This window comes from Pedobacter polaris (assembly GCF_005116505.1).
Lineage (GTDB): Bacteria > Bacteroidota > Bacteroidia > Sphingobacteriales > Sphingobacteriaceae > Pedobacter > Pedobacter polaris.
Genome location: NZ_SWBR01000001.1, coordinates 115,343 through 173,013, shown reverse-complemented (window position 1 = coordinate 173,013; position 57,671 = coordinate 115,343). Strand labels below are relative to the sequence as shown.

The following is a 57,671-nucleotide window of genomic DNA, read 5'->3' as shown; positions in this document are numbered from 1 at the left end:
GTTACCGAAATATTCCTTGATAATGCAGCAGCCATTGCTATTCCTTGTGCCCTGCCCAGTTTTAGCATCACCTGAATATTCTTTCCATAGAATGGAGCCTCAATGGCTAAAACATCTGGTTTATATTCATCTATCAGGCCAATGGTTTTTTCGAAAATGCGTTGTAGTTTTAAGAAATGATCGTCTAAATGATCCATTCTAACAATGCCCATGCTAACCAACTCAATTTTGCTACCTTTCTCTAATACAATGCCATAGCCCATTATTGCTGTACCTGGGTCTATACCCATTATCACACGTTCCTTTTTTTCAATCAACATTACAACAATATTAAGCATATTTGCACAGACAAAAAGTAAAAATTTGACAACTCGATATAAAAAGATATTCTCTATTCTAATTAAAATTGCTATTGTAGTTTTTGCCTTCTGGTTTATTTATGCAAAATTGATTGGGCATAAAGACTTAAAAGAATTTTTAGTGCTTATTAACGAAATGCCAACGGTTCAAATCTGGGTCGTACTTTCTACAGTTATGGGCTTAATGTTGATTAATTGGGGTTTAGAGGCATTTAAATGGAAAAGATTAATTAAGCCTATTGAGCCTATTAACTTATGGCTAGCTATTGAATCTGTTTTTTGTGGGTTGACCTGGGCAGTTTTTACACCTAATAGGCTTGGAGAATACGGTGGAAGGGTGTTTTTTCTTTCCCCAAAAAGAAGAATTATTGGGGTTGTAGCAATGGCAGTTGGCAATATTGGGCAATTGGTTTTAACTAATGTTTTTGGTGCAATTGCAGTATGTATTTTTGTATACAGATTTACAGCAATTGATCATAGGTTATTGTTAGCGGTATTTGCTTTAGCCACTGCTTTTTGTATGTTTTTTATTGTTTTTTACTTCAATATCAAATGGTTAAACGGTATTTTATTAGCTATGCGATTTACACGTAAGTATAAAAAGTTCTATTCCATCTTGGCTCGGTATAAAAAAGTTGAATTGTTTAAAATATTGCTTTTTTGTTTGGCAAGATACGCTGTGTTTAGTACTCAATATTTCATTATGTTTTTATGGCTTGTTCCAACTATTAACTTTTTAGATATTGTAATGTTGGTTAGTATATTGTTCTTTGTTCAATCATCACTACCGTCTCTAGATTTATTAGATATTGGCATTAGAAGTATAACTGCATTGTTTTTCTTTAAGTATGTTACCCAAGAAAATGCTGCTGTAGTTGCATGTATTGCAAGTATTTGGCTTATAAATATCATTATTCCTGCTATATTAGGAACTTATTTCGTTTTTAAACTCAATTTCTTTGGAGGTAATCAGCGCACTTAGTTATTTTTCTGTTTTTCTTACCATTATCTATGTATTTGTAGTGGCTACATTTATTAGAGGCTGGGCAAAATTAGACTTGTTTAAGCATGATGAAAGTCCTGCCCAAACCAAAGTTTCTATATTAATTGCAGCCAGAAATGAAGAAAAGCTAATTGGAAAGACCATTGATGATATTTTGGCACAAAACTATGATAAGGCTTTAATGGAAATTATCGTCATAGATGATCATTCAACAGATAGAACGTCAGCAATTATATCAGCTTATGCAAACCAAGGGGTAAAATTAATCCAATTAAATGAAGCCAATGCCTTAAATTCTTACAAGAAAAAAGCAATACAAACTGCAATAGGGCAATCTACAGGGAAATTAATAATTACCACAGATGCAGATTGTAGGATGGGAGAAAATTGGTTAAAAACTATCGTTAACTGTTACGAAATCAATGCTTATAAAATGATTTCTTCCCCTGTGGCCTATTTTGAAGAAAAAAGCTTTTTTGAAAGATTACAGACCTTAGAGTTTTCTTATTTAATTGGTTTGGGTGCCTCAACTATTGGCAATAAAAACCCAAGTACATGCAATGGAGCAAATCTAGCTTATGAAAGAGAAGCTTTTTTCGAAGTTGGAGGCTTTAAAGGTATTGATGATTTAGCCTCTGGAGACGATGAATTATTACTTCACAAAATGGCAGCTATTTATGAAGGAAAGATTGGGTTTTTAAAAAACACCGATGCTATTGTTTATACCCATGCTAAGCCCACACTTGTTGAACTGATACAACAACGTAAAAGATGGGCATCAAAAAGTACAAGGTATAAAGAGAAATCTGTGATTATACTAGGAATTAGTATTTGGTTATTTAATCTTAGTATTATTTTAAATGCAATACTGGCAATTGTTTTTCCTAACGGAGATAGTATTCGTTTTTTAGTATTTCAGCTTATTTTTAAAATGGGAATGGAATCCGCTTTTTTAAGTAGCATTACAAGTTTCTTTAAAAGAAAACAATTATTAGTTTTACTGCCAATATTAAGTCTATTACATATTTTGTACATTGTTTACATTGGCATTGCTGGTAATTCTGGCAGGTACAGTTGGAAAGGCAGAATGGTTAAATAAGTCATGAATAATAGTCCTTCGAAAAAAGTATGGAAAAGATTTAAACGCAATAAACTTGCGTTTGGTGGATTAATTTTCATCTCATTGTTAATGCTGATGGGAATTTTGGGTTATCTTATTATTCCAGACCAAACTCCTTATGCCAATACCCAACGCTTGCAATTAAATAAGATTAAACCTGGTAGAACATTTCAATTCTTAATAACTAGTAAGGATAAGAATTTGAAACAAGTAAATGTTTTAGAAAAAATGTTTTTTGGTCAAGAAGCAAATTTTAAAAGCATCCCAATAACTTCTGTGAGGGTAACAGATCAGGAAGTTATTGCTTATGAATATGTTGGTGACGATGAAAAGCCCATAGAAAAGAGATTTCCTATTACTAATTTTTTCTCTTCTAATACTACTCTCCCTGCCGGACAAACAGCAGCCCAGTACCTGAATGATAATTATGTTTATAAACAAACCTTTTGGTTAGGGACAGATGTATATGGCAGAGATATGTTAAGCAGAATGATACTTGGTATTCGTGTTTCACTTTCCGTAGGTTTAATGGCTGTACTTATCTCTTTGTTTATAGGGGTAAGTTTAGGAGCAATTGCAGGCTACTTTGGTGGCAAAACAGACGCTGCTATTAGTTGGTTTATGAATGTAGTTTGGTCATTACCATCGCTACTTTTAGTTATTGCAATTTCATTTGCTCTAGGTAAGGGTTTCTGGCAAATATTTATCGCCGTAGGTTTGTCTACTTGGGTTGATGTGGCTCGTTTAGTTCGTGGACAGGTAATGTCTTTAAAAGAGGTTGAGTTTGTTGAAGCCTCAAAGGCCTTGGGTTTTTCTACAGCCAGAACAATTATTAAACACATATTGCCAAATGTTGCAGGCCCAATTCTAGTAGTAGCTTCTGCAAATTTTGCATCGGCTATATTATTAGAAACGGGATTAAGCTTTTTAGGTTTTGGAGCACAACCACCCATGCCAAGTTGGGGAACAATGATTAAAGAACATTATGGTTATATCATTATGGATGCAGCTTACTTAGCCATTTTACCAGGATTAGCCATTATGTTAACTGTTTATGCATTTAACTTAATAGCAATTGGCTTACGCGATGCTTTTGATGTAAAAGGCCAAAATGTTACGGTTTAAATAACTGAATTGTCAGCTTGTTTTATTTTTAGATGACTTTGCTAATGGATTAAACGTTAAGGCTAAATCGATCCAAAATTTTAAGTCTTCATTTTTCACAAGAACATCTTCAGATACAAAAACATAACCTTTCATTGGTTTTTTGCCATGAATCATTTGTCGCCAACCATCTAAATCTGCAATTTCATCAACCGAATCAGGGTTCATTCTCACCATTAACTCACTAGCCGAAACGCCAATACACATTTTGCCATCTACCATAAAAACTAAGCCGCTAAACATCTGCTTTTCTTCTACTCGACGTAAATGTGCCAGTTGAGTTCGAACTCTGTTAGCCAATTCTTCATTATAAAGCATATCACTTGTTTAAAACTAATTTAAACTTTAATATCCTTTTCGCAAAAATTGATCGTTATTATTTAAATTTGCATTGTGTTATTAAACTGTTATCATATAGAATTAATTGAAGCTGGTTGCGATGAAGCTGGTAGAGGCTGCTTAGCTGGTCCTGTTTCGGCTGCTGCCGTAATTTTACCTAAAGATTTTTATTTGGAAGGTTTGGATGATTCTAAAAAACTAACACATTTACAACGTGAAGAATTAAGACCAATTATAGAAAGAGAGGCTTTGTCTTGGGCTGTAGCGTTTGTAGATCACGAAGAAATTGATGAAATTAATATTTTAAATGCATCTTTTTTAGCAATGCACAGGGCCATAGAAAAATTAATGATTATTCCACAACATCTTGTTATTGATGGTAATCGTTTCAAAGCCTATCCAGAAATTCCACATTGCTGTATTGTTAAAGGCGATGGCAAGTATTTAAATATTGCTGCAGCTTCCATTTTGGCCAAAACACATAGAGATGAATATATGGCAAATCTTCATCTAGATTTTCCGCATTACAATTGGAAACAGAACAAGGGATATCCTACAATAGCACATAGAAATGCTGTAATAGAACTTGGTTTATCACCATTCCATCGTAAAACTTTTAATGTTAGCGATCCTCAATTAACTCTTTCTTTCGAAGCAGAAGTTTAATTCGTACTTTCACCTTGTGAAAGTCTTAATGCTAACCAATAGAGTCCCCTTTCCACCAAATAGTGGTTATCCCATTGTGGTTTATAATACCATAAAAGGTTTGCTTAAATTAGGGGTCGACGTTACTTTATTTAGCATAAATGCCTCTAAACACAATGTAGATGTAGATGATATTTACGATCCAGTGTTTGAGAAAATCAATTTTCATTCTTTTAATATTGATACTGAAGTAAATATTTGGGGTGCATTTTTCAACATATTTTCTAACCAATCTTACAATGTTTCTCGTTTTTATGATGAAGATGCAGAGAAGCTTTTAGAAAATGTTTTAAGAGAACAAGAGTTTGATATTGTTCAGTTTGAAGGCTTGTTTGTTGTTCCTTATTTAGATACAATTAAAGAACACAGTAAAGCAAAGCTGATTTATAGGGCACATAATATAGAGTTTGATGTTTGGGAAAAGTTAGCAGCAAGAGAACAATTTAGGCCACGAAGAAAATACCTAGAATTTTTATCTCGCAGATTAAAAGTTTACGAGACCGAACAAATCAATCGATTTCATCAAGTATTTGCTATTAGTGAACCAGATCGACAGAATATTTTAAGATTGGGATGTCAGACCCGATTAGATGTTTTTCCTGTTGCGATAGATTTTGAGAAATACAATGTAGATGTTACGAAAACTAGTTTCCCTACGCTGTTTCATTTAGGGGCAATGGATTGGCGACCAAATAAAGAAGGTTTAGAATGGTTTTTGGATGAGATTTGGCCAGATATAGAAAAATTAAGCGGTGAACTTCGATTTTACATTGCGGGAAAGAACATGCAAAAGCAGTTTTTCGATTACGATTCTGAAAATTTAATTGTTGAAGGTGAAGTTTTTGATGCGGTTGAATTTATGAACTCTAAAGCAATTATGATTGTGCCTTTGCTTTCTGGTAGCGGAATGAGGGTGAAGATTATTGAAGGTATGGCCATGCAAAAATGTATCATTGCTACAACAATGGCTGCTGAAGGAATCAACTGTGAAAACGGTAAAAATATTATGATTGCGGATACCCCAGATGAATTTTATCGCTCAATTCTCCAATGCATTACACAGCCGAATAAGTGGCAAGATATTGGTAAAAATGCTCGCAAAACGGTAGAGAGAGACCATGAAATTAATAGTAACGCAAAGCGGATGCTAGCTATTTATGAGATTTTGATTTTGAGTTAGCGCAGGTACGATTAAATCTAAAACTGTTAAAGATTTTAATCTATCAGCTGAACATGTCGAGGGCCACCACTTCTCAAACAGCTATGTTTTTTAATTTGTCAAGTCTGGGCCTGTTGAAGACCACTAATCTAGAACAGCCATGTTTTTAATCTGTCAGTCTGAGCCTGTCGAAGACTAATTTCAAAATCTTCTAGTACGACACAGAAAGTAATCAAACGTTTGTGTACAGTTTAAATGCGATAGATTTAAAAATTATCAATTAATGAATAATAATAAATTAAGGAAGCCTAATAAATCACATTTTGGCTGTTAATAAACATTTATAATGCAAACGTTTGTGTGGTGTTAAAACAAATAGGTTCCAATTACATAGCTAACTTAAGTTATTATAAACTTAATCACTAATTAATTTAAACCTACCATGAAATTAAAACAACTAAATTACATTTTCGTTTTTCTTCTTGCCTTTCTCTGTATGGGCTGCAAAAAAAGCGAAGGATTGGAGACTTCATTAACGGACTCTGCCTCAAACAAATTAAAAAACTTTGGTAAAACTAGTGTAGCAAGTGCTGGATCTGAAAATGCGGCGCCCTCTCAGTACCTTACGTTTACTTTTGCTAACGATGCAATACTTAAAATGCATAAAGTTAAGGTTACTCAATCTGCTAATTCTTCTTATTTTTCTGTCCTTATTTATGATGGTGCATATGCTGGCATTCAACAAACTTCAGATATAGCATACGGTACACCAAATGTTCTTATTTCATCTATGTGGGACCCAAGTACTGCCGGTAATGTATTAGCTACCGCATCTTATATTGCCCCCAATACCATTAGTAGCAGATTTGGCGGTGAAGGTGATGGTGTAAAAACAATTAATCCGTATCGTTGGACTGTTAATGTTTGGTACAATATGGTATTAAGGTCATGGAAGGAAAACAACAAGTTATATATAGCAACTTTTATTCAAAACCTATCAGATAACAAATGGTTTCATACCGCTACACTAACAATCCCCGAACGAAGCAATTTTTTGGGTAAGAATATTGATGCTTTTTTAGAAAATTGGGAAGGATTTCAATATGATGGTAGATATGTAAGGAAGGCGTTCTTTAAAGATGCTTGGAATTTAACAGAGGGTAACCAATGGGAAAAACATAGCTCTAGAGCGTTTAGTGCAAACGCTAATGATTTATATAGAAACGGAATTTATGATAGAGCCTTTAATGCTGGTTATGATGCAAATGAAGATGCTTACTTTATGGAACACGGTGGAAACGTTACGCCAAGTGCAGCATTTGGAAGTGGCCGTACTCTTGATCTACCTGTGCAAACAAATCAAGGGAGTGCACCAATTATTACAACTGGTACTATTTCTTCGGTCTCGGCTAGCTACAATAGTGGCTCTGTCACTGTAAATTGGGTTGTAGATCAGACAAAAAGTCCACAATTTTCATCTAAAGTAGAAATCCTAAATGCTGCAGGAGCTGTAGTTAATACAGTTAATTATAATTTGCCTGAGAAAAGAAGTGCAATCATTCCTCTTGCATTAGCAAATGGTAATTACACCGCAAGAGTTACTATAACCGATATTTTCAATCAAGTTTCTACTGCTGTTGTTGGTGCATTTACCACAAATCCAACTCCCATTGCCAATGGAACTTATAAGCTTGTAAATCTTGCTACCGGAAAATCATTAGACAATAATGGTGTAACAACAAACGGATCCGGAGTGAGGTTATATACAACTAAAGTTAGCAACAATCAAAAATGGGTAATTACATTTGTTAATGGTTATTACAGAATAAGCTGTTTAAGTGCAGCTGGCAAGTCTTTAGATAGTAGTAATAATACAGCTGATGGCTCTGCTGTAGTTCAATATAGTGATAACTCAGGTACAAATCAGCAGTGGTCATTAGTGTCAACTGGTGATGGTTATTACCATATTATCAACCGTACAAACGGTAAATATTTAGATTCTGTAAATGGTACTACTAATGGCTCTTTAGTTAAATTTTGGTCTCTAACTTCTGGTAGTAGTAAACAAAAATGGTCAATTGTTACCCCATAATAGAGTTAAATAGATAATAATTATTACTATAGTGCATAACTAAATAAAGTATGGCTGTTCGAATTGTTTAAAAGCAATCGAACAGTCTACTTAAACTGGTGGTTGTCTTAATTAGACCCTACAGTTTTTCTTTTCAAATTTTAAATACAGAAGACACTTCTTTAGATACTTCAACAAGCTCAGCAAGACAAATCACATAATAGTCTAAAAACATTGAGCTATTCTTAGTATTTTTGCCCACCCTGTTCTGTTAATAATATATCACCTAAACATAGTGGAAGGACATTAACAGAATTTAAACAAAATCAATTTTAAATGAAGAATACCGCATTAACAAATAAACACATTTCATTGGGCGCTAAAATGGTGCCTTTTGCTGGTTATAATATGCCCGTACAATATGAAGGCATTAATGTAGAACATGCTACGGTTAGAAACGCAGTGGGTGTTTTTGATGTGAGCCATATGGGCGAGTTTATTTTGAAAGGCGAGAATGCCTTAGATTTGATACAAAGAGTAACCAGTAATGATGCCTCTAAATTGCATGATGGGAAGGTTCAGTATTCTTGTTTGCCTAATAAAGATGGTGGTATTGTTGATGATTTACTGGTTTATCGCATAGACGAAAAAAGCTACATGTTAGTAGTTAATGCAAGTAATATAGAAAAGGATTGGAACTGGATACAACAGTTTAATACTGCCAATGTAGAAATGCATAACATTTCAGATAAAACTTCATTATTGGCAATTCAAGGTCCTAAGGCTGCAGATGCTTTACAAAGTTTAACAGCTATCGATTTAGCATCGATGGAATATTATACTTTCAAAAAAGGCACTTTTGCGGGTGTAGATAACGTAGTTGTTTCGGCAACTGGTTATACTGGTGCTGGTGGATTTGAGATTTATTTCGAGAATGAACATGCTGACCAAATGTGGGATGCAATTTTTAAAGCTGGAGCAGAATATGGCATTAAACCAATTGGTTTGGCTGCTCGTGATACTTTACGTTTAGAAATGGGTTTCTGTTTATATGGCAATGATATTGACGATACAACTTCGCCAATTGAAGCGGGTTTAGGATGGATTACTAAATTTACCAAACCTTTTACCAATGCAGAAGCTTTACAAGCGCAAAAAGAAGCAGGCGTTAGCCGTAAGTTAATTGGTTTCGAAATGATTGATAGAGGTATTCCTCGTCATGATTACCCAATTGTAGATGCAGAAGGAAATGTGATTGGTAAAGTTACTTCGGGCACACAGTCTCCATCTTTACAAAAAGCGATTGGTATGGGATATGTAACCAAAGAACTGGCGAAAGAAGGCACGGAAATCTTTATTGATATTAGAAATAACAAGGTTAAGGCAAAAATAGTTAAGTTTCCATTTTATAAGTAATGTTAAGGGTTGTGGGTTACAGGTTATGGGTCTAAGTGCCTAGCCTTGCAACTCGCAACTCATAACTCACAACCCAATTATGTCTAGAACAATTGAAGTTTGCCTTACACCTGCCTTGTTGCACCTTTACAATATTGAAAATAGTATTGTAGTGGTAATTGACATTTTAAGGGCAACATCATCTATTACTTACGGTATTGATAATGGGGCAGAAGCAATTATTCCCGTTGCACACGTAGAAGATTGCTTGGCTTATGCTGATAAAGGTTTTTTACTGGCTGCAGAGCGAAATGGGGAAGTGGTTGCTGGTTACGATTTTGGGAATTCTCCATTTTCTTACACGAAGGAAAAAGTTGGAGGCAAAACAGTAGTTTTAACTACTACAAATGGCACTAAGGCTTTGCATATGGCACAAGAAAGAGCGCATAAAGTGTTGATTGGTTCTTTTTTAAACTTAACGTCTTTATGCAACTGGTTAAAGGCTCAAGATAAAAACGTGTTATTGCTTTGTTCTGGCTGGAAGGATAATTTTAACTTAGAGGATACCTTATTTGCAGGTGCTGTTGTTAATGTTTTACGAAATGATTTTACACATAGTGATGACGCTTGTGTAGTTGCCGAAGACATGTATTTAATGGCTAAGGATGATCTTAGAAGTTATCTACATAAATCGTCTCATAGCCACAGGTTGGCAGCATTGAATATTGAGGAAGATGTACAGTTTTGCTTGAGGTTGGATTTGTGTACAGCTATACCTGTTTTGGAAGGGACTAGGTTAGTGGCCAGCCCCCTAACCCCCTAAAGGGGGAATTAGTAAGGCGGGAATGTATGATGTAAAAGCCATATAATTAAAATCAACTCCTCAAGATATATTATATTACTATAGTTTTAAGTTTATCAACTCAGCTTGCTATAATGTATGAACGCCGGAAAGGAAAAGCCCCTTTAGGAGTTTGGGGTTTAACCTTTTAACAATTCTTGAAAAGTCTCACTATTTTTAATTGCTCTTAAAGCTTCTTCATGAGCTAACCAATAAATAGTCTCTGCCTTTTTCATGTCAAAAGTGCTAATTTCTCCCATTCCTTGGGGTTCAATCATTAAATCACAAAATTTAGCTTTGCGTTCCATATCATGGTTGATAGACATGATACCTGCTCTTTGCATTAAGCTTGATATTTTGGTAATCTTATCAACAGGTTTTAAATGGTTACAAGATGAGCCAATAATGTAATCGCAATTGTTAAGTAAAGGTTCTACAGGAAAGTTGTTTAAAATCCCACCATCTACGTACATGTGATTTTCTATCATGATAGGTTTAAAAATTCCTGGAATGCAACTTGATGCCAATATAGCTCTGATTAATGGTCCTTTAGTGAAATAAACCAAATTGCCCTCACTAAAATTTGTTGCACAAATAGTTAATGGAACTTTAAGGTCTTCGATTTTATCATGAGGGAAGTAATCTTTTAAAATCTCTCTTACATTTTCAATGTTAATCAATCCTAAAGAGCCTAATGCAGGTCGGATAAAGCGCAATAATTTGGTTTTGATAAATATGTTTAAACCTTCTTCTGGATCTATACCAGCTGCATAAAAAGAGCCTGCAATAGAACCTGCACTTGTACCACTAACATGGCTAAATTCGATACCTAAATTTGTAAAAGCTTTTAATATCCCTAAATGGGCAATGCCTCTAATACCACCCCCTGAGAGTACGATACCGATTTTCTTTTTTTCTTTTAATGGTTTCATTGGTAGATTTAAATTGCAACATTGTTATTTGCGAATTGTCAACTGCAAACTGTTTATTGGCTCTCTTTAGGTTTGTATTTTGATTTAGTCAATATTTTTTGTGCATCGGTTTCTGCCATTAATTGCTGTAAAGTTATTTCAGGATTTTCTGACATGTATTTCTTTACAATTTGCCAACCCACATAAAAACCAAGTTTTGGTGCAGATTCCTTTTTGTTCCCGATGCCAAGTGTAAAAGGTCCATCAGTTATAAAAACCTGAATTTTCTGCAAATCACTCTGGTACAATAAGTCATTTTGCAAGAATAAACCCCAAATGTTTCCTTCATAATTTTTACACCATTCTAGCTGCTTGCTGGTATAACCAATTTTAACAGAATCAGCGGTGTTCTCTGGCAAAACCTGATCTAGGAAATATAGAATTTTGCCATTATAAATCATTTTAGACAATAGGTTTTGATCTTCATCTCGTTCTAAAAAAAGCTCTTCTCTGGCAAATACTTCATTTATTCGGGGAACGATATAGTCTGGAGTAAAACGTCTGGAAGCATACATGGGTACATTTTGAACAATGGCTGGATAGAACTTACTGTTCGCTCCTAGAAACATATCCAAGCCAATACCCATATAATCATCGGCTAAAATTACTTGATAAGCAAATCCTGATAAGTAAGAAATAAATTTTGGAACTTTTGTATTGGGATAATAATGTTTAATGTATTTAAAACTCTCACTTAAGTCTTTTTCTACTTTTGTAAGATTTGGATAAACACTATCAACCTCTTTATTTAAATCTGTATAAGCTTGGTCTTTGTATAGGATGGATAATACTTCTGTTCCTTTTAATTCGGGTGTGCCAACCATTTTATGGATAAAATCGTTGTAAAAATTACCATATTTATTATTCAATAAAAAATCAGTTTGAAGCAGATTTTTATTTTTGCCATTATATAAATCTTGGTCAAAACGTTGAACTTTTATAGCTAGTTTGATGTTACTAATGTCTGGCCTTTTATCTTGCTTGCAAGAAAAAATTGTTATTATACAAATAAAAAATAGATAGATTTGAAGATGTTTAACGTTATAGTTCATTGATATCAAATATAAATACATTAACATGAAAAAAACAGTAACCGCAATACTATTCATACTTTTTACACTTAACTTATATGCTCAACAAAATGCTGGCCCTAATTATGGCTTTAGACTTGGCTTAACTGCCCATCCAACATTTGGATTTATCAAAGCTGAAGGAGGTAAAGGTAATGGCGTTAATTTGGGGTTTTCTTATGGTTTAATAGGAGATTTTAACTTTGCAGAGAACTATAGCTTTTCAACAGGATTAACCATTACAACTATTAACGGTAAAAGCACAGAAATTAATCCTTCACAATATTTACTACTAGGTAGCGCTCCAACTTCAGCCTATGATATAAAATATATGATGCAATATGTTGAAATACCACTGACGATTAAGCTTAAAACTTCTGAAATAAATGGCGTGCGTTGGTTTGGTCAGTTTGGGTTATCTAATGATATTAGAATAAGCTCAAGAGAAGATGCAAAAACTGGAAATACTGTGGTTTCAGAAGATGTAAATTCATCAGACTGGACAAGATTTTATAGAGCAGGCTTAATTATTGGTGGTGGTGGTGAATTTAATGTAGGTGGTAAAACTAGTATCATGGCAGGAGTTACATTAAACAATGGCTTTACAAATATTACAACAAATAGTTATACTGTTAAAAATCATTATGTAGCCTTAAATTTGGGTGTTTTCTTTTAAGGAAGCAAAGAGACTAAAGCAGAAGATAAAGACGAGATAAAAATGAAAATAGCACTTGCCCAATTGAATTACCATATTGGTAATTTTGAAAAAAACACTAAACACATTATTGAAAATATTGCTTTAGCAAAAGCTAAAGGAGCGGATATTGTGGTATTTGCAGAATTGGCAATTTGCGGTTATCCACCTCGTGATTTTTTAGAGTTTGCAGATTTTATATCCCTTTGTGATGAAGCTGCACATGAAATTGCAAAACATTGTATAGACATTGCTTGTATTGTTGGCTTACCTATTAAAAATGAAATTTTAGCCGGTAAAGATTTATACAATGCTGCTTATTTTATTGCTGATGGCAAGATAAAAGAAATTACTAAAAAGGCATTGTTGCCAACTTACGATGTATTTGACGAATACAGGTATTTTGAACCACACAATGAGTTTACTTGCATAGATTTTAAGGGTAAAAGAATAGCTTTAACCATTTGTGAAGACCTTTGGAATATCAATGATAATCCTTTGTATGTTTCCTGCCCGATGGATGAATTAATTAAACAATCACCTGATTTGATGATTAATATTGCTGCTTCACCCTTCAATTATCGCCATGATGAAGATCGAATTCAAATTCTTTCTGATAATGCCAAAAAGTACAAATTGCCTTTGTTTTATGTAAATCAGGTTGGTGCACAAACTGAAATTATATTTGATGGTGGGTCTTTAGTTTTCGATGAAACGGGAGCAGTAAAGGCCGAAATGAAATATTTTGAAGAAGATCTGCAGGTATTTGATTTAGATGAAGTACAAAATGTAAAGAATAAATATCCAGCAGCAGAAAGGGCTGATGATATTTCTCAAATTCATGATGCTTTAATTCTCGGTATCCGAGATTACTTTAAAAAATCTGGTTTTACAAAAGCTGTATTAGGTCTCTCTGGAGGAATTGATTCTGCAATTGTTTGTGCCTTAGCTTGTAAAGCTTTAGGTGCAGAGAATGTAATGGCTGTTTTAATGCCTTCGAAGTACTCGTCAGATCATTCTATTAAAGATGCCTTAGACCTTGTAAATAACATTGGATGTAAACATGAAATTGTTGAAATAAAAGAGGCGGCAAGTGCATTTGATAACATGTTAGCTAAACCTTTTACTGGCTTAGCCCCAAATTTAACCGAAGAAAATATTCAGGCTCGTTGCCGTGGAATTATCTTAATGGCAATGTCTAATAAGTTTGGCTATATTTTATTGAACACTTCTAATAAAAGCGAGTGTGCAGTAGGGTATGGAACACTTTATGGAGATATGTGCGGAGCAATTGGTGTAATAGGAGATGTTTATAAAACTCAAGCCTTTCAATTGGCAAGATATATCAATAAGGATGGAGAAATTATTCCGGAAAATACAATTGTTAAACCTCCATCTGCAGAATTGAGACCAGATCAAAAAGATTCTGATTCGTTGCCAGAATACGATATTTTAGATCAAATTTTATTTCAGCATATAGAATTACAAAAAGGTTCTAAAGCTATTATTGCCCAAGGTTTTGATGAAGCCCTTGTATCAAGAGTTTTGAAAATGGTTAATCAGGCAGAATTTAAACGTTATCAAACCCCACCAATTTTGAGGGTTTCGCCGAAGGCTTTTGGTATGGGCAGAAGAATGCCCATTGTTGGAAAATATATGGATTAATCTTAGCGTTACTTTAACATATTTGTAGAGAATATTTTTTAGAAATTACCATTAAACAATAAAGCCAGACTAAGTCTGGCTTTATTGTTAATTAGCTTTCTTTTGCAGGATCATTACCATTTAACTCATCCCACTTGTCTTCTGCTTTGTCTTTTAGTGCTGAAAGCTTAATCTTAGCTTCTAAGGCTAATTGTTTTGCCTCTTCGCTTAGTTCGTCCCACTTGTCTTCAGCCTGATCTTTTAATACTTCAAATTGATCTTCCGCTTTGTCTTTTATTTCTTCAAATTTTTCTGATAAGTTATCGAAGAAACCTTTTTCTTCTGCTGGTTTTTGATTTTCAGTTGACATTATATTAATTTTTATAGGTGAAATGTAAATATAAAAAATAAATTATAATTTAACTAATTGATTTATAGATGTTTAAACATGTTTTTTTGCTTTACCGAATGGATGATAAGTATGCTAATTCCTATCATAATTGAAACATCTGCTAAATTAAAAATGCCAGTTCTAAATAGACCAAAATCCATATGTAAGAAGTCTGTAACAGAACCATATAAAAGTCGGTCTATTACATTTCCTATGCCTCCGCCTATTAGAAAGCATAAACCAATCTGCATAATTTTTGGCAAATCATTTTTAAAAAGTAAATAGAATAGCCCATAACCTAATACAAAAACAGGTAAAATGCTTAAAAGGATAAATCTAACTGCTTCTGGTAAGTCGTTGCCCGCACTTAAGAACGCGCCTGTATTTTCTACTTTTGTTAAAATAAAATGATTTTTAATGATGTTAATTTGCTCATCATATCCAATTTTGTCTCTCACTATTATTTTAGAAACCTGATCGCAACCAATATTTAGGGCGACCATAATTAGCAATAATATGAAGCGCAAGTTTTTTCTATTTTTCATTTTAACGAATGATGTCTGCATCTACAGGGATATAATTTAAATGTCTACTTAACGACATGATTTGGCCCTTATGATGAAACTCATGCGTGATAACATGAGTAAATAATGTTAATGGGCTAATTAGAGATACTTCTCCATTTTTTATAATTTCGATTGGTCTGTTATAATCATTCTCAAACTTAACGATAAAGTCTGCTATATAAATATCTATACTTCTAAAGTAGGCTAAACATTCTTCAATGTTTTTAAAGTTATTAAATTCAAAAATTAGAATTTCTTTTCCTAGAGCTCTTTGACCAATCCAACTTGCATAAGTATCACAAATATGAACAAGTAAATTACGAATAGATCCTCTTCCAAAGCTGCTGTTTTCAGTTAATAAATCAGACTTGCGTATTGTTTTAAGGTACTCAATAAGTGTATTTCTTGAAGAGAGAACTAATTCATATTGTTGTTTAAGCAATTCTTTCATATTATTTTCTAATCCATTTTCTATAAGGTATAATGAGCGCTAAAATAAAACCTAATATGGAGGCTATTTTAGCTAAATAATCACCATTGTTTACGTAAGTTGTAATCGTATCATTTAAATTAATATCTTGTTTCAAAGCAGCTCGTGTCCACCATGTAGATTTTTGAGTAATGTCTCCTCTCTGGTTGATAAACCCAGAAATTCCGGTATTAGCAGAACGGACCACCCATCTACGAGTTTCAATTGCTCTTAGCTTAGCATATAATAAATGTTGATCTTTACCAGATGTATTGCCCCACCAACCATCATTGGTGATAATGGCTATAAATTGGGCGCCATTTTTAACAGATTCTGCTACCCAACTTCCCCAAATAGATTCATAACAAATTACTGGAGCAACTCCAACTCCACTTTGTGAATAGAAAACATCAGGATTTTCTTGCCAACCCCATCCAGAAACACTACCCCCAAGCTTATCAAATACTGGAGCAATGAAAGAGAAAACTTTAGGAAATGGTAGCTTTTCTGCACCGGGAACGAGCTTAGATTTGTGGTAAAATTTTACTTCAGCAGAATTTTCAATCTGTAGTGCAGAGTTATAATTGTCATAAAATCCTCCTTTAGAATTTACTTTTGCGGAGATTGTTTTTTTATCATCATAAAACCTAACACTTTCAATACCTGTAATTAATGTGCCGTTTTTGTATTTGCTTAAAAATTGTTGGGCTTGTAAAAAATCTGGATTACTTCTTATTGTGTTTTCATCAGCATATCTGGGGATAGCAGTTTCTGGCCAAATAAAGTATTCAGTATTGACTTGGGCTACAGAATCTGATAGATGAGTTAAAATTCTAAGCTGTTCTGAAGAAGAAATATTCCCATATTTCTCATAAGGATCAATATTAGGCTGAACAGTAACTACATTTATAGGCACTGATTTTTCTTCATAACTGTAATAAGTATATAACGAAAATACTATAGGTACTGATACAGCTAAAAGCCAATAAGTAATCGATTTAATAGGTTTTGACTCTTTTTTAATCCAAGTTTTGTAAACTTCGAAAGCTAAAATATTGCTTAATAAAATCCATACAGAACCACCATAAACACCAGTGTATTCATACCATTGTGCCAATTGGTGCATGCCGGCGAAACCATTGCCTAAAGTCATCCATGGAAAAGCTAGATCCCAACTTTCATGAAGGTATTCCATTGACACATAAAAACAAATGAGGCCAACATAAGCAACTATTGGCGATACTTTAGATTTTAATCTATAGTACAACCAGAAAGCAAAAGTCATTAGTAAGGCACCTAGACCGTATGGAATAAGTGAAACAAAAAAAGCTACAATTGTTCCGGTTACTCCATCATTAAATGCACTAACAGCATTAAATACCCAATAGATTGAAGCCGTATTCCATACCAAAAAAGTTAAGCCGGCTGTTAGAAAAATACGTTTACCAGTTTTCTTTTGGTTTTGGGTGATGATATTATCTAATGCAATAAATAAAGGGACTAGGCCAACTAATAACAATGGGGCCAGCCAAATATGAGGTGGCCAAGCCAACCACATTAAAAATGCACTTAGTAACGCTAGAAGATAAGTTTGTTTTTTATTCATTGTTATGTTGTCGTCATGCTGAATTGAATTGTCATCCTGAGCCTGTCGAAAGGAATTAATTGCGTTTCGACAGGCTCAACGTGACAAAACTTAATAAGATTACAAACTATCTAAAATTGCAGATTTTTTATTTTCGTATTCTTCTTGAGTAATTAATTGTTTATCATAAAGCGTTTTTAGCTTTCTCAATTTTAAAGTTGCTTCATCTTCTGACTCTTCAATTTGTGATTGAGGAACAATAACAGCTTCTTCAATTTCAATTGGAGATTGAAATACACTTTGAGTAGGCAGTGGAATATTGACAGCAGATGCTCTATTTTCTTCTAGCAATTGCTGACGAAGCATCTCTTTGTAACCTTCTAATTGTTCGTTAGCAGCTTGATGTAATTTTCTAGCTTGTATTTTTGGAATAAATTCTGTTACAATATTTTCACCATGTTGTGGTACACAAATGAATTTAGAGCCAAAAAATTCTTCCTTAAAAGACACTTCTTTAATGTTTTTCCAAGAAATGTCTTTAAAATTCATAGTTAAGCCTAAATTTCCCGGCTCACAATAAAAAATACGTTTATTGCTTATAGCAATGCTATCTGGCAACAAGTTTACCGCAGGTTTTTTTTGTACAGCTAAGTATAAAAGTTCTTCACCTGTGGTTAATAAATCATTTAATTTCCCAATTACTTTTTCTACTGCTTTTGGGTCTTGCTCGTCACTTAAAAATCTATCTATTGAAATCATTTTTTTCTTGTTTGTATTTGTCCTTATTCTTTTGTCCTTTATCCTTGCTCGCCATTTTTCCAGCAACACAAATTACGAATTCTCCTTTTAATATATTGTTTTCAAAATGTGATTTTATTTCTATAATTGTGCCACGAACAGTCTCTTCGTAAATTTTTGTTAATTCTCTACTCACAGACGCTTGTCTATCTTCTCCTAAAAATTCAGCAAATTCTTCCAAGGTTTTTAATAATCGATGCGGGCTTTCGTAAAAAATCATCGTTCGCTCTTCATCTGCCAATAATTTTAAACGTGTTTGCCTCCCTTTTTTAACAGGAAGAAATCCTTCAAAAACAAACTGATCACTTGGTAAACCAGAATTAACCAAAGCTGGAACGAAAGCAGTTGCTCCTGGTAAACAATTTACCTCGATTTCATTTTTTAAAGCTTCCCGAACTAAAAAAAAGCCGGGGTCTGAGATAGCTGGAGTGCCTGCGTCGGAAACTAACGCTACATTTTTGCCCTCTTTTAAGAATTTGATGATTTCTGAAGTTGCCTTATGTTCGTTATGTTGGTGATGAGAATATGCTTTTTTATCAATGCCAAAGTGCTTAAGCATTGGTGCGCTTGTTCGGGTATCTTCAGCCAAAATTACATCCGCTTCTTTTAAAATACGGATAGCCCTAAAGGTCATGTCCTCTAAATTTCCAATGGGAGTAGGTACGAGATATAGTTTTCCTGTCATAGTATCAAGTATCAAGTATCAAGTATCAAGTATCAAGATTGAGAATTACGATTGAAAACTCCAAACTGAAAACTGAAAACTCTTGCTATCTTTGTAAAAAAATATAATAATGCTGCAAGTTAACTATATCCGCGAAAATAGAGAGAAAGTTTTAGAGCGCTTAAGTGTGCGTAATTTTAAACAACCTGAATTGGTAGCCCAAATCATTTCCATAGATGAAGAACGTCGCCAAACTCAAACTTCGTTAGATAATATTTCTGCAGAAGCTAACGCTGCGGCTAAACAGATTGGTGAACTGATGCGTAGTGGGAAAAAGGATGAAGCTGAAGCAATTAAGGCGCAAACATCTACTCACAAAGAAAATATTAAAACACTTACCGAAAAGCTAAATGATTTAGAAACAAATCAGCATAACTTAGTGGTTCAATTGCCAAATCTGCCTCATCATTTGGTAAAAACTGGTGCAACACCCGAAGAAAATGAAGTAGTTTTAACACATGGAGAGCCAGCTCAATTACCAATTGAGGCTAAACCTCACTGGGAATTAGCAGCTAAGTATGATATTATTGATTTCGAACTTGGTGTAAAAATAACTGGTGCCGGTTTTCCTGTTTATAAGGGGAAAGGTGCCCGTTTACAGCGTGCTTTAATCAATTTCTTTTTAGATCATGCAACGGCTGCTGGTTATAAAGAAATGCAAGTGCCTCACATGGTAAATGCAGCCTCAGGATTTGGAACGGGCCAATTGCCAGATAAAGAAGGGCAGATGTATCATTCTACAGTTGATGATTTGTATTTAATTCCAACTGCTGAAGTTCCGGTTACTAACTTATACCGTGATGTAATTTTAAAAGAAGAAGAGCTACCTATTAAAAACACAGCTTATACACCATGCTTTCGTCGTGAAGCCGGGTCTTATGGAGCGCATGTTCGTGGTTTAAATCGTCTTCATCAATTTGACAAAGTAGAAGTAGTGCAGATTGCTCATCCAGATCAATCTTATGAGATTTTAGAAGGTATGAGTGCTTACGTTCAATCGTTGTTACAAGAACTAGGCTTGCATTATCGCGTTTTGCGTTTATGTGGTGGTGATATGGGCTTTACTGCTGCCATGACTTACGATATGGAGGTTTGGAGTGCTGCTCAACAACGTTGGTTAGAAGTATCTTCAGTTTCAAATTTCGAAACTTACCAGAGTAACAGATTAAAACTACGTTTTAAAGGTAAAGAAGGTAAAACTCAATTGGCACACACTTTAAATGGAAGTGCTTTGGCATTACCACGTATCGTAGCCTCAATTTTAGAAAATTATCAAACTGAAAATGGAATTGTTATCCCAGAGGTATTGAGGAAATATACAGGGTTTGATATAATTGATTAATCTGAATCGTCATTCCCGCAAAAGCGGGAATCTTAAAGCGATACAAAATAACATTAAGCATTAAGATACACAATCCAGTTGGGTATGACGGGACACATATTAAACGAAAAAGGCCCTCGAAATTTATTCGAGGGCCTTTTCTTATGATAGGATTGTGTTTTCTTATAAAATTAAGATCAATAATAAGATGATGACAATGATAGCGCCAACAGATAAATAAACGCCTCCAGACAAAGCACGGGCTTTATCTTTCATTTCTCTTAACTCTTTACGTAAAGCTTTTTTCTCTACTCTAGTTAAGTTAGATTTATCCATGTTACGGATTTCTTCAACTCTGTTTACGATTTTGTCAAATTGAGCTCTTTGCTCAGCTGTAAGCTCTGTTTTTGGCTCAACTTTGTCAGCTGCCATAACGGTATTAGTACCAATTGCTAACGTAAAGATTAGGACTAAAGAGTAGATAAATTTTTTCATGTTATTTTTAGTTAAGGTTAATTATTGATGTATAAACAAAAAACCTACCAAGAAGTTTGGTAGGTCTTAAAAATGTAATTTAATTTTTATTAATTGGTTATTTAATCTCAAAAACTGTGTTTACAGTAAAACTGAGCTTTATTTTTTTGAAATCAATTTCTGGAGCAGCAGCAACAGCATCAGCCATTTCTGCTTTCAACATGTAGTTTCTGTATACAGGTTGTACTACATTGTCGCCACCATCTTGTATTTCAATTACTCCACCAAGCTTTTCACCAAGTGCAGTAACCATATAGGTTGCTTTATCTCTTGCTGCTAATAAAGCTTTAATTTTAAGCTCTTTTTTTAGTGTTTCCATTTTGCTATAATCATAGCTTTCAATGTTTGTGCTTGCAATTCCTTTAACGTCAATGGCGCCCATAATTTCATTAAACTTGTTAAGATCGCTCACTTTTAATCGGTATTGTTTGCTTGCTAAAAAATCAGGGTTTTTCTTTTTTTCCGTAGCATAGTTGTAGCTTGATACATTGTTGATCATCAAATCTTCTTTTGCAATTCCAGCTTTTAAAACAGCATTATAAAGTTGATTTTCTAATTCTGTAATCTCTACTCTTTTTTTACTGTTATTGTCTTTCAAATATTCTTTTAAAGAAATACCGATGTAGATAATGTCTGGTGTAACTTCAGTTTCTGCTGAACCACTTACATTAATCTTCTTTCTTAAATCTACTTGTTGAGCCATGGCACTTACACTAAATAAGGCAACGAAGGCTAGTGTTATTAAATTTTTCATATATTTTCTTTTTGTGTGTTTAGTTTAGATGTAAAAATCATACCAATTCCACAGCACCAATTTTATGTTTGCTTTTTAAATGCCCTAAAGCTCACATAATCAAAAGCTTAATTTTAAGAAAAAGTTTGTAATTTTTTAAAAAAAAGCAGTGGGGGTGCTACTATTATAGGATGGCCCTTCTTTCCGCTAAATCTTTTCGCAAGAGCTCAAAGGATACCGCTCCAATAAGGTTTAGGGACGAGGGCTATTGCTGCTATCAAAGAGAGTACGTCATTCCCGTGCATACGGGAATCCTAAAGCACTAAGTGTTTCATTTACCTATTCAATCGCATTAAGATACCCAATCGAGTTGGGTATGACGCACAATAGAATTAAAGTCTGTTTTTAATCCAATCTTCTTTATCCACCTGATAAACAAAATTAGTTTTTACAGGTTCGCCATAATAGGCAACTTCAATCTGATCAATTTTTTTAGCCCCTAATTTTTCTATTGCTTTCTGAGATCTAAAATTGGTCTCGCCAATATGTAAAATTATTCTCTCTACAAATTGAAATGCATAATCAAACATTAATTTTTTTAAGGCTTTATTATGTCCTTTGCCCCAATAATCTCTTCCAATAAAAGTATAACCAACTGCTACAGAACTATTTTCTTCATCTAATTCATAATATCTTGAGCTGCCAACAACATTCCCATTTTCTTTTTCAGTAACCAGAAACGCACCCTTAGATTCCATTGCACCTTTAAAGAAGTTGTGAAAAACCTCTCGCTGATACCTGTTCTTATTTGGATGTTGTTCCCAAATTAATGGATCTGAAGCAATATTAAATAAGTGTTCAAAATCATCTTCATGTAAAGGAACAATCTTGATCAACTCATTTTCAAGCGTTGGTTGTAAATCGAAATTCATCTAATAAAATTAATAATCAATATCCTTGTGGGTGTGGTTTAAGGATTTAAATAATTGTCTTCGACTACGCTCAGACTGACATAACTAAATTGTAGAGAAAGCTTACATTATTATTTACTAAGCTTTTTAATGGGCTTTAAAAGCAACTTTTTAAATTCAACTTCAGAGCCTTCTGCTTGTAGCGCAATCTGACCTTTATCAACTGTACAATTTGTGCCTGAATTTACTAAAACTCCATTTACCCAAACCTTTACCGAATTTTTATAACATTCAATTACCATGGTATTCCATTCACCTAAAGGTTTTTCGCTGTCATCAGTAAGGTTTTTAATTCGCCTGGCTTTATTCGCGTTAACTCCCCAAGTTTCTTTTGGCCCTCTTCTAGCCTCCATATCCGGAACGGTAATGTCTTCTTCAATACACCAAAAATCACCGGCATCTTTATGTTGCATTTGCACTTCTAAAGATTTTGGGAACATTCCATATAAAGCTCTTGGTGTAGAGGCATGAACTAACACTCCACAGTTTCCTGGTTTGCCAGCAAAACGATACTCAACTTCTAAACGATAATCTTGATAAACAGCATCTGTAATTAAATGCCCTCTAGGCTCACCTAAGCTAACTAACATCCCATTTCTAATAATGAAAGCATCAGGTGTTTTTGGATCTTTATCTTTTGCGGGAACATCAGCATGCCAGCCAACTAAACTTTTTCCATCAAACAGGCTTTTCTGTTGAGCAAAGGTTGTAGATACATTAATTAAAAGCGTTAAGGCAAGAATTGAGATTAAATGTTTCATCAGTTTTTATATTGGTTACGTAACCAAATATAATCATCTAAAATAAAAAACCTCACAACAATTGTTGCAAGGTTTTATAAAATCGTAATTCGTATATCTACAATTGTAAATCTAATTAATCTTCAACAGTTTCGTTATTGATTCCAATTTCGTCTCTTACCTCTTCCTTAAAATATCTTTTTTGGAAAATTAAAATGGAAATTACACCTACTGAAATCGCAGCATCCGCCAAGTTAAAAACTGGACGGAAAAACTCAAATGATTCATTTGCCCAAATTGGAAACCACGATGGGAATGTGCCTTTAATGATTGGAAAGTAAAGCATATCAACTACACGACCATGAAATAAGCTTTCGTACTTATAAATTACACCATAAAATACAGAGTCGATAATATTACCCAGAGCTCCTGCAAAAATTAGAGCCACATTTAAAATCAAACCTCTATGATATTTACGTTTAATTAAATAATGTAAGCCATAACCAATACCAGCAACTGCTATAACTCTAAATAAAGATAATGCAAGCTTTCCGAATTCGCCTCCGAACTCCAAACCAAATGCCATACCATTATTTTCAGTAAAATGAATAATGAACCAGTCGCCTATAATCTTAAATTCTTGCTGCAGGCTCATATTGGTTTTAACCCAGGTTTTCGAAACCTGATCTGCAATTAGCACTAAAAGTATAAGTATCAAGGGTTTAGTATAGCCTTTCATTAACCTTGTTTCAATTTAGCTTCCATGCTTAACGTTGCATGAGGTACAGCACGTAAACGTTCCTTTTGGATCAATTTTCCAGTTTCTCTGCAAATACCGTATGTTTTATTTTCAATACGAACCAAAGCAGCTTCTAAATTGTCAATAAATTTTTTCTGACGAGCAGCTAATTGGTTAATTTGTTCTTTTTCTAAAGTTGCAGAACCATCTTCTAATGTTTTGTAAGCACCAGAAGTATCTTCAGTACCATGAGAATTTGGATTGCTTAGAGATGAAGTAAGAGAAAGAAATTCTTCTCTTGAACTTTTTAATTTTCCTTGGATCAGCTCTTTAAACTCTTTCAATTCGCTATCTGAGTAGCGGGTTTTTTCAGTTTTTTCCATATTATTTTTATTGTTTGGCAATCAAAATTTGTAGTTCAACATCTTCGATTACTATTTTGTTTCCTTTAATTGATTTATCTGTTAGCATAATATCGTCTGCTAAAATTTCGGCACAAATGTATGCTTTGTTTTGCATTACTGCAGGGGTTATTAAATTATCTTCTTGTAAACTTACTGTAATACGATCCGTCACTTCAAAATTCAACTCTTTTCTTAGATTTTGGATACGGTTAATTAGTTCACGAGATAAGCCTTCTAACTTTAATTCTGTAGTAATTGTAACATCAAGTGCAACAGTTAGATTGCCCATATTTGTTACTTGCCATCCAGGAATATCTTCTGCAATGATTTCAACATCCGAAAGTAGAATTGCGTATTGGGTATTAGGTATTGCAATTGTGCCTTCTTTCTCAAAGGCTACAAGTTCTTCTTGAGTGATATTGTTAATCGCTTCAGCAACTAATTTCATATCCTTACCAACTTTTGCTCCTAAAGCTTTAAAATTTGGTTTGATTTTCTTTTTAATGAACCCAGCTGTATCTTTTATAAAATCTACTTCCTTTATGTTAGTTTCCGATAAAATTAAATCTTTAACCAACTCAACTTTAATTTGGAAATTATCATCTAATACTGGAATAAGCACTTTTGCCAACGGTTGTCTAACATTGATACCCATTTTCTTGCGAAGTGATAATACCATTGAAGAAATATTCTGGGCCAATTCCATTCTTTCATTTAAGTCGTAGTCGATTAAAGTTTCATCAACTTCATCCCAAATTGTTAAATGCACAGATTTTGCACTGTGTACTTTTGGATTTGCCTCTGTTAAATTTTTATATAACCAATCTGCAAAAAACGGCGCTACAGGGCTCATTAATTGTGAAACGCTCATTAAACAAGTAAACAAAGTTTCATAAGCAGCCTTTTTATCTGCTGTCATTTCACCTTTCCAGAAACGACGACGAGATAAACGGATATACCAATTACTTAAATGTTCATCTACAAAAGTTTGGATTGCTCTTGATGCTTTTGTAGGCTCATAAGCTTCATAACTTTCATCAACCTCTTTTATCAAAGTTTGTAGCAATGATAAAATCCAGCGGTCCAATTCGCTTCTGTTGCCAATAGGAGTTTGATTTTCTAAATCAATTTCAAACTTGTCGATATTTGCATAAAGCGCAAAGAAAGAATAAGTATTGTAAAGTGTTCCGAAGAATTTACGACGAACTTCATCTAATCCTTCTAGACTGAATTTCAAGTTGTCCCAAGGTGATGCATTACTAATCATGTACCAACGAGTAGCATCAGCACTATAAGTGTTTATGGTAGTAAATGGATCAACTGCATTGCCTAAGCGTTTAGACATTTTGTTGCCGTTTTTGTCTAATACCAAACCGTTAGAAACAACATTTTTATAAGCAACTCCTAAGTTATTTACATGTTTGTTAATTGCTTTAATTTCATCACTGCTTTCACTTAACATTACCGCAATTGCGTGTAAAGTGAAAAACCAACCACGAGTTTGATCTACACCTTCGGCTATAAAATCTGCTGGATATGCATTTTCGAATTCTTCTTTATTTTCAAAAGGGAAGTGCCATTGTGCATATGGCATAGCGCCGCTATCAAACCAAACATCAATAAGGTCTAATTCACGAGTCATCTTTTCGCCCTTAGCAGATACCAAAATTACATCGTCTACGTATGGGCGGTGCATATCTTTTAATTCAAAACCAGCAGGCATAAAACCGGCATCAATTGATTTTTTGATTTCTGCATTCAGTTCTGCAATAGAGCCGATGCATTTTTCTTCTAAGCCATCTGTTGTACGCCAAATTGGTAAAGGTGTACCCCAGTAACGAGAACGAGATAAGTTCCAATCTACCAAATTCTCTAACCAATTACCAAAACGGCCTGTGCCGGTAGCTTCAGGTTTCCAGTTAATGGTTTTATTTAATTCTACCATTTTCTCCTTAACAGCTGTAGTTTTGATAAACCAACTATCCAATGGATAATATAAAACTGGTTTATCTGTACGCCAACAGTGAGGATAGGTGTGAACGTATTTTTCTACTTTAAAGGCTTTGTTTTCTTCTTTTAATTGGATAGCAAGTTCAACATCAACAGATTTTTCTGGAGCTTCACCTTCGGTATAATATTCGTTTTTAACGTATTTGCCTCCATAATTGCCACCTAATGATGCGATGAATTTTCCTTGTAAATCTACCAAAGGAACAGCATTGCCTTTCTCATCTAACACCAACATTGGTGGTATCTCTGGCGTTGCTAATTTTGCAACTCTAGCATCATCAGCACCAAAAGTAGGAGCGGTGTGAACAATACCGGTACCATCTTCTGTGGTTACGAAATCTCCAGCAATTACCCTAAAAGCATTCTCTGGGTTTTGGTAAGGAAGCGCATAAGGCAATAATTGTTCATATTTGATGCCTACTAAAGCATCGCCTTTATATTCTGCTAAAATGCTATATGGTATTTTTTTATCTTCTGCTTTGAAGTTGTTAAAATCTTCATCAGCGGCTGCTAAAAAATATTTACCAGCAAATTGTTTGCCCACTAATGCCTTAGCCAAAATAACTTGGACTGGTTCAAAAGTATATTGATTGAAGGTTTTAACTAAAACATAATCAATTTTTGGTCCAACGGTTAAAGCTGTATTACTCGGCAATGTCCAAGGTGTGGTTGTCCAAGCTAAAAAGTGAACTGTTCCAAATGCTTTTAAAGCTGCGGGCAGTGTACTTTCAATAGCTTTAAACTGAGCAACAATCGTAGTATCACTCACATCTCTGTAGGTGCCCGGTTGGTTTAATTCGTGAGAACTTAATCCAGTTCCTGCAGCAGGAGAATAGGGTTGTACGGTATAACCTTTGTATAATAATCCTTTTTCGTAGAACGATTTTAAAATCCACCAAAGGGTTTCTATATATTCATTGTGGTAAGTAACGTATGGATTTTGTAAATCAACCCAATAACCCATTTTTTCGGTTAGGTCATTCCATACATCAGTATAACGCATTACTTCTTCCTTACAAGCAGAATTATATTCTTCAACAGAAATTTTCTTACCTATATCATCTTTAGTAATGCCTAATTTTTTTTCAACTGCTAGTTCAATTGGAAGGCCATGGGTATCCCAACCGCCTTTACGTTTAACTTGATAACCTTTAAGGGTTTTGTAACGGCAAAAAATATCTTTAATAGCACGAGCCATAACATGGTGAATACCAGGCATTCCGTTTGCAGAAGGTGGGCCTTCGTAAAAAGTAAAAGGTTTGGCTTTTGAGCGAGTACTGATACTTTTTTCAAAGATCATTTCCTCTTTCCAAAACTTAAGTATTTCTTCTCCTATTTTAGCTAGTTCTAAAGTTTTAAATTCCCTATACATCAATCAAGTATCTTCAAAATTAAAGGATGCAAAGTTAAGGTTTTGGAATGAATTTTAGTAGTTTTATGGGGTAAATTGTTTTATGGATAAAAGACTTAAAATAGGCCTTGCATTTATGATTGCGGCAGTAGTACTAATGCCTGTTGCAATTTTGCTTAAAAATACCAATCAGGTGGCAACAGTTGGCATGCTCATTTTTACCATGTTGTTAGAACTTATTGGTTTAATCTTTGTTATTATAAGTATAATAAAACGCAGAAAAGTCTAAAGCTCAACGTTATGATTAAAGTATTGAAATTGCAAAAAGCAGTATTAGCCATTATTCTTGGCATAGTAGCATTAGTTATTGCACAAATTATGAGCAGTAATCGTGTTACAGGAAGTAGCTATGTTTTAGGACTTTCTGGTTTCTTATTAATTATTGGAGCATTAATGTTTCTTTACCCAATTTTATTTGCTAAAAAGGTAGATAATGAAGGTGAAGATGTTGAATTAAAGCCAATTGCTAAAACACCTACTGAAGAGCCAGACCTAGAAGGTTCTAAAACGTTATAGGTTAATTAAATGTGATCAATCTTATCTTCATTTTTAGCAATTTCTTCTGCAGGAATTAACTTACGCGGTTTCTTTTTATCTAGCCAAAGCATTAAAGCTGGTAATAAAGTTAAGTTAAAAACTAATGCCACAATTAGCGTTATTGATAGCAATAACCCCAAAACTACAGTTCCTCCAAAGGTTGAAGCGGTGAAAATCCCAAATCCAAAAAATAAGATCAAGGCAATATGTGTCATGCTTACACCTGTTTCTCTAATCGTGTCTGAAACTACTTTTATAACACTGTAATTTGTTAGGGTTAGTTCTTGTTGATATCTCGTTAAAAAGTAAATGGTTTGGTCAGAAGCTAATCCAAAAGCTATGGTAAAAATCAAAATTGTAGAGGGTTTAAGTGGAATATTAAAGAAACCCATCAACCCTGCTGTGATAACCAATGGAACTATATTTGGCAATAAAGAGATAAACATAATGCCTAAACTTTTAAACTGAGCTAAGCGTAAAAGCGAGATTAAAATAATGGCCAAGCCAATGCTTTCAAATAAATGTTTTAACAAGTAATCAGTTCCTTTAGAGAAGATAATGCTAGATCCTGTTAACTCCACATTAAATCTTTTTGGTTTAAGGATTGAATCAATTCTAGGTTTTAGCTCCAGTAGCAATTGATCCAAACGTTTAGAGCCAACATCAGCCATTTGAAAACTAACACGAGCGGTCTGTTTATCCTTATCTACAAAATTGGTGAGCATATTGCCATTCCCTTTTCCTGAGTTTGCAGCGTAAGCTAAAATAAAATTTTTCTCAATGTCTGTTGGTAAACGATAAAATGCAGAGTCGCCATTGTAAAATGATTGAGAAGCATATTTTAGCCCAGTATTTAAAGAAATAGAACGAGAGAACTCAGGATAAGAAGCTATCATACGTTCCATCTTATCAATTTTATTAAGTGTAGAAATGCTTAAAATTCCATTTTTCTTTTTGGTATCTATACTAATTTCTAAAGGCAGAATTCCTTCAAAATTCTTTTCGAAAAACTTAAGGTCGGATAAAATTTGTGAACTTTTAGGTAAATCATCAACTACATAGCCATTGATGTTTATTTTGTAGATTCCAATAAATGAAATCACAGTTAAAATAAATGTAGTTACATATATCAACATGCTTTTGTGTTGAACCAACACATCTGTTTTAACCAATAACTTATCTAAAAAGTTAGGAACGTGTGGTGTATTTGCTTTTCCTTTTGGCATTGGCAAATAGCTGAAAATTATGGGAATTAAGCATAAACACATTAACCATGTGAACATTACATTTAATGCTGCAACACTTCCAAATTGCATAAGTAATTCACTCCCTGTAAAGTATAAAACGCCAAAACCAATTGCTGCGGTTACATTTGCAATTAATGTGGTAACGGCAATTCTTTCGATAGTTATGCTTAATGCTTTTTGTTTATCGCCATGTTTTTTAAGTTCTCCATGATACTTATTGAGCAACAAAATACTATTAGGAATACCAATAATTACAATCAATGGTGGAATTAGCCCTGTTAAAATGGTAATCTCATATCCGAATAAAACTAAGGTTCCAATACTCCAAATCACGCCCATAACCACAACTAGGATAGGGAAGAAAACTGCATAAAAACTCCTAAAGAAAATTAATAAGATTAAAGCAGAAACTAAGATGGATAGACCAAGAAAAAGCACAAATTCATTAGAAACTAATTTGCTAGTGGCAGTTCTAATAAATGGTAAGCCAGATTTATGAACTTGAATATTTGTGCTTCTTGCAAATGCATCAGCCTTTGCTTCTATTTCTTTTAATATTGGATTTCTTTCAACTGAGTTTAGGATTTTTGAATCAAAAGTTATGGCCATTAATGTGGCATTACTTTTTTTATTTAATAATAACCCATCGTAAAACGGCATTGCAAAAATTTGATTTTTTAAAGAATCCATTTCAGCATCGCTTTTTAACAAGCCAGCTGGAATTGGACTAACTACAAATTTTTGATTTACGGTATCCTTTTGAAGTTCAAAGAGTTTCCCAATTGATAAAACACCTTTTATTCCTTTGAGTTTTTGTATTTCGTTAGACAGTTGAACCCATTTATTGTAATTTTCTTTTTTGTAAATGGCTGGACTTTGAATACCTAAAACCATCACACTTCCATCTTCTCCAAAAGTTTTCTTGAATGTTGTATACTTAATGAAAGCAGAGTCTGTAAGTGGTAAAATCTTACTTCCAGCATATGAAAGCTTTAAATTTATGGCATGATATGCCATAAAAATTGTAACAACTAAAAAGAAAATGATAATTAATATTCGGTTTTGAAGAATAGCTCTGGAGAGTTTAGCCCACATAATCAACTGCTTTTTTTAAAAAGTAAAGAAACTACAAAAATGGGTTATTGCAAAATCTAAGCCTATAATTGTGTTAGTTAAACAGTAAATGAACTTTAATTGTTTGTTAAATAAGAAGATGCAATTACGATTTCATAAATTTGATGTAGTTTTAGCCAAACATGAACCTATCAGAACTTTACCAATCAAAAAGCAAATAAGCAAAATTATGATAACCTTATTGCCCTTGAAAACAGATTTATACCTATGAAAAAGTTTTTGAAAAGTTTTGTCTACTCTTTTAAAGGATTAACTTATGCCTTTAAGACCCAGCTAAGCTTTAGGGTGCATTGCCTCGCTACAATTTTAGTTATTCTCTTGGGCTTGTATACTAAACTCAATTCTTCTGAGTGGTTATGGATAACTGTTGCAATTGCTCTAGTTGTTGTTTTGGAGTTGATAAATACTGCAATAGAAATTTTGGTAGATCTGGTATCTCCCCAACAAAATTCTAAAGCAGGAGCAATTAAAGATGTTGCGTCTGCTGCTGTTTTGGTAGCTGGAATAATGGCTTTAGTTATTGGTTTAATTATTTTTGTTCCGAAGTTTATTTAACAAATGCTGTATAAAGTACGTGGAATTGTATTAAAAACAACATTGTATAGTGAAGGCAGTGTTATTGTTCAGGTTTTTACCGACAAGTTTGGCATACAATCTTACCTAATTAATGGAGTGAAAAAGCCTAGGGCTAAGATACCGATGAATATTTTACAGCCTTTGCATTTGTTGGATATGGTAGTTTATCACAAAATAAATACCCAAGTTCAACGTGTTGCAGAAGCAAGGCCGTCTCCGGTTTTTAGATCTATTCCTTATAATGTTATAAAAAACACAATTGTTCAGTTTTTAAATGAGGTGCTGTATAAAAGTATCCGCCAGCAGCATACTGATGAAAATTTGTTCGATTTCATTTACAATGCGATTAGTTGGTTTGATGAAAGTGATGAGCCAGCAGTTAATTTTCATTTGGCCTTTTTGTTAAAACTATCTCGATTTTTAGGTTTCGCCCCGCATGAACAAACTCGAAGTGACCAAAAATATTTCGATTTACAAGAAGGAGATTTTAAATCTACAATGCCAATTCATCCTTATTTTATTGATAAAACTGATGCGAATTATTTTTTATTGCTCTTTTCTACTTCATTTGAAAAAATAAATGAAATAAAATTAGACAATAAGGTAAGGCGATTTTTGTTAGATAAAATATTGGTTTACTATACTTTACATACAGCTTCGTTCGGGCAAATTAAGTCACATCAAGTGTTAGAAGAAGTTCTTTCTTAAAAAAGTGAAAGTTTTTTTTGCAAAACTGTAATAACACACTATATTTGCAATCCCAAAACGAAGGAACATTATTAGTTTTAACGTTGAGGAAACCAAAAGGGAAATTAGCTCAGCTGGTTCAGAGCACCTCGTTTACACCGAGGGGGTCGGGGGTTCGAACCCCTCATTTCCCACCAAAAGCCTTAGAGAAATCTAAGGCTTTTTTTTATAGCTCAAATTTCTATATTTAAGCATGTTCTATCTTTACATTCTTTATTCCAAAACCCGTAATAAATATTATGTTGGCTCCACTGGAGATTTATTGGAGAGGATAAAGACGCATAATACAAACCATCCGGGTTTTACTGGCCATACTGGCGATTGGGTTCTGGTTTATAAAGAAATTTTTGATAGAAAAGAAGAAGCATACGCGAGAGAACGTGCAGTTAAAAAGTGGAAAAGCAGGAAATTGATAGAAAAACTAATTAGCTCAGCTGGTTCATAGCATCCCGACATTCGTCGGGAGGGTCGGGGGTTCGAACCCCTCATTTCCCACCAAAAGCCTTAGAGAGATCTAGGGCTTTTTTTATAGTCTGACAAAACTCTCCAGGTTATCCAATTTCTGATAAACAAATTAACTAGTGTTAAAAATACATTACTCATCAAAGTTGTAAAGGGATGAATAAATACTACTATATTTGTATTGGAATTTTCCCACTTCCCTTGTATATCATGAGAATGTTTTTATTAATTGTATTAATTTCGATTAGTACATATTCATTAGCTCAAAATCCATCAGGATGTATTATTGTGTTTCCATATGGAGCTGTAGCTTCATATCCTGGAGTTTACCCAACTGCTTTGGGAATAAATGTGCCTTCTGGGCAGAGTGCTGATATTGTCGGCAAACCTGCGTATAGTAATACAGGGGGAATAGCTGTTTCATATTCTTGCTATAAAAATCCAAATCCAACTAGTACAAGACAGTGTGCGGTCAGAGTTCCGAATGGTGGCAGTTCTTATATTTGGTATGGTGGTGTCTTGGCTCAAAACTTTTACCAATGTCCTATCGACGATTACATCCCTATTTTGATAGTATTTACTGCTATTGTTGGCTGGGTGGTAATTCGAAAAAAATTAACTCTGGCTTAGCAAATGTCGGCACTCGGGAGTTCGAATCCCTCATTCCCCCCCCAAAGCCTTAGAGAAATCTAGGTTTTTTTAGCATGATTTTCAATTAAATATCCAAACTTATTTAAAGATTAATCGTTTAAATATTTATGGATAGTGCACGTAGAAGACGGGTTGTAATTTTAGTCATTTTTATACTCATCGCTATTGTTGTTTTTAAATATTGCAACGTAAGTTAGATGATTATAGTCAACCTCACGGTTGAAGGTGATGGTGGTCAAAGGGCCTTTAGTTTATCTATAATATGCTGAGGTAGCTTTTAGCCAGCGTAAAATGGTTGATAGTTTCTAATTTTCTTAATTAATTTCCAATTTTCTTTTTATTTTAGTCCCATGTTCAAGACTTATGGGATTAGCCTCTGCTTTTTACTTTTTAGCTTCAAATTATTAGCACAACAAAAAAATGTTGCTTATCAACAACAAATTGAAGGCACTAAACTTTCATTTGATATGCAGCCAATTCCTGCTGGAGATTTTTTGATGGGCAGTAAAAATGGAAATCCAAACGAACTTCCAGTACATAAAGTTAAATTAGATGCTTTTTGGATGAGCAAAGTAGAGGTGACTTGGGATTTATTTGAACCATTTCTATACAAAGATTATGAAGTAAATAATAGTACTTCAAAAGTCGCCCAGCAAGTTGATGCTGTAACTCGCCCTACAAAGCCCTATTTAGATATGACTTTTGGAATGGGAAAACAAAACTATCCAGCAATTGCAATGACACAGTACAATGCTATACAGTTTTGTAAATGGCTATATGCTCGTACTGGCATTTTTTATCGTTTGCCAACAGAAGCAGAATGGGAATATGCATGTAGAGCGGGGAGTAATGCGGATTATACTTTTGGTAATGATGCAAATAAATTAAGCGAATATGCTTGGTTTAAAACTAATAGTAGTAAAAAAACACAAGAAGTTGGTCTAAAAAAACCAAATGCTTGGGGATTATATGACATGCACGGGAATGTTGCAGAATGGACTTATGATCAATATACAACAGATTTTTATGCAAAGTCTATAGATGCTAAAAACCCTGTAGCAATTGCAGATAAATTATACCCATTGGTAATTAGAGGAGGTTCTTATGAAGACGATGCAAGAGGAGTTCGCTCTGCAGCAAGAATGGCATCAGAACCAGCTTGGAAGCAAATAGATCCGCAAATTCCTAAAAGTAATTGGTGGTTTCCAGAAGCTCCATTTATAGGAATACGATTAGTGAGACCTGCTATACAACCAACAAAAACAGAAATAGAGGCATATTATAACAAAGCGCCAATTAAAGATTTTTAAGATAAACTAACCAAAAACCAAAAACCTAAGACTATGACAAATGAAAACAAAACGCAAAAAGAGCGTAGAGAATTTCTAAAAGCTTCTGCCCTTGTTGCGGGAGGTGTGATGATGAGTGGATATTCATGGGCAGGAATGCATTCTTCAGTTGATGATACCATAAAAATTGCACTAATTGGTTGTGGAGATAGGGGAACAGGAGCTGCTTTTCAGGCATTGAATACTAAATTTAACATTAAATTAGTGGCAATGGCCGATGCTTTTCAAGATCGTTTAGATGCTAGCTACAAGTTAATAGCTGAAAGATTTAAAGATAAGGTTGATGTACCAAAGGAACGTCAATTTGTTGGTTTTGATGCTTATCAAAAGGCAATTGCCTTGGCTGATGTAGTTTTGTTGGTAACTCCTCCAGGGTTTAGGCCAATGCATTTCGAAGAAGCAGTAAAACAGGGTAAACATATCTTTATGGAAAAACCAGTTGCTGTAGATTCTCCTGGAATACGTAAAGTTTTAGCAGCAGCAGAATTAGCCAAACAGAAAAAATTAAATGTTGTTGTCGGCTTACAACGTAGATATCAAACAAACTATAGAGAAACATTAAAAAGAATACAAGACGGAGCAATTGGTGATGTGGTTTCTGGCCAAGTTTATTGGAATAGTGGTGGTGTTTGGGTTAAACCACGTACTGCTAACCAAACAGAAATGGAATACCAGATGCGTAACTGGTACTATTTCAATTGGCTATGTGGCGATCATATTGTAGAGCAACACGTTCATAATATTGATATTGCCAATTGGGTAAAAAATGCATACCCAGTATCGGTTCAGGGTACCGGAAGTAGGGCTTGGAGAACTGGTAAAAATTATGGAGAAATTTACGATAACCATGCTGTAGAACTTAAATATGCTGATGGCTCTGTAATTTATAGCCAATGTCGCCATTTTGAAGGAACAAGCAACAGGGTTGATGAAAGCTTTCAAGGTACAAAAGGTAAGGTTTATCTTTCTGCAAACAATTCGGGTATTTTATGGGATCACCAAGGAAAAGAAATTTTTAGTCATAATACCAAAGGGAATGCTAATCCATACCAAACTGAACATGATGAATTGTTTGACGCAATTTCAAAAAGAGAATATAAGTTTTGGGATGCTGAACGTGCAGCTAAAAGTTGTTTTACAGCTATTATTGGTAGGTATGCAACGTACTCTGGCGGAATTATCAAATGGGATGAAGCACTTAAAGCAGAAAATAACTTGTTCCCAGAAAAACTTGCTTGGGATGCAATGCCGAAATCACTGCCGGATGAAAATGGACTTTATACTGTAGCAATGCCAGGTAAAACTAAAGTGCTTTAATGGCATTAGGGTTAAAGTATCCAGCACTTTTATTGTCTCTATTTTTAATTTGCTTTGGTGAAAAACCAACCTTACAAGAATTTAAAATAAGTGGTCAGGCGCAAGGAACTACTTATGCTGTAAATTATTTTGCAGAAAAAGAGGTTGTAACAAAAGCTCAGGTTGATAGTATTTTTGAGGTTATTGATTTGTCAATGTCTTTATACAAAAAAAACTCAACCATAATAAAATTTAATACAATGAGTGCAGGGAGGATAAAAGTTAATCCTCACATGAAAACTGTATTGGAGAAATCTTTTCAAATTAATGTAGCTACTGATGGTCTTTTTGATGTAACTATTCAACCATTAATGCGGCTATGGGGCCTTTTTGCAGATGAAATTGATAGTCAGCCGGATACATCTAAAATTAAAGCATTGTTAAATAGTACAATCGGCGTGGATAAAATTAAGCTTAAAGGGAACTTTTTAAGTAAGAAAAACAACCATGTAGAAATTGATTTGAATGGAATTGCACAAGGATACACAGTTGATGTTATTGCCGATTTTTTAGAATCAAAAGCTATTAAAAGCTATGTTGTAGAGGTTGGTGGAGAAATTAGAGCAAAGGGACCAAAACCAGATGGAAGCTTAATTAGAGTTGGTGTAGAGCGTCCGCCAGTTAATGATTTTGAAGATGCAGGTTTAAGCCATGTGGTATCTTTTGTTGAAGGATCAATTACTACCTCTGGTAATTATAGAAAATATATTGTTTTTGGAGGGAAAAAATACGGACATATCATCAATCCTAAAACAGGGTATCCGATAAATAATGAAATTATAAGTGTAACTGTATTTGCAAAAAAAGCGATTGATGCTGATGGTTATGATAATGCATTAATGTTAATGCCAGTTGAAAAGGCACTGAAATTTGTTGAAACAAAGAAAGGTATTGATGCTTATATTATCTATAAAAAACCAGATGGGAAAGTTGCTGATACTTTAACGGCTGGTTTTAAGAAATTGATTTTGAATTAATTATATAATTTCAATGCTTTTATACATATTTACTATTAATTAAATAGTAAGGACTGGATTACAAAAAATGTTATTAATTGTTAATTTTCTATGCTATCGGTTTTCTATTCTCTATTTTTAAACCATCATGATTTCGATAACAAATGAACATATTGTAGCATCATTCTCAGCTAAAGGCGCTGAATTGCAAAGTATAAAAGGAACCCATAGTGAAACTGAGTTTCTTTGGAGCGGCGATGCACAATTTTGGGGAAAGTTTAGCCCTGTTTTGTTTCCAATTATTGGTGCCTTAAAAGACGAAACTTATATTTTTGAAGGTAAATCATATAAACTTCCAAGACATGGTTTTGCTAGGGATATGGAGTTTAATTTTGAAGAAATTAACGAGCATGAAATCCTTTTTACCTTAACTCATAATGAAGAAACATTAAAAGTTTATCCTTTTGAGTTTAGGCTAAATTTAAGATATAAGATTCATGGATCAAGCTTGTGCTGTACTTATGAAGTTTATAACCCAGCAGAAAAAGATTTATTGTTTTCAGTTGGGGGGCATCCTGCGTTTGCAGCACCTTTAAATAAGCAAGGAGATTATACAGACTATTACTTGCAATTTAATAAGGATGAAGAAATAACTTATCACCATATTTTAGACAATCTTATTTCTGAAAAAACCTCTTCTATTAAATTAGATAAAGGCAAACTTTACCTTAAACATGAAATGTTTTATGAAGATGCTTTGGTTTTCAAAAACTTAAAGAGCGATAGTATTTCTTTACTAAATGATAAGAACTACAATGGGCTAGATTTTAATTTTAAAGATTTCCCTTACTACGGAATTTGGGCAGCGAAAGATGCAGATTTCGTTTGCTTAGAGCCTTGGTGTGGTATTGCAGATGGCACTCATCATAACCAAAATCTCTTAGAAAAAGAAGGTATTAATGTTTTGGCTTCTAATGGAACTTGGGAAAGAACTTGGCAAGTAACATGCTTTTAAAAACGAGTTTATAACATTAAATAATAACTTATATCATACCTCAAGTTAATTTTTCTAAGCTATATTAGCCTTCTAAATTTAAACATACTCGATGGATTCTAGAAGAGATTTCCTGAAGAAAGCAGCGCTATTATCTAGTGTGCTAGGTGCCGCTAATGTAATTCCGATGTCTATACAAAAGGCAATGGCTATTAATGCAGCACCTGGAAGCACTTTTTATGATGCAGAGCACGTTGTTTTTCTAATGCAAGAAAATCGCTCTTTCGACCACATGTTTGGTAAAATGAAAGGCGTTAGAGGGTTTAATGATCCTAGGGCTAAAATATTACCAAATCAAAATAAGGTTTGGTTACAGAGCGATGAAAAAGGTAAAACTTATGCACCTTTTCATGTTGATATTAATAAAACAAAAATTACTTGGCAAGGAGGATTACCACATTCATGGAGTGACCAAGTTGCAGCAAGAAATAAAGGAAAATATGATAAATGGGTCCCTGTAAAATCTCTAATGGCTTTAGGATATTATCAACGAGAAGATATTCCATTTTATTATGCAATGGCAGATGCTTTTACAATTTGCGACCATAATTTTTGTTCATCCTTAACAGGAACAACTCCAAATAGGTTATACTTCTGGACAGGTACTATTCGACCTCAGCAAAATGCAAATTGTGTTGCTGCGGTAAATAATTCTCAAGCAGAATCTCGTGATAATGTGTATGTAGATTGGCAAACTTTTCCAGAATTGTTGGAAGACAATGGGGTTTCTTGGAGAGTTTACCAAAATGAAATATGGACAGCTAATTTACCGGAAGGAGAAGTAGATGATTGGTTGGGAAATTATGGGGACAATCCGCTAGAGTATGTAACAAGACACCATGTTAAACTCTCTGCATACTTCCGTAAAAATGGAGATCAAACAAGCCATCCTGCGCTAACCGCAGAGGAAGTGTTGGAGAAATACAATCAACTCTCACAAAGAGAAAAGAACTTAATTGATAAAGCATTTGCTACAAATATCCAGAATGCAGCTTATTTAGAATTAGCACCATTTACTTTTACAAATGAAGAAGGTAAACAAGAAACACTTAATATTCCCAAAGAAGATATTTTTGAACAGTTTAGAAAAGATGTAGATACAGGTAATTTACCAACTGTTTCTTGGTTGGTTGCGCCTCAGCGTTTTTCAGACCATACAAGTTCACCTCTTTATGGTACTTGGTATGTTTCTGAAGCGATTGATATCTTAACTAAAAATCCAGAAGTTTGGAAAAAGACCATTTTTATATTAACCTACGATGAAAATGATGGATATTTCGATCATTTACCGCCATTTGTAGCCCCTAAGCCAGATGATATTTCTACCGGAAAAACCAGTGATGGTTTAGCCGCTTATGCTGATTATGAGTACAAAAAAGATAGCCCAATTGGTTTAGGTTATCGCGTACCTATGATGGTTGCTTCACCTTGGAGTAAAGGAGGATTTGTAAATTCTGAAATTTTTGACCACACTTCTTCATTGATGTTTTTGGAGAAATTTTTAAGTCATAAAACTGGGAAAATGATTAAGAGTGAAAATATTAGCCCTTGGAGAAGAGCAATCTGTGGTGATTTAACATCCATATTTAGACCATACAATGGAGAGCAATTAACCATTCCAGCAAGGCTGAAAAAAAATAGTGTAATTACAGAAATCCAAAATGCTAAAAGTAAACCCGCACAAGTAACACCTAGTCCATTAACTCAAGTAGAAATTGATAAGATTAACACTAAGCATTCATTTGAAAAAGAAGCTTCAGAATTTGCAGCATTGCAAGAAAAGGGAACAAGACCTGCTTGCGCTATTCCTTATCAATTGTTGGTAGATTCGCTTATAAATGTTGATAATATAGAATTAGATTTTACAGCGCTTAAAACACCTTTCGGTCAGAAAATAGAAAATAGTGGGGCACCATTTAATGTTTATACGCCAAGTGTATATCAAAAAGAAGCTGGCAAAACTTGGGCGTATGCTGTTGCTAAAGGCGAATGGCTACGTGATAGTTGGAAAATTGCAGATTTTGAAAATGGAATTTATAATCTTATTGTTAATGGCCCAAATGGCTTTTTTCGACAATTTAAAGGCGACAAAAAAGATCCTCTTTTAAGTTTGGATTGTACTTATGAACAGAGTGGAGTAATTAAAAAGACAACCGGAAACATTCAGCTTTTGTTAGAAAGTTTAGAAATGGAAACTTTGCAAATCCAGATTATAGATGATGTGTATAAAGTGAATACTAAAACAATAACAATACCTGCAAACAGTAAAAAAACAGTAACCTTAAACTTGCAAAAAAGTAAAGGATGGTATGATTTTAAGATACAAGTAAAAGGGAAGTCTAACTTTTTTAAACATTATGCAGGGCATGTAGAAACTGGAGAAGAGTCGATAACCGACCCCTATATGGGAGGGGTTCTTTAAATAAGAAGTAAAGGAATTATTTTATAAATGCAATCTACAATAAGATCTATTCAAGAAAAAGATGATGCCGAAATTGGTCAACTGATTAAAACTGTTTTGGCAGAATTTAAAGCCAATAAGCCAGGTACAGCTTATTTTGATGAAAGCACAAATCATTTGTCAACTTTGTTTAAAGACCCTAAATCTGCTTATTGGGTGATAGAAGAAGAGGGTAAAATTATTGGTGGAGGTGGGATTTACCCGACTTTAGGTTTGCCTGAGGATACTTGTGAGTTGGTTAAACTCTATCTTTACCCGGCTGCTAGAGGAAAAGGTTTTGGGAAGGATTTAATAAATAAGTGTCTCGAAAAAGCTAGAGAATTAGGGTATCAAAATATCTATTTGGAATCCATGCCTGAGTTAAATCAAGCAGTAAGTTTGTATGAGAAATTAGGTTTTGAAAATCAATGCTCACCTTTAGGTAACTCTGGACATTTTGGTTGTGATATTTGGATGGTGAAGAAGTTATAATTTTTGAATTTATTACCACCAAAGACACCTAGAAAACCAAAGCTATAGTGCTGTATGATCTAGAAATCTTAGGGTATACTTCGGTTTCTTTGGTGGTTAAAAGTTTACCATGAAAGGTTGAAGAGAATAAGGCTTGAGTTTTTTGTCATGAAATCTAGTTACTGAATTAGAGCATATAGATTCCTCCAAAGTCGGAATGACAATTTTTAGTTAATCATTATTCCAACAACAAATCATCATCTTCATCATTTAAGCTCAATTGAATATTATCATTACCCGAAATACCCTCAATAGAACCTCGTATATGGGCAGCATTTAACAATACTTTTTCCAATTGTTTTTCACGGCTTTTCCATAATCTTTCCATCGCATCACGTTCGCGTTGTATAGATAATTTCATACTCATAAAACCTTCACGGATTGCTTTCCATTGCTCAGAGAATTCATTTCCATTTAAATAATCATAAAGCATATGCATTTTATCACCTTTGTTTTCTTGTGATTTAGCGGCGCCAAATAATTTAACAATTCCATCACGCAAGATATAAGAAACAGCCTTAACTTCATCAAAAGAGCAAATCCAAACGCCATCTTTTTCTCCAAAACAATCCATTCCTTTTGGATAACATTGCGTTACAATAACAGCAACATCAACACCCATGCTACGCATATCTTTTTTCAGTTTCTCAATCCATTCCATCGAAAAATCTTTGGTGCGTTTGCTTTCATAAATAATTTTTCCGCATTCTTGTCCAAATTGATTGCGAACATTATGGACACAGTCTGCACCACGAACCCCCTTGCCAACTTCTTCAATAATATCAAAGGGAAAAGTGTTACGCAACAATTCTTCCAAAATTAATTCTTGTACTTCACCTTGCAATTGCATAGAACCTTGCTCAGCTTTACGCTTCATTTCTTCCGCTAATTTCTTTTGGTCGTCTAATTGTTTTTCTAATTCCTTTACCCTGAGCTGGTGTTCAGTTTCTTTTAAATTATTTTTATCTAATTCTTGCTTGCGAACCTGAGCAACCAACTCTTCCCGCTGCTCTTGTAGCTTACGCGAAATGCTTAATTCTAATTCAGCTTCACGGGTTTTTATTTCTTGCTCTTTCTTTAAAAATTCAATTTCTTTAACACGAGCCAACTTTAATTTCTCTTCATTTTCCTTATTGGCATCTTCAGACATTTTTAGCTTGTTTTCAAAATCTGCGCTAATGGTTTTGCGTAAATTTTCTGCCATGGTAGTTTGTAAAGCAGCTTTTTCCTGAGCTAGTTTTTGCTCAAAAGCTAATTCTTGTTGCTTCTTTTGTTGCTCAAAAGCCTCAGCCTTTTTCTGAAATTCTTCCTCTTTTTGCTTGGTAAAAGAAACCATCTTCTCACGTAAATCCTGTTTATATTCTTCTGCCATTACTTCTTCAATAGGGAAAGTATGGTTGCAATTAGGGCATTTAATTTCTGTTGACATGTGATGTGCTTTATTGTTTCCCGAATTTTGGGCGAACTCAAAAATACAGAAATTATGGATAGGATTTTACAGCCAATTGTCTATTTTTGAATGCCAAGCCAAACCAAAATGCTCCGACAAATTCTTAATGCTTACAAAATTTCATTTACAGGTTTAAGTAGAGAAACCTGGTTGTTAAGTTGCGTAATCTTACTTAATCGCTGCGGTTACATGGCGGTACCATTTATGGGCCTGTATGTTACTCAAGCTCTCCATAGGCCAGAATCGGATGCTGGCATAATAATTTCCCTATTTGGTATTGGAGCCATTCTTGGTGCAGCAGCCGGTGGAAAGCTTACCGATATGTTCGGCTTTAGACCTGTTCAAATTTTTTCTTCTGTTATTGGGGGCATACTTTTTCTTGTGTTTTCGCAAATCAGCAATTTTACTTTGCTTTGTGTAATGTCTGTGTTAATTAGCTTTTTTTATGATGCTTTTAGACCAGCAAATTTTACAGCAATTGCAGCATATTCTTCTCCCGGTAAGGAAACAAGGTCGTATTCATTAAACCGCTTAGCAACAAACATTGGTTTTTCGTTTGGCATAACTATGGGTGGACTAATCGCATCAATTAATTACCAACTTTTATTTATTGTAGATGGTGTTGTAAGTATTCTTGTTGGTATTGCAATTTTTTTGCTTTTGCCAGCAGTAAAAGGTTTCAGAAAAGCTGCCATAGAAAAGGCTAAAAATATATTTGTTCGTAAACCTTGGCAAGATACTTTGTTCATCAAATTTGTTTTGTTGACAACCGTTTTTGCCACCTGTTTTTTCTTAATGTTTAGAGTTGTACCAGTATTTTTTAAACAAGAATGGCATATTGATGAAGCTATGATTGGATTGATTTTAGGTGTAAATGGAGCTATCATCGCTCTCTTAGAAATGATCCTTATTAGCAAAATAGAAAATAAAAGATCGCCCAAGTTTTACATTGTAACAGGTGTTTTGATAGTTAGTGTTTCATTCGCATTTTTAATGATTCCAAAATCTCTGCCCATTGTTTTAGCGTTGTTGAGTGTAATTGGCTTCACCTTCGGAGAAATGTTTTCGATGCCTTTCATCAATACATTTGTTATTAAGCGAAGTAATGAATTTAATCGTGGGCAATATGCGGCTGGTTTTTCAATCGCTTGGTCTATTGCGCAAATTACACCCGCAGCTGGGTTTTATTTGGCAGAAAAGTTAGGCTATAATATGCTTTGGGTTTCTAGTGTGGTATTACTCTTGTTCTGTGCTTATGGCTACAGTGCATTAAATTATAATGAAGATAAACCAACAAAAGAAAATCTTGCCTCCGAGTAAAAAAAAGTTTTAGTCAAACAAACAAAATTATTCTTGATTTGTTTATTAGAGATATGAAAAAACGCATACACATTTTAGAAGATGATAGAGACATAGGTTACATCATCGAATTTTTATTGAAAGACGAGGGATATGATTTACAGCTTTCCTCAACATTTAAAGAAATGAAAGAAAAATTAAAGGATTCAATTCCTGATCTTTTCATTTTGGATGTGATGCTACCAGATGGCAACGGGATTGAAATCTGTCATGATTTAAAGAATGATATTTTCACTAAACATATTCCTGTTATTGTAATGTCTGCAAACATTAGAAGCAAACAAATGAGTGAAATGGCTACGCCAGATGACTACATTAGTAAGCCTTTTGATTTGGATGACATTGAAAATAGGATTAAAAAATTGCTCGATAAAAAAGTAGCATAATTTTAATAGAACTTACTATAAAGCATGAATGTGATGGCTTTATAGTAGGTTTTTTTTGCAGCAAATTCTGAATCTCATTCGCGATGGCCGGTATATTCGTTTATTTGGCCCATTATTCAACTCCTTACTCAAACTCTTACCAGTAAGCTTACTCTTGCTGTGAGCTACAGTGGGTATTCTTATTTAATCAGCATTAAAAAAGATACAAACAACTTCAACATACCTCTCTTAAATTTTCTTCTTTTTAGTAATTTGCAACCATGCCAGCAGAAGAGAGTTTATATTATGTTAATCAAGTTTTTGAAAAAACATCGGCTTTGCCTTCAGGAGCAAGAGATACACAATTTGATGATTGTACCTTTAAAAATTGTGATTTTACCGAAACTGATTTCTTTGGTTGCGACTTTGTAAAATGTACTTTTGATAATTGCAACTTAAGCATGGTAAAGTTTGGTCACATTGGCTTTGATAAAGTATTATTTATCAATTGCAAAATGATTGGGGTTGATTTTTCACATACTAAGGATTTTCTTTTCAATGTTGATTTCACGAATTGCATTTTAGATTATGCTACATTTATGAAAAAGAAAAACCGAAAATCGAAGTTCATGAATTGTTCGCTTAAAGGCACAGATTTTACTGAAGCTGATTTAACCTCAACTGTTTTTGAGAAATGCGATTTAAGTACAGCAGTTTTTATGCGTAGCACATTAAGCAGTGTTAATTTTGTCTCTTCCTATAATTTTACAATAGACCCTGAAAAAAACTTAATTCGAAAAGCTAAATTTTCTTCAAGTGGTTTAGCAGGCTTGCTTGAAAATTATGGCATAATTATAGCAGACACAGAATAAAACCATTTATAAACCGTTTTCAATAGCTAAGAATAACACTAAAATTTAACATGAATAAAAATATTTTTAAAAATCTATTTATTGTAGCCTTAGTAGCTGCAATGCCCGTTTTAGGAAATGCACAACGCAAAGCCAACTGGCAAAATCTCGACTTAAAAACTGATTCTACATTTGGCATTAGTACCGAAAAAGCATATAAAGAATTATTAAAAGGTAAAAAATCTACTCCTGTTTTAGTTGCAGTTTTAGATGGAGGCGTAGATTTAAATCACGAAGATTTAAAAAGAATTGTTTGGAGTAACCGTAAAGAAACTGCTGGTAACGGTGTTGACGATGACAAGAATGGATATATTGATGATGTACATGGTTGGAACTTCTTAGGAGGAAAAGATGGAAAATCAATAGAATTCGAAACTTTAGAAATTACACGTTTAGTTCGTAGAGATAACGCTCGGTTTGCAGGTATTACTGCAGCAAATGTTCCACAAAAGGACAAAGCAGCGTATGAGACTTTTGTAAATAATAGAACCGAATTAGAAAAAAGGTTAGGTACTGCTAAAAGCGATTTACAAGGTGTTGCAGGTTTTAAATATGTATTAGAACAAGTAGTTAAAAAAATTGGCAAGCCAAACCCTACAATAGCAGATTTCGAGAACTTTAAGCCACAAGGGCAGCAGGAAGAACGAATGAGAGCAACCATGTTAGATATTTTAAAAGACATGGATTATAAATCATTTTATGAAGACCAAATTTTAGCTGGTTTTAAACAAGCAGACGAACAAGTAAAATACAATCTTAATATAGATTACAATCCAAGAGACATTGTTGGTGATGATGCTAACAATAGTAAGGAACGTTTTTACGGAAATAATGACATTAAAGGTCCAGATGCTTTACATGGTTCACATGTTTCTGGTATTATAGGTGCAGATCGTACCAATAACATTGGGATAAAAGGGGTAGCTGATAATGTATTCATTATTGGTGTGCGTAACACGCCGAATGGAGATGAGAGAGATAAAGATGTTGCAAATGCAATTCGTTATGCTGCAGACAATGGTGCTAAAGTATTAAACATGAGCTTTGGTAAATCATATTCTTGGGACAAGGCAGTAGTTGATGAAGCAGTAAAGTATGCGGTAAGTAAAGATGTATTGTTAATACAAGCAGCAGGAAACGATAACAATAACATTGATGTAGAACCCAATTTCCCTTCTAGAAAATATTTAGATGGAAGTGTTGCCAGCTCATATATTGTAGTTGGTGCATCAGATTATAAAGATGACGAAACTTTAAAAGCTCCATTTTCTAATTATGGTAAAACTTCAGTAGATGTTTTTGCACCTGGTGTTCGTATCAATTCTACAATTCCTGATAATAATAAATATGCAGAAGAAGACGGAACAAGTATGGCTGCCCCTGTTGTAACTGGTTTAGCTGCTTTAATTCGTTCATATTATCCAAAATTAACTGCAGTACAGGTAAAAGAGATTATCTTAAAGTCGGTTGTAAAAATTAACCACAATATAAATACAATGAAAGGGGCTGATACAGTTAGTATTCCTTTTTCTGACCTATGTGTTACTGGTGGTATAGTAAATGCCTACAATGCTTTAAAATTAGCAGCTACATATAAATAAGTAATTTAAATAACCACATAGGCATATAGTATTCAAATTCTATATATCTATGTGGTTAAAATATTAAAAGGCTTCAAGTCCTTGATAAATTTCTGCAAATAGTAACCCGCTACCGCCACCATAGTGCTTAACAATTGGAATTTTCAAGGCGTTTTCAGTTAGGTAATTTCTTAATTGCTCTACTTCATCATTTTCAATGCCAGCACCAATTAATATTAACCCAAAACCCCTTTGTAAACAAATTGCTTTTGCGTCAAGTAAAGAAATGGCAATGGTAGCTAACCATTTTTCATCTCTATCTATTAACCTGGCTATTGTTTCCATTATTGGTTTGTTTGTGCCTACAATTAATATTTCTAATTTCTCCATCCTTATTATAAGTTGTTAAATCACTAATGATAATAAACCAATCAAAATTCCATCGGAACTTCCATTAATAAAAACTCAGCATCGGTAATTGCTTTTACATCAAAATTATCGGTGTCCCAAATTCCAAAACCATCTCTGGTATCTAATAATTGGCCATTCACTTCAACTTGCCCTTTTAAAACAAAAACATAAACACCGTCACCTTTTTTGTTTAAGTTGTATGTTTTAGTAACATCAGCATTAAACTTTCCTAAATTAAACCAAGCATCTTGGTAAATCCAAACACCTGCATCGTCAGCATTAGGGGATAAAATCTGAACAAATTCGTTGCGTTTATCTGCATCATTTAATAAAATCTGATCATAACGCGGAGTTACATTTCTTTTGTTTGGAAATAACCAGATCTGTAAAAACTTAGCCGGATTTTCAGCATCGGCATTATATTCTGAATGGTAAATTCCTGTTCCAGCACTCATCACTTGAATTTCTCCTGCCTTAATGGTTGCTGTATTTCCCATGCTATCTTTATGTTGTAAATTACCTTCTAATGGAATAGAAATAATTTCCATGTTATCATGTGGATGCTCTCCAAAGCCCATTCCTCCAGTTACAATGTCATCATTTAAAACTCTTAAAGCTCCAAAATTAACTCTCTCTGGATTGTAATATCCAGCAAAACTGAAACTTTGATAACTTTTTAACCAGCCATGATCTGCCACTCCTCGAGTGTTGGCTTTATGCAATACTGTTTGTGCCATAAATTTTGTTATTTATTGATACAAAGATAGGCTTGGCCAAAACCCAATTCATTGATGTAGGATAAGAAGTGTTTTTGAAGTCAGAAAAGTCAATAAGACCGAAAGTCCGAGGGTTTTAGCTTAGAAAATAAGAGGAAGTGGTTTTTGGGAAGAATAGCCCCGCTTTTTGCTTTAGTCTTTTCGCTTTCAGCTTCAAGAGCTATCGCTGTCAATCGGGTTTAAAGTTAAAGTCAGTATTTCAAAACCATTCAAATTCTAGTCCTTATTAAATTTAAGAATCATTACTCCAACAATTTTTTATTTGGCTGTACATTTTACTTTATTCCAACTTTTTTGAATAGTTAAAACACCTAACTTAGTAAAATGGTAAATAGAGCAACTTATCAGGCAGCTAAAATTGTTGCATCAAAAATAGAAGCGCATTTTGCTAAACATTTAGCAGATGCCAATGCCAAAGGCGAAATCGATTTGGCACCTCAACCTCCGGCAAGAGTAATTGAAGCTATTTTAGATTCTGCTTTTTGGTCTAGCTTAAGAAAGGAAGAAGGGCACTCGCCTAAAATTTCTATCGCTTTTTTACCCCCAGAGCAAGCTGGTAAACCCTTAATTTTTAACCATACTTTACCTTTAAACCCTAACGTTTTAACAAAATTGGCACCTGGGGTGGAGCGTGGAGGTATTCATATCGGAGTTTGGCACGATGGGTATAATTTACACATTTGGGGAACCACTTTAAATATCCCCAATTATTGTTTTGTAGTGGATGTTTCTGAACCAGGGTTATTGGTCATCAAACACCGTCGTATATATGGTTTTGGGAAATATACTAATGTTGCAGTTTTAAAAGGAGATCAGATAAAAATTGTAGAAGAGAAGAGTGCATCAAGTGCAGATTGCCCTGCTATTTTACTTTCATTGTTAGATTTAACGGCACATTCTTACTGGAATGATGAGGCAAATATTTTAATTCAGCTAGCAGTTTCTATGAGAGCGCATGGAAGAGGGGGTGCTGTGCTGGTTGTTCCAAGTGATACAGAAGAATGGAAACAATCTATTATTCATCCTATAAGTTATGCTTTACAACCAGTTTTTAAAGGTTTGGCAGATTTAGTGAGAAAGGACAAACCAGATTCTAGTGAAATATTTTGGCAAAGTGCTTTAAAAAGAGAGGTTGATCATTTAGCAGGTTTAACTGCAATAGACGGAGCTACCATTGTTACAGATCGCTACGAATTATTAGCATTTGGTGCTAAAACTGGAAGGGCAAATAGTAGTGGCCACATACAAGAAATTTCTTATGCAGAACCAATTGCTGGTGGAGATGCTGTTGTTGTTCATCCGGCTAAAATAGGGGGGACAAGACATTTATCTGCAGCCCAATTTATATTTGACCAAAGAAATGCACAAGCATTGGTAGCTTCACAAGATGGGCATTTTACCGTTTTTAGCTGGTCGCCAACTTTAAACATGGTACAAGCATATCGAATTGATACCTTGTTATTGTAGTAAAATTATAAATAGACAAGTAAGTTTAGACAAAAACTACTGCACCAATAATTGTTAGCATTAATAAAATTGCCATAAAAATGCGGTCAGCCTTTACTTTTTCTTGTAAGGTTAGTGGCTTAGTAATTTTCTCCTCTTTATGCCTAGCATAAGTAAATGGAGTATGTAATTTGATAATCATAGGAAGATATTCTTGGTAGATATAAATTCCTATACAAAACTAAAGCCAATGATTATTAGGTTGTTAAAATGTTGATAACTTTTATTTTTCTTTTTAGAATCGCAGTTTCTGATAAGGGCTTTTAAAGTTGGTTGTACTATTTTTTATTCAATAGCATTTCATTTGTCTGAAATTCAGTACTTTACTCTTTTTCGGAATATTATTTCGCTATTAAGATACTAACCCCTTACTTGACCATCACCCTGAACAACCCATTTGTAGCTGGTTAATTCTTCTAAACCCATGGGGCCACGGGCATGTAGCTTTTGAGTGCTAATGCCAATTTCTGCACCCAAACCAAATTGAGCACCGTCAGTAAAAGCGGTAGAAGCATTCGCATAAACAGCCGCAGCATCTACCTGATTTAAAAATTTTGTAATGCTTATAGCATCTTCAGAAATGATGGCTTCACTGTGTTTAGAACTATAAGCTGCAATATGATCTAATGCCTCATCTAAATCTTGAACTATTTTAACTGCTAGTTTTAAGGCTAAAAATTCTGTACCAAAATGTTCTGGTAAAGCTTTGTGTAGTAGGGCACTAGGATAAGTATTTTTTAAAATTTCATAACTTTTATCATCTGCAAAAAGTTCAACATCTTTTTCTGCTAGGGGGGATAAAAGTGAAGCAACATCATTTAACCTATGTTGATGAATTAAGACACAATCCAATGCATTGCAAACACTAACCCTTCTGGTTTTTGCATTTAAAATAATCGCTTTTCCCTTCTCTATATTTCCACTTTCATCAAAATAGGTATGAACAATGCCAGCACCAGTTTCTATAACAGGAATTTTGCTATTTGCTCTAACATAATTAATTAAGGATTGGCTTCCCCTTGGAATTAACACATCTACAAAACCTATTGCATTTAGTAAAGCTTCAGTTGCTGTGCGCTCTGCTGGTAATAAAGTCAAAACATCACCACTAATCTCATACTTTTCTAATACCTGATGAATAATTTTTGCGATTGCCAAATTAGAAAACTCAGCATCACTCCCTCCTTTTAAAACAGCTACGTTTCCAGTTTTAAAACATAAAGAAAATACATCAACAGTTACATTTGGCCTAGCTTCGTAAATTACACCCACAACACCTAAGGGCACTCTGATTTTTTTGATCTGAAGTTTATTATCAAGCGTTTTATCAGAAAGTACATACCCAAGTGGACTATCTAATTTTGATACATTAACCACATCATTTGCAATATCCTGAATACGCTCTTTAGTAAGTTTTAGCCTGTCATACTTCGGGTCATCAATCGGCATTTTTGCTAAATCTCTTGCGTTTTCCGATAAAAGTTCATTTGTATTGTTAACCAATGCAATTGCTAAATCTGTTAATACCGCATCAATTGTTTCCTTAGCTAAACTTGTTAAGATTCTGCTCGCCTGTTGTGCTTTTTTAAAATATAATGTGTAATCCATTTGTTTAGTTCCTATCCTTCCTTGTTCATTTACCTAACTCAAATTGCTGAGTAAAAATAATCGTAATGCACTAATGCCTTCTGTTTCTTCTGTCCAATTCTTTCTCTGGCTTTATCAGACCCATATTCTGCAATGCCCAACCCAATTAAGTTATTTTCCTCGTCTACAATTTTAATGATATCACCTTTTAAAAAATCAGATTTAATGTCGATTATGCCAACAGGCAATAAGCTAGTTGCCTTACCAGATGTAAGGACTTCCTTTGCACCATTGTTTAATTGAACAATTCCTTTCGCTGTTGCTTCTGAGTGAGCAATCCATTTTTTCTTGCCAGATTTATTTTTCTCTGGAATAAATCGCGTATGGATTAATTTATTATCCAATAAAGTGGTTAACACATCATTTGTTGTTCCATTAGCAATGTGTACAGTGATACCAAGTTTTGCAACTTTTTGTGCCATGGTAGATTTTGTAACCATCCCGCCTCTGCCAAACTGAGATTTGCCTGTACTGATAAAAGATGCCAAATTAGTAACAGATCCCTTAATTTCTTGTATTACTTCAGAACCAGAAACTTTCGGGTCGCCATTGTAAATACCATTAACATTTGATAAAATAATTAAAGCATCTACATTTAACATCGAAGCAATTAAACCAGCCAGCTCATCATTATCTGTAAACATCAATTCGGTAACAGAAACTACATCATTTTCATTTACAACCGGAATAACATCATGCTGAAGCAAAATTTGCAAACAGTTTTTCATGTTTAAATAATGTGCCCTGTCTCTAAAATCTTCTTTGGTAACTAAAACCTGTGCACATTTTATAGCATGCTCAGCAAAGAAATTAGCATAAGTGTTAATTAATTTTACCTGCCCAATAGCTGCTAATAATTGTCTTGTAGTTACTGCATCTTGCTTTTCGGTAACTTGAATTAAACTTCTGCCAGATGCAACAGCACCTGAAGAAACCAAAATAACCTCAATGCCTTCTGCCTTAATAGCTGCTAGCTGATGAACCAAATGTTTAATTCGTTCTTCATCAGGCAATCCATTAGCTTGTGTAATTACATTAGAACCTACTTTAACAACTATTTTTTTATACGGTAAACTCATGCTTATAATTAAAACTCTAATGTACTAATTCTATAGAGTTTATAGATTATTTTCAGCTAAAAATGTCTTCAAAAAATGGATTTTACTACCTAAATATTTTTTATTGTAAATTTTTATAAAAATTATTTAGCTTATAATCAGTATTTTACGTGAAATTATAAAATAATTATAGTACTATGTATTGCATAATACTATATGAAACATATATCTTTGTTTTATGATAGCAGAAAATACGCAAACACAAATGCGAAAAGGCATACTCGAATATTGTGTGCTTTTAATCATATCTAGAGGAGAAATTTATGCCTCAGATATTATCGCCGAATTAAAACAAGCAAAACTCCTGGTAGTAGAAGGAACTTTATATCCTTTACTAACCCGCTTAAAAAATAATGGATTGTTAAGTTACAATTGGGTTGAATCTACTTCTGGCCCGCCACGTAAATATTATGTGCTTACTGAAGATGGCAAACAAATTTTAAAGCAATTAGATCACACTTGGCAAGAATTGGCTTACGCCATTACCACTTCGCAAAATGGTGTACCAAAACAATCAGACTCCCAAAACTAATTTCAGAAAACATGAAGAAGACAATAATTATAAATATAGGCAACTCAATTATTCACATTGAAGAAGATGCTTACGAAATATTAACCGCTTACCTTAACGAGATTAAACATCATTTTACAAAAAATGCTGATGATTTTGAAATTGTAACAGATATAGAAAATCGAATTGCCGAAATGTTTGCTGAAATTTTAGCGGCAGGACAAAAGCAAGTAATCGAAATTACTGATGTACAAAGTGTAATTGCACAAATGGGTCGTGTTCAAGATTTCATGAACGAAGATGAAGAGGAAGCTCCAAAAGCAACTTATTCAACTGCTTATGAAGGCGAGAAAAAATTGTATCGTGATACAGACGAAGGTGTAATTGCAGGAGTTTGTGCAGGTTTGGGCTATTATTTAAACATCGAAACGCGTTGGGTTAGGCTAATTGCTTTTTTATCTATCCTTTTAAGTGGCGCAGGTATTTTGGCTTACATCATTTTATGGGTTGTTATGCCAAGGGCGATTACCAGGTCTGAAAAAATGGCAATGAAAGGTGAGGCTACAAATCTTTATGGTTACAAGAAAAGTTTTGAAGAGGAACTGGCAGCGTTTAATGAAAAAATGAAAGCAGCGAATGAACACTTTCAACCGCTGATGAAGAATTCTGGAAACTTTATAACTGAATTAATTAGAGTTGTTGGCACGTTTATAACGGTTTCGGCAAAGGCAATAATGAAATTTATTGCTGGCGTTTTAATTGTTTGTGGTTTTATAACATTACTTTCTTTGATTATTTGTTTAGCAGGGTTTATTGGTTTTTGGGATGCAGATATGTATCGATTCCCTTTTTCTATTATCAATGAGGGCTTTAGAACAGAAATTTTATTCGGAGCATTTATCACCATATTTATTCCGGTTTTAGCATTGGTGTTGTTTGCTATAAGAGTTGCTTTTAACAAAAAAGCAATTAACAAAACGGTTTCATTTGCATTGTTAATTATTTGGTTGTTAGGTGTTTCATCAACGGTATATTATGCCACTAAAATATCATCTGAATTTCAAGAACACGCAGAATTGGTGCAATCTAATGAGTTAAAAACATATCCAACTTATGTTATAGACGTAGATAAAGGAATGGAATTTAGCAGAGAAGATAGCTTGGCTTATAACATAAAAGAACTTGATTTTGGTAGCCGCGTAATTGTTAACGATGATGATGACCATCCTTTTAGAGTGCCAAGAAATGTAAGGATTGAAATTGAGAAAAGTGAGAATGGAAAAACCTCAATGGTACAGACTTACGAATCGCAAGGTAAAACTTTCCCAATCGCATTGCGTAATGCTCAAAATATAGATTATAAATACACTCAAAAAGATTCATTGTTAACCTTGAGTCCGAGGTTACGACTGAAAAGAGAAAGCGTTTGGAGAAATCAAGAAGTGCATATTTCATTAAAAGTGCCAGTAGGGACGCATTTATTTTTAAATGATAACATTTACAATTACCTACAATTCTACTACTATTCTTGTAATGATGACCATAACGAGAGAGGGAGTTATAGAGAATGGATCATGACAGAAGATGGCTTAAAATGTAAAGCAGAATTAAATCAACCAACAGAGACTAATCCTTAAAATTAGCTTATTGATGAGCTTTAGCCCGGCTCATCAATAAGCCTTAAGAAAGAAATCATGAAAAATAGTATACTTTTAATTACATGCCTTTTGGCATGGGGGACTTCTTTTGCCCAAAAAACCGCCAAAATTGCCGGTAAAATAGTAGATGAAAAAACTGAGGCAGTACCTTATGCACTTGTTAAGCTACTTAGTTTGCCAGATAGTAATATGGTTAAAAACATGCAGGCAAATTTAGATGGTGAGTTTTCATTTGAGCAAGTAAAAACGGGAGATTATATACTTGTTATTAATATGGTTGGGTACAAAAATTATAAAACCCCAAAGTTTACCTTACTAGATGATTTAATAGTGCCGTCTATTAAAATGGAGGGTTTAACCAAAAATTTAAAGGAAGTTTCCATCACTGGGATAAAACCATATATAGAACGAAAGGTTGATAAAACTGTTTTGAATGTAGAAAATAGCATCAACTCATCGGGCAATAGTGCTTTAGAGCTTTTAGAGAAAGCGCCAGGTGTTACAGTTGATAGACAAAACGATCAGATTAAATTGAATAATAAATCGGGTATTACCGTAATGATAGATGGTAAAACGAATTTTTTATCGGGAGCTGATGTAACCACTTTATTGAGCAACATGAGTAGCGATCAAATTTCTACGATAGAATTAATTACCAATCCATCTTCAAAATATGATGCCGCTGGCGCTGCTGGAATTATTAATATTAAATTGAAACGCAATAAAGCTTTTGGCACAAATGGAAACCTATCATTAAATACTGGGCAAGCGGTTATGCCTAATTTCCCTAAAGATATGTACCGTGTTGGTTTGAGTTTAACACTTAATAATAGAATTAATAAGTGGAATGTTTATGGTACAACAGCTTTTAACAGAAAAGTTGGTTTTAATAATATCAATGTATTGCGAAATACATTAACTACTAATTTGGCAAGTTCCTTCAATCAGAATTTTGAGAGACATACAAAAGGAGTTGCTTATATGGGTAAGCTGGGTGCAGATTATTATGTATCTGATAAAACTGTTATTGGTGTAATGGTAGATGCGAATAAGATAAATTCAGCTTTAGATAATGTTAGTCAAACTCATATTAGGGAAATGCAAAACAATGTAGAAACGAATAATGCGGTTAATCAGTTAGCTTTATCAGATTCCCCTGTTGGTAACGTTACCGCTAATTTTAACATCAAGCACGACTTTAATAAAGAAGGGACTAACCTAACTTTTGATGTTGACTATTCTGGCTTTAGTAATGAAAAGAATGATGATTTTAATGCACAATACCTTAACAATGCTGGTAATTTAACTCAAACAACAGCTTTGCGAAATGCTACCGATGCTCAAATTGATGTGTTGGCAGCTAAAACTGATTTTACTTGGGCAATAAATAAAACAGTGAAATTAGAGGCTGGCTTAAAAAGTAGTTATGTAGTTACCCATAATGAGCTCATCTCTGAACAATTTTTGGCTGGAGCTTGGCAAAATGATGCCGGTAAGTCTAACAATTTCATTTACAAAGAAAACATAAATGCAGCTTATACAAGCTATGCAAAAGAATGGAAAAAATGGCAGGTCCAGTTAGGATTAAGGGCAGAATACACACATTCAAACGGTAACTCTGTAACTAGCAATAAAGTGGTTGATAGAAATTACCTTTCATTGTTTCCTACAGTATTTGTAAGTCAAACCCTTAATGAAAATAGTCGTTTTAATTATTCATTTAGTAGAAGGGTAGATAGACCAAATTACCAGCAATTAAATCCATTTGTATTTTATATGGATCCTTATGCATTAGATGAAGGTAATCCATACCTAAAACCTCAATTTACATATAATTTCGAAGTGGGTTATAGTTATAAAGAAGCTTCATTATCATTTAATTACGCTGATACTAGAGATATGATTACTCAAATTAGCCAACAGAATGAGGTTACAAGAATTATTAATGTAATTCGCAAAAATTTAGGAAGAGCGCAAACTTTTTCGGCTAATTTATATTTCCCTGTTAAGGTGGCTAAGTTTTGGAGAATGCAAAATAATGTGAGTGCATTTTTATCCAAATTTAATGATGGTAATTTAGAAGGAGCAAAATACCAAGCCAGTAAAGTGGCCTACAATTTTAACAGTAATCATTCAATTAATTTACCGCAAAATTTTTCGGTAGAACTTGGCTTTTGGTTAAATTCCCCTAGGTTAAACGGGGTTGAAGAGACTACAATTACTCAATATGCAGTAAATGCAGGAATTCAGAAAAGCTTGATGAATAAAAAACTGAAAATAAGGTTAAGTATGGATGATATTTTCTTGACCAACCATTGGGAAGGAAAATTACAATATCAAAATGTAAATTTAAATGTGGTTAATCGATATATGAGTAGAAGAGCAGCCTTTACAGTTAATTATAATTTTGGAAACCAGAATGTTAAATCTGCGAGAAATAGAAATACCGCTACTGATGATATTAAGGGTAGAGCAGGTAGTAATTAAAATGAGTAAGACAAAAAATATTCAATTAGAAAACAAAAAAATGAAAAAAATCTATTTTATAATTGCAATGCTAGCTTTAGGACTAACATTTGGTTGCGAAATTGGAGCCAGTAATCAATCTATTAGTGTTAAAAATACAGAAAACAGCTATACTTTTAAGGCAGAATATCCTAAGCACAAAACCAACGAAGTGGTTACCTACATTGAGGGAAGTTTGGAGCAGGATGATTTTTTTAGCAATGTAGAAGGCATGAAAGACGAAGATGTTACTTTAACAGACAGTACCAAATTCCATATAACAGCTGAGCCTGGTTTCATAAAAATTAACTTTACCAAAAGAGACAATTCAGCAACCTCATACGATAAAATGGTTAAACTATGCCAAGGGATTAAAGAAGCGCTTAAATAAAGTGCTCAATGAAAACCAGTGGGAATGTAACTCAAGTAAGCCTTGTTTGTTTTTTTTCTATTTAACCGTATAACGATAAACAGCTCTACCAACGTTGCCATTTTTGTCTAATCCTTCAACAACTGCTCTGTATGAACCTCTTCCATCTGCATTGAAAAAATCAAAACTGATGTTTCCTTTTTCATCTGTAACTACTTTAGGATTCCAATAAATGGTTGTGCGTAAATCAGTACTGGTTATTGGTGCATTAGGCAAGTATTTAGGAGAGTAAAACTCACGTTCTTTACTATATCCCATTGGTTTAAACGTAATAATATTGGTTTTTGGGATCATATCCATTAACTCTTGTTTGCTTATTTTTTTGCCAACAGGTGCTTTTTTAGTATTGATAACCAATACACCCTTAGTTTGATAAGCCCTGTCTACTGTTCCTAAATCGTCTTTTAAAAATACTTCTACAGATTCTAAATCTGCTACACTAACATTGTTAATGTCTCTTGCATCAACCGGAT

General features: G+C 34.0%; 57 protein-coding genes and 1 tRNA gene (2 of these 58 running past the window's edge). 33 read left to right on the top strand and 25 right to left on the bottom strand.

Annotated features, from left to right (window positions below):
* On the bottom strand, positions 1–320 hold the 5' portion of the coding sequence (gene ruvC / locus FA048_RS00815) for a crossover junction endodeoxyribonuclease RuvC (protein ID WP_136838105.1). It extends 244 nt beyond the left edge of the window; 320 of the gene's 564 nt are visible here — the first part of the coding sequence; the start codon lies at positions 318–320; the stop codon falls past the left edge of the window.
* A 43-nt stretch (positions 321–363) separates the two neighbouring features.
* Between ruvC and FA048_RS00810 the strand changes: the two genes are divergently transcribed.
* Genes FA048_RS00810 through FA048_RS00800 form a run of 3 tightly spaced genes read left to right on the top strand, consistent with a single transcriptional unit; the run spans position 364 to position 3,607 of the window.
* Positions 364–1,341 carry a hypothetical protein gene (locus FA048_RS00810; protein WP_136838104.1) on the top strand — a complete coding sequence of 326 codons (978 nt, stop codon included), beginning with the start codon at positions 364–366 and terminating at the stop codon, positions 1,339–1,341.
* Complete coding sequence (locus FA048_RS00805) at positions 1,319–2,461, top strand: glycosyltransferase family 2 protein (protein ID WP_136838103.1); 1,143 nt, start codon at positions 1,319–1,321, stop codon at positions 2,459–2,461. The genes FA048_RS00810 and FA048_RS00805 overlap by 23 nt, the downstream gene beginning before the upstream one ends.
* Before the next feature lie 3 nt (positions 2,462–2,464).
* Positions 2,465–3,607, top strand: a complete 1,143-nt coding sequence (locus FA048_RS00800; protein ID WP_136838102.1) for an ABC transporter permease — start codon at positions 2,465–2,467, stop codon at positions 3,605–3,607.
* 12 nt (positions 3,608–3,619) lie between these two features.
* Here FA048_RS00800 and FA048_RS00795 read toward each other — a convergent pair whose 3' ends face one another.
* Positions 3,620–3,964, bottom strand: a complete 345-nt coding sequence (locus FA048_RS00795) for a TfoX/Sxy family protein (RefSeq protein ID WP_136838101.1) — start codon at positions 3,962–3,964, stop codon at positions 3,620–3,622.
* Positions 3,965–4,039: 75 nt separating this feature from the next.
* Here FA048_RS00795 and FA048_RS00790 point away from each other — a divergent pair, with 75 nt between their 5' ends.
* The 5 genes from FA048_RS00790 to FA048_RS00770 all read left to right on the top strand — a co-directional run bounded on the left by FA048_RS00790 (position 4,040) and on the right by FA048_RS00770 (position 10,138).
* Positions 4,040–4,651 carry a ribonuclease HII gene (locus tag FA048_RS00790; RefSeq protein ID WP_136838100.1) on the top strand — a complete coding sequence of 204 codons (612 nt, stop codon included), beginning with the start codon at positions 4,040–4,042 and terminating at the stop codon, positions 4,649–4,651.
* 28 nt (positions 4,652–4,679) lie between these two features.
* Complete coding sequence (locus FA048_RS00785) at positions 4,680–5,870, top strand: glycosyltransferase family 4 protein (protein WP_225872441.1); 1,191 nt, start codon at positions 4,680–4,682, stop codon at positions 5,868–5,870.
* Between the two features lie 475 nt (positions 5,871–6,345).
* Positions 6,346–7,941 carry a DUF3472 domain-containing protein gene (locus FA048_RS00780; protein ID WP_169306791.1) on the top strand — a complete coding sequence of 532 codons (1,596 nt, stop codon included), beginning with the start codon at positions 6,346–6,348 and terminating at the stop codon, positions 7,939–7,941.
* Between the two features lie 315 nt (positions 7,942–8,256).
* Complete coding sequence (gcvT, locus tag FA048_RS00775; RefSeq protein WP_136838097.1) at positions 8,257–9,336, top strand: glycine cleavage system aminomethyltransferase GcvT; 1,080 nt, start codon at positions 8,257–8,259, stop codon at positions 9,334–9,336.
* Between the two features lie 79 nt (positions 9,337–9,415).
* Positions 9,416–10,138: a 2-phosphosulfolactate phosphatase gene (locus FA048_RS00770; protein ID WP_136838096.1), complete on the top strand. Its 723-nt coding sequence runs from the start codon at positions 9,416–9,418 to the stop codon at positions 10,136–10,138.
* A gap of 158 nt (positions 10,139–10,296) precedes the next feature.
* On the opposite strand, the gene FA048_RS00765 is transcribed toward FA048_RS00770, so the two are convergent.
* Both FA048_RS00765 and gldB read right to left on the bottom strand, forming a co-directional pair.
* Positions 10,297–11,088, bottom strand: coding sequence for a patatin-like phospholipase family protein (locus FA048_RS00765; RefSeq protein ID WP_136838095.1), 792 nt, complete (start codon positions 11,086–11,088; stop codon positions 10,297–10,299).
* Between the two features lie 53 nt (positions 11,089–11,141).
* Entirely contained in the window at positions 11,142–12,179 is a 1,038-nt protein-coding gene (gldB, locus tag FA048_RS00760; protein WP_136838094.1) for a gliding motility lipoprotein GldB, read from the bottom strand.
* A gap of 25 nt (positions 12,180–12,204) precedes the next feature.
* Here gldB and FA048_RS00755 point away from each other — a divergent pair, with 25 nt between their 5' ends.
* Both FA048_RS00755 and FA048_RS00750 read left to right on the top strand, forming a co-directional pair.
* The gene (locus FA048_RS00755) at positions 12,205–12,873 is read left to right on the top strand and encodes a porin family protein (RefSeq protein WP_136838093.1); all 669 of its coding nucleotides are present in this window, start codon (positions 12,205–12,207) and stop codon (positions 12,871–12,873) included.
* Positions 12,874–12,915: 42 nt separating this feature from the next.
* Positions 12,916–14,556 (top strand): NAD+ synthase, encoded by a 1,641-nt coding sequence (locus FA048_RS00750; RefSeq protein ID WP_136838092.1) that lies wholly within the window; start codon positions 12,916–12,918, stop codon positions 14,554–14,556.
* Between the two features lie 91 nt (positions 14,557–14,647).
* Here the strand turns inward: FA048_RS00750 and FA048_RS00745 are convergent, their stop codons facing one another.
* The 6 genes from FA048_RS00745 to rsmI all read right to left on the bottom strand — a co-directional run bounded on the left by FA048_RS00745 (position 14,648) and on the right by rsmI (position 19,029).
* The gene (locus FA048_RS00745; protein ID WP_136838091.1) at positions 14,648–14,905 is read right to left on the bottom strand and encodes a YtxH domain-containing protein; all 258 of its coding nucleotides are present in this window, start codon (positions 14,903–14,905) and stop codon (positions 14,648–14,650) included.
* A 62-nt stretch (positions 14,906–14,967) separates the two neighbouring features.
* Positions 14,968–15,492 carry a signal peptidase II gene (lspA, locus tag FA048_RS00740; RefSeq protein WP_225872440.1) on the bottom strand — a complete coding sequence of 175 codons (525 nt, stop codon included), beginning with the start codon at positions 15,490–15,492 and terminating at the stop codon, positions 14,968–14,970.
* Positions 15,473–15,943 (bottom strand): DinB family protein, encoded by a 471-nt coding sequence (locus FA048_RS00735; RefSeq protein WP_136838089.1) that lies wholly within the window; start codon positions 15,941–15,943, stop codon positions 15,473–15,475. The genes lspA and FA048_RS00735 overlap by 20 nt, the downstream gene beginning before the upstream one ends.
* 1 nt (position 15,944) lies before the next feature.
* Positions 15,945–17,567 carry an apolipoprotein N-acyltransferase gene (gene lnt, locus FA048_RS00730; RefSeq protein ID WP_136838088.1) on the bottom strand — a complete coding sequence of 541 codons (1,623 nt, stop codon included), beginning with the start codon at positions 17,565–17,567 and terminating at the stop codon, positions 15,945–15,947.
* 99 nt (positions 17,568–17,666) lie between these two features.
* Positions 17,667–18,305, bottom strand: a complete 639-nt coding sequence (locus FA048_RS00725) for a PH domain-containing protein (RefSeq protein ID WP_136838087.1) — start codon at positions 18,303–18,305, stop codon at positions 17,667–17,669.
* Positions 18,289–19,029: a 16S rRNA (cytidine(1402)-2'-O)-methyltransferase gene (rsmI, locus tag FA048_RS00720; protein ID WP_136838086.1), complete on the bottom strand. Its 741-nt coding sequence runs from the start codon at positions 19,027–19,029 to the stop codon at positions 18,289–18,291. The genes FA048_RS00725 and rsmI overlap by 17 nt, the downstream gene beginning before the upstream one ends.
* A gap of 109 nt (positions 19,030–19,138) precedes the next feature.
* On the opposite strand from rsmI, the gene serS reads away from it, so the two are divergent.
* The gene (serS, locus tag FA048_RS00715) at positions 19,139–20,410 is read left to right on the top strand and encodes a serine--tRNA ligase (RefSeq protein WP_136838085.1); all 1,272 of its coding nucleotides are present in this window, start codon (positions 19,139–19,141) and stop codon (positions 20,408–20,410) included.
* Between the two features lie 162 nt (positions 20,411–20,572).
* Here serS and FA048_RS00710 read toward each other — a convergent pair whose 3' ends face one another.
* The 7 genes from FA048_RS00710 to ileS all read right to left on the bottom strand — a co-directional run bounded on the left by FA048_RS00710 (position 20,573) and on the right by ileS (position 27,892).
* Positions 20,573–20,884, bottom strand: coding sequence for a hypothetical protein (locus tag FA048_RS00710; protein ID WP_136838084.1), 312 nt, complete (start codon positions 20,882–20,884; stop codon positions 20,573–20,575).
* A 97-nt stretch (positions 20,885–20,981) separates the two neighbouring features.
* Positions 20,982–21,677, bottom strand: coding sequence for an SIMPL domain-containing protein (locus FA048_RS00705; protein ID WP_136838083.1), 696 nt, complete (start codon positions 21,675–21,677; stop codon positions 20,982–20,984).
* A 371-nt stretch (positions 21,678–22,048) separates the two neighbouring features.
* Positions 22,049–22,588, bottom strand: coding sequence for a GNAT family N-acetyltransferase (locus FA048_RS00700; protein ID WP_136838082.1), 540 nt, complete (start codon positions 22,586–22,588; stop codon positions 22,049–22,051).
* A gap of 110 nt (positions 22,589–22,698) precedes the next feature.
* Positions 22,699–23,388 carry a 3-keto-disaccharide hydrolase gene (locus FA048_RS00695; protein WP_136838081.1) on the bottom strand — a complete coding sequence of 230 codons (690 nt, stop codon included), beginning with the start codon at positions 23,386–23,388 and terminating at the stop codon, positions 22,699–22,701.
* A 115-nt stretch (positions 23,389–23,503) separates the two neighbouring features.
* Entirely contained in the window at positions 23,504–24,106 is a 603-nt protein-coding gene (locus tag FA048_RS00690; protein WP_136838080.1) for a lipoprotein signal peptidase, read from the bottom strand.
* Positions 24,106–24,489 carry a TraR/DksA family transcriptional regulator gene (locus FA048_RS00685; protein ID WP_136838079.1) on the bottom strand — a complete coding sequence of 128 codons (384 nt, stop codon included), beginning with the start codon at positions 24,487–24,489 and terminating at the stop codon, positions 24,106–24,108. The genes FA048_RS00690 and FA048_RS00685 overlap by 1 nt, the downstream gene beginning before the upstream one ends.
* A gap of 7 nt (positions 24,490–24,496) precedes the next feature.
* The gene (gene ileS / locus FA048_RS00680) at positions 24,497–27,892 is read right to left on the bottom strand and encodes an isoleucine--tRNA ligase (RefSeq protein WP_136838078.1); all 3,396 of its coding nucleotides are present in this window, start codon (positions 27,890–27,892) and stop codon (positions 24,497–24,499) included.
* An 82-nt stretch (positions 27,893–27,974) separates the two neighbouring features.
* Here ileS and FA048_RS00675 point away from each other — a divergent pair, with 82 nt between their 5' ends.
* Complete coding sequence (locus tag FA048_RS00675) at positions 27,975–28,160, top strand: hypothetical protein (protein ID WP_136838077.1); 186 nt, start codon at positions 27,975–27,977, stop codon at positions 28,158–28,160.
* A gap of 11 nt (positions 28,161–28,171) precedes the next feature.
* Entirely contained in the window at positions 28,172–28,447 is a 276-nt protein-coding gene (locus FA048_RS00670) for an isoleucyl-tRNA synthetase (RefSeq protein WP_136838076.1), read from the top strand.
* 5 nt (positions 28,448–28,452) lie between these two features.
* Here the strand turns inward: FA048_RS00670 and FA048_RS00665 are convergent, their stop codons facing one another.
* On the bottom strand, positions 28,453–30,810 hold the full coding sequence (locus FA048_RS00665) for an efflux RND transporter permease subunit (protein ID WP_225872439.1): 2,358 nt from the start codon (positions 30,808–30,810) through the stop codon (positions 28,453–28,455).
* Between the two features lie 246 nt (positions 30,811–31,056).
* Here FA048_RS00665 and FA048_RS00660 point away from each other — a divergent pair, with 246 nt between their 5' ends.
* The 11 genes from FA048_RS00660 to FA048_RS00610 all read left to right on the top strand — a co-directional run bounded on the left by FA048_RS00660 (position 31,057) and on the right by FA048_RS00610 (position 40,932).
* Entirely contained in the window at positions 31,057–31,404 is a 348-nt protein-coding gene (locus FA048_RS00660) for a diacylglycerol kinase (RefSeq protein WP_136838075.1), read from the top strand.
* Between the two features lie 3 nt (positions 31,405–31,407).
* Positions 31,408–32,133 carry a DNA repair protein RecO gene (gene recO / locus FA048_RS00655; RefSeq protein ID WP_136838074.1) on the top strand — a complete coding sequence of 242 codons (726 nt, stop codon included), beginning with the start codon at positions 31,408–31,410 and terminating at the stop codon, positions 32,131–32,133.
* Positions 32,134–32,231: 98 nt separating this feature from the next.
* A tRNA-Val gene (locus tag FA048_RS00650) sits at positions 32,232–32,309 on the top strand.
* Between the two features lie 56 nt (positions 32,310–32,365).
* A complete protein-coding gene (locus FA048_RS00645; protein ID WP_136838073.1) occupies positions 32,366–32,617 on the top strand; it encodes a GIY-YIG nuclease family protein in 252 nt (83 codons plus the stop codon).
* Between the two features lie 173 nt (positions 32,618–32,790).
* Entirely contained in the window at positions 32,791–33,264 is a 474-nt protein-coding gene (locus FA048_RS00640; protein ID WP_136838072.1) for a hypothetical protein, read from the top strand.
* 371 nt (positions 33,265–33,635) lie between these two features.
* Entirely contained in the window at positions 33,636–34,595 is a 960-nt protein-coding gene (locus FA048_RS00635) for a formylglycine-generating enzyme family protein (RefSeq protein ID WP_136838071.1), read from the top strand.
* 33 nt (positions 34,596–34,628) lie between these two features.
* Complete coding sequence (locus tag FA048_RS00630; RefSeq protein WP_136838070.1) at positions 34,629–35,951, top strand: Gfo/Idh/MocA family protein; 1,323 nt, start codon at positions 34,629–34,631, stop codon at positions 35,949–35,951.
* Entirely contained in the window at positions 35,951–36,967 is a 1,017-nt protein-coding gene (locus FA048_RS00625) for an FAD:protein FMN transferase (RefSeq protein WP_136838069.1), read from the top strand. The genes FA048_RS00630 and FA048_RS00625 overlap by 1 nt, the downstream gene beginning before the upstream one ends.
* A 127-nt stretch (positions 36,968–37,094) precedes the next feature.
* Positions 37,095–37,961 carry an aldose 1-epimerase family protein gene (locus FA048_RS00620; protein ID WP_136838068.1) on the top strand — a complete coding sequence of 289 codons (867 nt, stop codon included), beginning with the start codon at positions 37,095–37,097 and terminating at the stop codon, positions 37,959–37,961.
* A gap of 91 nt (positions 37,962–38,052) precedes the next feature.
* A complete protein-coding gene (locus FA048_RS00615) occupies positions 38,053–40,422 on the top strand; it encodes a phosphocholine-specific phospholipase C (RefSeq protein WP_136838067.1) in 2,370 nt (789 codons plus the stop codon).
* Between the two features lie 27 nt (positions 40,423–40,449).
* A complete protein-coding gene (locus tag FA048_RS00610) occupies positions 40,450–40,932 on the top strand; it encodes a GNAT family N-acetyltransferase (RefSeq protein WP_136838066.1) in 483 nt (160 codons plus the stop codon).
* Positions 40,933–41,149: 217 nt separating this feature from the next.
* Here FA048_RS00610 and FA048_RS00605 read toward each other — a convergent pair whose 3' ends face one another.
* Complete coding sequence (locus tag FA048_RS00605; RefSeq protein ID WP_169306790.1) at positions 41,150–42,400, bottom strand: DUF2130 domain-containing protein; 1,251 nt, start codon at positions 42,398–42,400, stop codon at positions 41,150–41,152.
* Positions 42,401–42,508: 108 nt separating this feature from the next.
* Here FA048_RS00605 and FA048_RS00600 point away from each other — a divergent pair, with 108 nt between their 5' ends.
* The 4 genes from FA048_RS00600 (at position 42,509) to FA048_RS00585 (ending at position 46,657) form a co-directional block, all read left to right on the top strand.
* Positions 42,509–43,741 (top strand): MFS transporter, encoded by a 1,233-nt coding sequence (locus FA048_RS00600; protein WP_136838065.1) that lies wholly within the window; start codon positions 42,509–42,511, stop codon positions 43,739–43,741.
* A gap of 53 nt (positions 43,742–43,794) precedes the next feature.
* Entirely contained in the window at positions 43,795–44,166 is a 372-nt protein-coding gene (locus tag FA048_RS00595; protein ID WP_136838064.1) for a response regulator transcription factor, read from the top strand.
* 260 nt (positions 44,167–44,426) lie between these two features.
* Complete coding sequence (locus FA048_RS00590) at positions 44,427–45,017, top strand: pentapeptide repeat-containing protein (protein ID WP_136838063.1); 591 nt, start codon at positions 44,427–44,429, stop codon at positions 45,015–45,017.
* Positions 45,018–45,067: 50 nt separating this feature from the next.
* Positions 45,068–46,657, top strand: coding sequence for a S8 family peptidase (locus FA048_RS00585; protein WP_136838062.1), 1,590 nt, complete (start codon positions 45,068–45,070; stop codon positions 46,655–46,657).
* A gap of 63 nt (positions 46,658–46,720) precedes the next feature.
* Here FA048_RS00585 and FA048_RS00580 read toward each other — a convergent pair whose 3' ends face one another.
* Positions 46,721–47,026 carry a hypothetical protein gene (locus FA048_RS00580; RefSeq protein ID WP_136838061.1) on the bottom strand — a complete coding sequence of 102 codons (306 nt, stop codon included), beginning with the start codon at positions 47,024–47,026 and terminating at the stop codon, positions 46,721–46,723.
* Positions 47,027–47,067: 41 nt separating this feature from the next.
* On the bottom strand, positions 47,068–47,784 hold the full coding sequence (locus FA048_RS00575) for a pirin family protein (RefSeq protein WP_136838060.1): 717 nt from the start codon (positions 47,782–47,784) through the stop codon (positions 47,068–47,070).
* A 363-nt stretch (positions 47,785–48,147) separates the two neighbouring features.
* Here FA048_RS00575 and FA048_RS00570 point away from each other — a divergent pair, with 363 nt between their 5' ends.
* Positions 48,148–49,290: a putative sensor domain DACNV-containing protein gene (locus FA048_RS00570; protein ID WP_136838059.1), complete on the top strand. Its 1,143-nt coding sequence runs from the start codon at positions 48,148–48,150 to the stop codon at positions 49,288–49,290.
* 25 nt (positions 49,291–49,315) lie between these two features.
* Here the strand turns inward: FA048_RS00570 and FA048_RS19655 are convergent, their stop codons facing one another.
* The 3 genes from FA048_RS19655 to proB form a co-directional block, all read right to left on the bottom strand.
* Positions 49,316–49,471: a hypothetical protein gene (locus FA048_RS19655; protein WP_169306789.1), complete on the bottom strand. Its 156-nt coding sequence runs from the start codon at positions 49,469–49,471 to the stop codon at positions 49,316–49,318.
* 218 nt (positions 49,472–49,689) lie between these two features.
* A complete protein-coding gene (locus FA048_RS00565; RefSeq protein WP_136838058.1) occupies positions 49,690–50,937 on the bottom strand; it encodes a glutamate-5-semialdehyde dehydrogenase in 1,248 nt (415 codons plus the stop codon).
* A 38-nt stretch (positions 50,938–50,975) separates the two neighbouring features.
* A complete protein-coding gene (gene proB / locus FA048_RS00560; RefSeq protein ID WP_136838057.1) occupies positions 50,976–52,055 on the bottom strand; it encodes a glutamate 5-kinase in 1,080 nt (359 codons plus the stop codon).
* A gap of 217 nt (positions 52,056–52,272) precedes the next feature.
* Here proB and FA048_RS00555 point away from each other — a divergent pair, with 217 nt between their 5' ends.
* Genes FA048_RS00555 through FA048_RS00540 form a run of 4 tightly spaced genes read left to right on the top strand, consistent with a single transcriptional unit; the run spans position 52,273 to position 57,159 of the window.
* Complete coding sequence (locus FA048_RS00555; RefSeq protein WP_136838056.1) at positions 52,273–52,626, top strand: PadR family transcriptional regulator; 354 nt, start codon at positions 52,273–52,275, stop codon at positions 52,624–52,626.
* Between the two features lie 11 nt (positions 52,627–52,637).
* Complete coding sequence (locus tag FA048_RS00550; RefSeq protein ID WP_136838055.1) at positions 52,638–54,242, top strand: PspC domain-containing protein; 1,605 nt, start codon at positions 52,638–52,640, stop codon at positions 54,240–54,242.
* A 57-nt stretch (positions 54,243–54,299) separates the two neighbouring features.
* Positions 54,300–56,750: an outer membrane beta-barrel family protein gene (locus FA048_RS00545; RefSeq protein ID WP_136838054.1), complete on the top strand. Its 2,451-nt coding sequence runs from the start codon at positions 54,300–54,302 to the stop codon at positions 56,748–56,750.
* A 40-nt stretch (positions 56,751–56,790) separates the two neighbouring features.
* Positions 56,791–57,159, top strand: a complete 369-nt coding sequence (locus tag FA048_RS00540; protein WP_136838053.1) for a hypothetical protein — start codon at positions 56,791–56,793, stop codon at positions 57,157–57,159.
* A gap of 57 nt (positions 57,160–57,216) precedes the next feature.
* Here the strand turns inward: FA048_RS00540 and FA048_RS00535 are convergent, their stop codons facing one another.
* Positions 57,217–57,671, bottom strand: the end of a protein-coding gene (locus tag FA048_RS00535; RefSeq protein ID WP_136838052.1) for a carboxypeptidase regulatory-like domain-containing protein. It continues 2,272 nt past the right edge of the window; only the last 455 of its 2,727 coding nucleotides appear in the window; its start codon lies off the right edge, out of view — the gene reads right to left on this strand; the stop codon is at positions 57,217–57,219.

Coding starts and splice junctions, on each gene's coding strand:
- FA048_RS00800 (WP_136838102.1), top strand. CDS start 2,465: ATGAATAATAGTCCTTCGAAAAAAGTATGGAAAAGATTTAAACGCAAT.
- FA048_RS00795 (WP_136838101.1), bottom strand. CDS start 3,964: ATGCTTTATAATGAAGAATTGGCTAACAGAGTTCGAACTCAACTGGCA.
- FA048_RS00785 (WP_225872441.1), top strand. CDS start 4,680: ATGCTAACCAATAGAGTCCCCTTTCCACCAAATAGTGGTTATCCCATT.
- FA048_RS00780 (WP_169306791.1), top strand. CDS start 6,346: ATGGGCTGCAAAAAAAGCGAAGGATTGGAGACTTCATTAACGGACTCT.
- gcvT (WP_136838097.1), top strand. CDS start 8,257: ATGAAGAATACCGCATTAACAAATAAACACATTTCATTGGGCGCTAAA.
- FA048_RS00770 (WP_136838096.1), top strand. CDS start 9,416: ATGTCTAGAACAATTGAAGTTTGCCTTACACCTGCCTTGTTGCACCTT.
- FA048_RS00765 (WP_136838095.1), bottom strand. CDS start 11,088: ATGAAACCATTAAAAGAAAAAAAGAAAATCGGTATCGTACTCTCAGGG.
- gldB (WP_136838094.1), bottom strand. CDS start 12,179: ATGAACTATAACGTTAAACATCTTCAAATCTATCTATTTTTTATTTGT.
- FA048_RS00755 (WP_136838093.1), top strand. CDS start 12,205: ATGAAAAAAACAGTAACCGCAATACTATTCATACTTTTTACACTTAAC.
- FA048_RS00750 (WP_136838092.1), top strand. CDS start 12,916: ATGAAAATAGCACTTGCCCAATTGAATTACCATATTGGTAATTTTGAA.
- FA048_RS00745 (WP_136838091.1), bottom strand. CDS start 14,905: ATGTCAACTGAAAATCAAAAACCAGCAGAAGAAAAAGGTTTCTTCGAT.
- lspA (WP_225872440.1), bottom strand. CDS start 15,492: ATGCAGACATCATTCGTTAAAATGAAAAATAGAAAAAACTTGCGCTTC.
- FA048_RS00735 (WP_136838089.1), bottom strand. CDS start 15,943: ATGAAAGAATTGCTTAAACAACAATATGAATTAGTTCTCTCTTCAAGA.
- lnt (WP_136838088.1), bottom strand. CDS start 17,567: ATGAATAAAAAACAAACTTATCTTCTAGCGTTACTAAGTGCATTTTTA.
- FA048_RS00725 (WP_136838087.1), bottom strand. CDS start 18,305: ATGATTTCAATAGATAGATTTTTAAGTGACGAGCAAGACCCAAAAGCA.
- rsmI (WP_136838086.1), bottom strand. CDS start 19,029: ATGACAGGAAAACTATATCTCGTACCTACTCCCATTGGAAATTTAGAG.
- serS (WP_136838085.1), top strand. CDS start 19,139: ATGCTGCAAGTTAACTATATCCGCGAAAATAGAGAGAAAGTTTTAGAG.
- FA048_RS00710 (WP_136838084.1), bottom strand. CDS start 20,884: ATGAAAAAATTTATCTACTCTTTAGTCCTAATCTTTACGTTAGCAATT.
- FA048_RS00705 (WP_136838083.1), bottom strand. CDS start 21,677: ATGAAAAATTTAATAACACTAGCCTTCGTTGCCTTATTTAGTGTAAGT.
- FA048_RS00700 (WP_136838082.1), bottom strand. CDS start 22,588: ATGAATTTCGATTTACAACCAACGCTTGAAAATGAGTTGATCAAGATT.
- FA048_RS00695 (WP_136838081.1), bottom strand. CDS start 23,388: ATGAAACATTTAATCTCAATTCTTGCCTTAACGCTTTTAATTAATGTA.
- FA048_RS00690 (WP_136838080.1), bottom strand. CDS start 24,106: ATGAAAGGCTATACTAAACCCTTGATACTTATACTTTTAGTGCTAATT.
- FA048_RS00685 (WP_136838079.1), bottom strand. CDS start 24,489: ATGGAAAAAACTGAAAAAACCCGCTACTCAGATAGCGAATTGAAAGAG.
- ileS (WP_136838078.1), bottom strand. CDS start 27,892: ATGTATAGGGAATTTAAAACTTTAGAACTAGCTAAAATAGGAGAAGAA.
- FA048_RS00675 (WP_136838077.1), top strand. CDS start 27,975: ATGGATAAAAGACTTAAAATAGGCCTTGCATTTATGATTGCGGCAGTA.
- FA048_RS00670 (WP_136838076.1), top strand. CDS start 28,172: ATGATTAAAGTATTGAAATTGCAAAAAGCAGTATTAGCCATTATTCTT.
- FA048_RS00665 (WP_225872439.1), bottom strand. CDS start 30,810: ATGTGGGCTAAACTCTCCAGAGCTATTCTTCAAAACCGAATATTAATT.
- FA048_RS00660 (WP_136838075.1), top strand. CDS start 31,057: ATGAAAAAGTTTTTGAAAAGTTTTGTCTACTCTTTTAAAGGATTAACT.
- recO (WP_136838074.1), top strand. CDS start 31,408: ATGCTGTATAAAGTACGTGGAATTGTATTAAAAACAACATTGTATAGT.
- FA048_RS00645 (WP_136838073.1), top strand. CDS start 32,366: ATGTTCTATCTTTACATTCTTTATTCCAAAACCCGTAATAAATATTAT.
- FA048_RS00640 (WP_136838072.1), top strand. CDS start 32,791: ATGAATAAATACTACTATATTTGTATTGGAATTTTCCCACTTCCCTTG.
- FA048_RS00635 (WP_136838071.1), top strand. CDS start 33,636: ATGTTCAAGACTTATGGGATTAGCCTCTGCTTTTTACTTTTTAGCTTC.
- FA048_RS00630 (WP_136838070.1), top strand. CDS start 34,629: ATGACAAATGAAAACAAAACGCAAAAAGAGCGTAGAGAATTTCTAAAA.
- FA048_RS00625 (WP_136838069.1), top strand. CDS start 35,951: ATGGCATTAGGGTTAAAGTATCCAGCACTTTTATTGTCTCTATTTTTA.
- FA048_RS00620 (WP_136838068.1), top strand. CDS start 37,095: ATGATTTCGATAACAAATGAACATATTGTAGCATCATTCTCAGCTAAA.
- FA048_RS00615 (WP_136838067.1), top strand. CDS start 38,053: ATGGATTCTAGAAGAGATTTCCTGAAGAAAGCAGCGCTATTATCTAGT.
- FA048_RS00610 (WP_136838066.1), top strand. CDS start 40,450: ATGCAATCTACAATAAGATCTATTCAAGAAAAAGATGATGCCGAAATT.
- FA048_RS00605 (WP_169306790.1), bottom strand. CDS start 42,400: ATGTCAACAGAAATTAAATGCCCTAATTGCAACCATACTTTCCCTATT.
- FA048_RS00600 (WP_136838065.1), top strand. CDS start 42,509: ATGCTCCGACAAATTCTTAATGCTTACAAAATTTCATTTACAGGTTTA.
- FA048_RS00595 (WP_136838064.1), top strand. CDS start 43,795: ATGAAAAAACGCATACACATTTTAGAAGATGATAGAGACATAGGTTAC.
- FA048_RS00590 (WP_136838063.1), top strand. CDS start 44,427: ATGCCAGCAGAAGAGAGTTTATATTATGTTAATCAAGTTTTTGAAAAA.
- FA048_RS00585 (WP_136838062.1), top strand. CDS start 45,068: ATGAATAAAAATATTTTTAAAAATCTATTTATTGTAGCCTTAGTAGCT.
- FA048_RS00580 (WP_136838061.1), bottom strand. CDS start 47,026: ATGGAGAAATTAGAAATATTAATTGTAGGCACAAACAAACCAATAATG.
- FA048_RS00575 (WP_136838060.1), bottom strand. CDS start 47,784: ATGGCACAAACAGTATTGCATAAAGCCAACACTCGAGGAGTGGCAGAT.
- FA048_RS00570 (WP_136838059.1), top strand. CDS start 48,148: ATGGTAAATAGAGCAACTTATCAGGCAGCTAAAATTGTTGCATCAAAA.
- FA048_RS19655 (WP_169306789.1), bottom strand. CDS start 49,471: ATGATTATCAAATTACATACTCCATTTACTTATGCTAGGCATAAAGAG.
- FA048_RS00565 (WP_136838058.1), bottom strand. CDS start 50,937: ATGGATTACACATTATATTTTAAAAAAGCACAACAGGCGAGCAGAATC.
- proB (WP_136838057.1), bottom strand. CDS start 52,055: ATGAGTTTACCGTATAAAAAAATAGTTGTTAAAGTAGGTTCTAATGTA.
- FA048_RS00555 (WP_136838056.1), top strand. CDS start 52,273: ATGATAGCAGAAAATACGCAAACACAAATGCGAAAAGGCATACTCGAA.
- FA048_RS00550 (WP_136838055.1), top strand. CDS start 52,638: ATGAAGAAGACAATAATTATAAATATAGGCAACTCAATTATTCACATT.
- FA048_RS00545 (WP_136838054.1), top strand. CDS start 54,300: ATGAAAAATAGTATACTTTTAATTACATGCCTTTTGGCATGGGGGACT.
- FA048_RS00540 (WP_136838053.1), top strand. CDS start 56,791: ATGAAAAAAATCTATTTTATAATTGCAATGCTAGCTTTAGGACTAACA.